Genomic DNA, 57671 nt, shown 5'->3' with positions numbered 1-57671 from the left:
TGCGGCAGCTGGCCGCGGCGTCCGTCGGCAACGCCGTGGAGTGGTACGACTGGTACGCGTACTCCTTCCTGGCCGTCTACATCGCCGACCGGGTCTTCCCCAAGGGCACCGGCAACTCCCTGGTGCCGCTGCTGTCCACCTTCGCGGTGTTCGCGGTGGGCTTCTTCATGCGCCCGATCGGCGGACTGCTGATGGGCGCGGTCGCCGACCGCCGGGGCCGCCGCGCCGCGCTGACCGTGACGATCCTCCTGATGGGCGGCGGCAGCCTGCTCGTCGCCGTCGTCCCCACCTACGCGGCCACCGGCGTGCTGGCGCCGGTCGTGCTCGTCGTCGCCCGGCTCGTCCAGGGGCTCTCGGTCGGCGGCGAGTTCGCCGCCTCCACCACCTTCCTCGTCGAATCGGCGGGCCCGGGGCGGCGCGGGCTGTTCTCCAGCTTCCAGTACGTCTCCACCACCGCCGGCCAGCTGCTGGCGTCCGGCACCGCGGCCCTGCTCGCGGGCGTCCTCACCGAGGACCAGATGGGGCAGTGGGGCTGGCGCCTGGTGTTCCTGATCGGCGCCGTGCTCAGCCTGATCGGCCTGTGGGTACGCAGCGGGGCGCGCGAGACGCGCAGCGCGCAGCAGCGCGCCGCCGCCCGCCCCGGCCTCTTCGAGGCGCTGCGCCGCCACCCCCGGCAGTCCCTGCTGATCTGCGGCATCACCGCGGGCGGCACCCTCGCCTACTACACCTGGACCACCTACCTGCCCACCTACGCGCAGGTCAACGCGGGCTTCGACAAGAGCCAGGCGCTCACCGCCGGCACCCTGTCGCTGCTCTTCTTCACCCTGCTCCAGCCGCTCGGCGGCATGCTCTCGGACCGGATCGGCCGCAAGCCGCTGCTGCTCGGCTTCGCGCTGGGCTTCGCGGTGCTCGCCGTACCGCTGCTGCACCTGGTGACCGACGCGTTCTGGTCGCTGCTGCTGGTGCAGTGCGCGGGCATGGTGCTGCTGACCGGCTACACGGCGGTGGCCGCGGCCGTGAACGCCGAGGTCTTCCCGGCCCGCGTACGGGCCGCGGGCATCGGCTTCCCGTACTCCCTGACCGTGGCCCTCTTCGGCGGCACCGCGCCCTACGTGGGCACCTGGTTCAAGCAGGCCGGGCACCCGGACCTGTTCCCCTGGTACGTGTCCGCGCTCTGCCTGGTCTCCTTCGTCGTCTACCTGACCCTGCCGGAGACCGCCAAGCAGAAGCTGGAAACCTGAGGCACGGGTGCGCGCGGGCCGTCCGCGGTCCGCGCGCACCGGGACGGCCCGCGTCCGGATCACGGTCCGGGCGTCACCTGCGGGCGACGACGGCCGCGTTGGCGCCGGGCGCCTCGAACGGCACCTTGCGCACCTCGGAGAAGCCGGCGTCCCGCAGCCAGGAGGTGTACTCCGCCGCCGTGTAGTTGCGGCCGCCCTCGGTCTCCACCAGCATGTTCAGGCTCATCAGGGCGGCCGGTGCGGGCCCGGTCAGGTCGTCGTCCACCATCAGCTCGCTGATCACCAGGGTGCCGCCGGGCGGCAGCGCCGCGCAGCACTTGTCGAGCAGCATGCGGTTGGTGTCCTCGTCCCAGTCGTGGAGGATCATCGACAGCACGATCACGTCGTGGCCGCCGGGCAGCGCGGGCTCGGCGAGGAAGTCGCCGGGGAGGGTGCCGATCCGGTCCGCGAGCCCGGCCTCGGTGATGTTGCGTTCCGCGACCGGACACACCTTCGGCAAGTCGTAGACGGTCGCCTTCAGACCCGGATGCTGCCGGCACAGCTCGATGGCGTAAGCGCCGGAGCCGCCGCCCACGTCCAGCAGCCGCGTCCCGGCGGTCAGGTCCACCACCTCGCCGAGCCGCTGCGCGGTCCACGACGACACCGCGTGCATCGCCTCCCAGAACACCGACAGCAGCCCCGGGTCCTCGGTGTCGAACAGGTGCAGCTGCTTGTCGGGGTCCCAGGTCGTGGGCCGGTTGGTGCGCACCGCCTCGCCGAGCCGGCCCCAGCCCGGGTACAGCCGCTGGTCCAGCATCCGCAGCCAGCCGCTGAAGTGGTACGGGCGCCCCGGCACCAGATAGGCGTCGGCCAGCGCGGAGTTGACGAAGCGGCCGTCCCCGCGGCGTTCCAGCAGGTCCAGCGCCGCGCAGCCGGTCAGCAGCATCCCCGCCGGCCGGGTGCCGATCTCCAGCTCCTCGGCGCACTCCTCGACCGTGCCGCCGCCCAGCCGGTCGAGCATGCCGAACAGGCCCAGCTCGTCGGCGGTGGCCAGCGTCTTGAACGCCCAGAACCCGGTGGCTAACTGCATCAGCGGAAGCGGGGACGCGGTCGGCGCGACGGGGTGCGGGGATGCCATGGGATGCCTCCAGGGATCGTTGTGGGGGTGCTGCGGGGGACGTGCGGGGGGACCGCACGGGGGTTCACGGACGCGAACATACGTCCGCGTCCGTGATCACTACCACCGCCGGGAGGCTGTCACACACGGAAAACGGGCACCGTGGTGCCCGTTTCCGGCCGTATCGGGGCGATCGCCCACGTCAGGGGGCATGGTCGTGCCGGGAGGAACGGCCATGTCCGCCGCCCGATTCCACGGCGCCGCCCAACTCGGCCCGGAGCGGGGCCAGCGCGCTCCGGGACGGGCCGGTCACCGACCAGCGGGTGCCGACGAGATACGTCCCCCCGTACGCCTGCGCCTCGGTGAGCCAGGCGCGTTTCTTGGCGTCGCTGCTGAAGGTGAGCATGCGGAAGGTGCCGGCGCCGGTGGTGCAGCCGCCCTCGCGCAGTTCCTGGGCGTCAACGATGACTTCGGCGCGGCAGCCGAGGGCGGCGGCGATCCGCGCCAGGGAGGCCGGCGGGCCGGACGCGCCGGGGGAGGGGGCGGCGTGCGCGGGATGCGGGGAGCCCTGGGCGGCGGGTGCAGGACCGCCGTTCGCATAACCGGTCACCACGATCGCGCAGGACAGGACGCCTGCCGCGCCAAGAAGCAGCACCGGGCCGGAGGGAGACCTCATGCCGGAATTCCCCCTCTCACCGGCAGTCGCGGCCGGAATTGATGCAGTCCACGGCCGTACGCATCAGCCGCTGCGGCATCGCGTTGATGAAGTCCCCGTGATCCGTCACCGGGTTGTGCAGCTGGTCGGGGAAACTGTCCACCGCGTACTGCGCGTTCGGCGGAACGGCGTAGGTCAGCCGCTGCACCAGCCGGGGAATGGCCCGGAATCCGTTGCGGCACCGCCCGTTGCCGTCCGGGAACACCACATGCGTCCGGTGATTGGCGCTGTCGATGTTGCGCCCGTCCCAGCAGTTGGGGAACGCCAGCGACCGTACGACGTTGCTGCCGCGAGGACAGATCGGGTACTTGTTCTTCAACTGCCGGTTCTCGAAACCGGTGCAGCTCCACGAGGCGTTCGCGTTGGCCGGGCCGTTCGTCAGGGCTTTCGCGTCACCGGTGAGGTTCCGCAGGAACGGGGGCATGGCCGTGACCTTGTCCGCGCCGTTCCCGTCGAACTTCAGCGACACCGCGGCCGGGCGCAGGATGGTGCCGACATTGCCGTCCTGCCCGCCGCCGGGTGCGTCGGCGTCCCGTTCCCGCCCGTTGTCCCGTAGCCGGAGCACCGGCCAGTAATACGTGGACCGGTCCCCGTTGCCGCAGGTCGTACCGGCTCCGGCCAATTCCCGGTCGGAGGAGAACGCGCTTGTCGCCAGATTGCCGACATAGTCGTGCATATGGTGGGCGCCGTTGCTGACTCCCGGCGCCACGATCAGGTTGTCCGGATTGTTGTGCCGGTTCTCGTTGCGCCCGCATTCCGAGCGGAACGAACCGGAGGCGGTGCCGCGTCCCCCTTGGCCATTGCCGCGCGTATTCGGCCGTACGGTTTTGATGTCGACGAAGTCGTCGCGGAACGGGCCGTTGCCCGCACTGTTCCCGCCCCGGGCGTCCCGGGGCGCGTTCCGCGCGGTGGTCGCATTCCCCGTCGTCGTGCGGCACGCGCTCAGCCGGTCGAGCGCGTCCGGCCGCTCACCGGCCCGGCGCAGCGCGTCCGTGATCCGCCCGATGGTGGCCTTACGGTCCTTCTCCAGGCCGCGCAGCACTTGGTCCTGTGTGCCGGGATCGGCCGACCACCGCCGGAACGCCTGGGCGACCTGAGCGTCCAACTGCCCCAGGTCACGGTTCACTTCGGGCGCGGCGGCAGGTGGAAGGCTGCGCAGCCGCTGCCCCACGTCCGGACAGCTGATCGTCCGGCCGGCCACCGTGCCCGCGCCGCCGCCCGCCGAGGCGTCCGTGCCGCCGGCCCCGGGCCCACCGGGCCCCGCCAGGGCCTGGGCGGCGATGATCGCCGTACCGCCGCAGGCGGCCAGCGCCGTGAGGATCAGCGCGCCGCTCCGCTTGGAAAGGCGCGTCCTCTTGTGCGGACGCGCAGTTATCCGTTTCTGCCGTTTCATGTCATCACTTCGCTTCTGATCGCGGGGTGGTCCTGCGGCCGTGCCTCTTCGCGGCAATGCGGTCTCGCGGTCATACGTACGCCGGGCGCGGTCGTTTCACGGGAACCGGTATGCGAGGACTTCCCGCTGGTCGGCGGCGCCGTGGGCAGGGATATACGCAGAGCTACTTGGGTGGCTGTCCATCGGTGAGCGCTTCGAAGTCGACCAGTCCGGTCTGTTCCAGCGCCGTAATGTGATCGAGCACGACGGAATTGGCGCGAGTGGCCAAATCCCGGATCATGGAATTCCGGGTGCTCGCCCGCACCTGCGCGACAAGGGAGAACACCTTGCCGTGCGCCTGGCGGGCCAGATTCGCGAACAACCGCTCATAGGCATCTCCTTCGGCCGCGTCGAGCTGGGCGAGCCAGCCCTGCTGCTCGGGCGTCGGCTGTCCGGGAAGCGTGATGTTCAGAGCGCGGGCCGTGTCGGCGGCACGCTGATTGAGATCGGTGTGCCCCTCCATCAAATGTCGGCCCGCATGCTTGATGGCCTGCCGTGTACCGCGTTGCAGTGCTTGCCGGCCGGCGGGCAATTCCCACAGCCCGGCCTGCCGTACCTTTCTGACGAATTCCCGGTCGAGCGGTGACAGGGGGCCCGACGGCGTGTTCCACACCCCGAGCCCGTCGTCCTGCGCGGCAGGCGCGGAACTTCCCGCCGCGCTGCCGCTGCTCGCGAACAACTGCACCGGCAGCAGGATGGCCACGGCCGTCAGGGAAAGCCCGGCGACGACCAGACCCGTACCCACCGAAAACCGCGACCGGACATTGCCGATCACCGAACGCCGCCGTCCGACGTTGCGCACAGCGCCCTCCTTCCCCAGGGATGGAAAAAGGACGCTAATGCCGGGCCGGGGCGCCTCCGCGTTGTTGGCACCAAAGCGACAAAGAACTGCCGTGGCCGCGGGCGGTTGCTAGGGTGCGGGGCCGCGGCGAGCGGTGCGGGGGCGCTTCGCGCGCCCCTTACGCTCTCCCGGGGTGTCCACCGAAGCCGACACACCGGGCGGTACCCGGGGGCATCGGGCGAACGGGTGATTAGCGGGCGCGGCCGTCACCACTGGGGCCGGGGCGTCAATACCTGTAGCAAACACAGCAACGCTGCCGGTCTGCCGCGGCCGACCGGCAGCTGTACGCGAAGGAGACCCCTCCATGTCCGCACCGCGCCGCCTGCTGACCACGGCCTGTGTGACCGCGCTCGCCCTCACCGGGCTCCTGGGTGGCGGGTTCGCGCTGGCCGCAGCCCCGGACGGCCCGCGCCCCGTGCCCGCGCCCCAGGAGGAACCGACCCGGCTGGGCAAGGGCACCGGGACTTTCTGCCTGACGCCCGGCGCCACCCGTGCCCTGGCCAAGGCGCACGTACGGCTCAACGCCATCCGTCCGGCCCGGCTGACCGGCACCCATGAGCGGCGGTGCGTCGCCACGCCGATCACCGGCGGCACGTTCAACCGCGCCCTCACCCGGGGCGAGATGCACTTCGACGGCGGCTTCGAATTCACCCGCGGCGGCCGCTACCTGCGGGTCAACCACCTGAAGGCCGACGTCGCCACGGGCCGGGTCTCCGGCGACGTGCGGGGCGCCCGCCCGGCCAGGACGGCGTTCCTGGCGTTCAAGCTGGACCGGAAACAGTTCCGGCTCGCCTCCGGCAAGATCAACTCCGGCCGTATCGTCTTCACCCTGACGGACCAGGGCGCCGCATCCTTCAAGGCCGCCTTCGGCGCCACACCGGTCAAGGCAGGCGACCAGCTCTTCGAGGGCACCGGCTCGGCGGAACTGCGCACGCCGCAGCCGTCGCACACCCAGCGTCCGGCTCAGCAGACGCTCGACGTGTCGCAGTGATCGGGGGCGGTGGCATCGGCGGCGGCTGACCGCCGACCGCCGCTGACCGGTGGGCCCGCCTCCGACCGGCGCGGGCCCACCTCCGTACGCCTGCACTGGGACGCGTCACCGTACGCCTGCGCTGGGGCGCGTCATCGCGAAACGGGCCGGAATGCCTCCGCGGTACTCGCCCCCGAGCCCTCCCTTGCGCCCTCTCCCAACAATCGCCGAATGTCCCGCACGGCCGCACGTCCCGCGCGGTTGGCGCCGATGGTGCTGGCGGAGGGGCCGTAGCCGACGAGATGGACGCGGGGATCCCGTACCGTGCGGGTGCCCTCCATCCGGATGCCGCCGCCGGGCTCGCGCAGCTTGAGCGGGGCCAGGTGATCGACGGCGGCGCGGAAGCCGGTGGCGTACAGGATCGTGTCCGCCTCGACGGTACGGCCGTCGGCCCACACCGCGCCGGTCCCGGTGAGCCGGTCGAACAACGGCAGCCGCTCCAGCACACCGCGTTCGCGCGCCCGCCGCATCGCCTCCGTCATCGGCAGCCCGGTGACCGACACCACGCTCTGCGGCGGCAGTCCCCGCCGTACCCGCTCCTCGACCCGGGCGACGGCCGCGCGCCCCTGCTGCTCGTCGAACGGGCCCTCGCGGAAGACCGGCGGGCGGCGGGTCACCCAGGTCGTCGCGGCGGCGGCCTCCGCGATCTCCAGCAGCTGCTGGACGGCCGATGTGCCACCGCCCACGACGATCACCCGCTGCCCCGCGAAGTCCTGCGGCCTCCGATACTGCGAGCTGTGCAGCTGCCGGCCCCGGAAGCCGCCCTGGCCGGGGAAGCGCGGCCAGAAGGGGCGGTCCCAGGTGCCGGTCGCGTTGATCAGGGCGCGGGTGGCGTACGTACCCTCCGAGGACTCGACCAGCAGGCGCCCGTCCGAGCCGTCGCGCACCGCCCGGACGTCCACCGGGCGGTGCACCCGGAGCCCGAAGGTCCGCTCGTACGTCTCGAAGTACGCGCCGATCACCTCGGCGGACGGACGGTCCGGGTCGGCGCCGGTCAGCTCCATGCCGGGCAGCGCGTGCATGCCGTGGACCTTGCCGTACGTCAGGGTGGGCCAGCGGAACTGCCACGCGCCGCCCGGCCGCGGCGCGTGGTCCAGCACGACGAAGTCCCGGTTCGGCTCGTACCCCACCCGCCGCAGGTGGAAGGCGGCGGCCAGGCCCGCCTGCCCGGCACCGACCACCACGACCTCGGCTTCCCGCACCCCGGTGTAGTTCATGCTTCTACCAACCAGGGGGCGGGCCGGAATCTTCCGGGATTCGGGGCTTCGGGCGGTCGTGCCGTCGGCGTGGGGCGACCGCCTCGGGACGCCCCTCAGCGACCGCCTCCGGCACCCCCCTCAGCGACCGCCCGCCACCAGCAGCGGCGCTCCGCCCGGCGCGGAAGCCGGACGGCCGATGGCGGCCGGGACACCGGACAACGGATCGGGACCGGTACCGGTACCGGTCCCGACCCCGCCTGGCAGCAACCCCCGCGCTGCCAGCTCGGGCCGTACGCCCTCCCCGAACCAGTACGCCTCCTCCAGATGCGGATAGCCCGACAGCACGAAGTGCTCGATGCCGAGCGCGTGGTACTCCTCGATGCGGTCGGCCACCTCCGCATGGCTGCCGACCAGCGCCGTCCCCGCGCCGCCGCGTACGAGACCGACCCCGGCCCAGAGGTTCGGCGCGATCTCCAGCTTGTCGCGTGAGCCGCCGTGCAGCGCGAGCATCCGCTGCTGGCCCACCGACTCGCTCCGGCCCAGCGCCTGCTGCGCGGCGGCCACGGTGTCCGGGTCCAGGTCGTCCAGCAGCCGGTTCGCCGTGGCCCACGCATCCTTCGCCGAGTCGCGCGAGATGGTGTGCAGCCGGATGCCGAAGCGGACCGTACGGCCCTCCCGGGCGGCCAGCCCCGCGATCCAGTCGATCTTCTGCTTCACCTGCTCGGGCGGCTCGCCCCAGGTGAGGTACACGTCCACGTTGCGGGCGGCGACCGGCCCGGCCGCCGCCGAGGAGCCACCGAAGAAGATCTCCGGCAGCGGGTCCGGCGGCAGCGCCGTCAGCCCGCCCTCCACCTGGTAGTGCTCCCCGTGGAAGTCGAACGGCGCGCCACCCCACACACCCCGTACGACCTGCAAGAACTCGTCCGTGCGGGCATAGCGCCGGTCATGGTCCAGCCCGTCGCCGAACCGCCGCTGCTCGGTGGAGTCGCCGCCGGTCACCACGTTCAGCAGCAGCCGGCCGCCGGAGATCCGCTGGTACGTCGCGGCCATCTGCGCGGCCAGCACCGGTGAGATCACCCCCGGCCGGAAGGCGACCAGGAACTTCAGCCGGTCGGTGACCTGGGTCAGCGCCGCCGTCGTCAGCCAGGCGTCCTCGCACCAGGTGCCCGTCGGCGTGAGGACCGCCTCGAAGCCCAGCTGCTCGGCCGCCTTGGCGATCTGCGCCAGATAGTCGATGTCGGGCGCCCGCACCCCGCTGACGGGGGTGATGCGTTCACGCCGTACTCCGCCGTCGGTGTACGCGTGGCGGTCGACGAGCGTACGCCCGTCGCCGCCGGTCGGCAGGAACCAATGAAGATGCACGGTCACGGTGTTCAGCCGGCCTTTCCTGGAGAGCTGTTCGGGTAGGTACGCGGCGCCGTGCTCGAAGGCGGCAGGCCGCCGTTGAACCGGGTGTCGACGAAGGACGAGAAGTCGAAGCGGCCCGGGATCAGCTTCAGCTCGGCGAAGGTGTCGGCGATCCGCTGCTCGGAGGCGACGGCCGCCCGGTCCAGGGCGACCGTCACCGCCGTACCCCGCGTCCGCTTGGCCGCGGCCAGCGCCACGTCCCGCGGCAGCCCGGTCTCCTTGGCCCACACCTTCGCCCAGGCGTCCGGATGCCGGTGCACCCAGTCCTGTGCCCGGCGCAGCCGGTCCACGTAGTCCTTGAGCGCCGCCGACTTCTTCTCGTCGCCCAGCGCGGCGGGCGCGGCGACCTGGAAGCTGAGCCCGTTGACGACGCCCTCCCCGGTGGTCAGCACCCGCGCGTCACTCTGGTCGAGGGCCTGCGAGGTGTACGGGTCCCACACGGCCCAGGCGTCCACCCGGCCGCGGGTGAACGCGGCCAGCGCGTCGGCCGGCTGAAGGTAGTTGAGCTTAACGTCCTTCGGCGACAGCCCGGCCTTCCGCAGCGACGCGACGAGCTGGTAGTGCGCGGAACTGCCCTGCGCCACCGCGATCGACTTGCCCTTCAGCTCCGCGGGCCGCTTGATCGGCGAGTCCTTCTTCACCAGGACCGCTTCCCCCGCGGGCGAGCCGTGCGACGCCGCGACCACCTTGATCTTCGAATTCGCCGCGGCGGCGAAGACCGGCGGCGTGTTGCCGACCCCGCCCACGTCCACCGCCCCGGCGTTGACCGCCTCCAGCAGCGGCGGCCCGGAGGTGAAGGTCGACCACTGGATGCGGTACGGCAGGTCGTCCAGCTCCCCGGCCGCCCGCAGAATCGACTCCGAACCGCCCTTCTGGTCACCGACGTTCAGCGTCACCGAGCCCTTTCCGTCGGTGCCGCCGCGGGTGCCGCCATGCCCCCCGTCGGCCCGGGAGGCTCCGCCGCAGGCAGTGAGCAGGAGGAGGGGGAGGACGAGGAGAGAGAGCAGGGGAGAGGGGCGGGGCGGGGGTGTTGCTTGCATATGGGGTGGTCCGTTTCCTGTGGGTGATGGATACGAGAGCGCAGGTGAGCGGCCGCGAGAGGGGGCCTCACGTACGGCAGCGGCGCTGGCGGTAACGGCAGCGGCAACCGCCGTCAGGCAACAACCACCCCCGCCGCACCCGCTTCCACCTCGTTGTCCTGCTCCTCATCCGCCTCCACCCCCAAGCGGTCCAGCAGTTGCGCGCGCAGCGCGGCGAACAGCGGGTCGCCAACGGTGCGGGGGCGCGGCAGGCGGACCTCCTCCTCGTACGCGATCACGCCGTCCTCCATCACCAGCACCCGATCGGCCAGCAACAGGGCCTCCTCCACGTCATGCGTGACGAGCAGCACCGCGCAGCCGCGCTCCCGCCACAGCTCGGCCACCAGCCGCTGCGCCTTGATGCGCGTCAGCGCATCGAGGGCGCCGAACGGCTCGTCCAGCAACAGCAGGTCGGGTTCGCGTACGAGCGCGCGGGCCAGCGAAGCGCGCTGAGCCTCACCGCCGGACAGCGTCTTGGGCCACGCGTCCGCCCGATGCCCCAGCCCCACCTCGCCCAACGCCGCCTCAGCTACGCCGCGTTCGGGTTTCCCCGGCAGCCCCAGCAGCACATTTCGCCACACCCGTTTCCACGGCATCAGCCGGGGAGCCTGAAAGGCGACGGCCTTCCGGGCCGGTACGAGCACCTGCCCCTCGATCTCCCGGTCCAGCCCGGCGAGCACCCGCAACAGCGTGGACTTGCCGCACCCACTCCGCCCGAGCAGCGCCACGAATTCACCGGGCGCCACATCCAACCGCAGCCCATCGATGACGGCCCGCCCGCCGAAGGCCCGCCGCAGCCCCCGAACCCGTACGGCAGCACCTCCGTCAGCCACCCCGCCCACCCCCAACTGCTTCTCCCCTTCCGGCCCTTCTACTGTCCGGTGAACGTCGGTCGCCATTGCAGCAGCAGCCTTTCCAGAGTGCGGACGATGAAGTCGGCGAGCAGCCCGAGGACCGCGTACACCACGAGGCACACCACGATCACGTCGGTACGGAAGAACTCCCGGGCCTGATTCATCAGGAACCCGAGCCCGTCATCGGCATTCACCTGCTCACCGAAAACGAGCGCCAGCCAGGCGGTGGCGAGCGAATAGCGAAGCCCCGTCATGGCGCCCGGCAGCGCACCGGGGAGTACGACGTGCCGGATCAGCCCCCAGCGCCCGAGACCCAGCGAGGTGCCGGCCTCCACCAATTGCGCATCCACACCGCGAATCCCGGCATACACATTCAAGTACAGGTGAAAGGCGACCCCCAGCGAGATCAACGCGACCTTCGGCGCCTCACCGATCCCCAGCCAAATAATGAACAGCGGAATAACGCCCACCCATGGCACGGACCGCAACATCTGCACCACGGGATCGACAAGATCCTCCCCAAGCCGCGACAGCCCGGACACGAGCGCGAGCGCCACCCCGGCGACCACCCCCGCCACCAGTCCGACGGCGACCCGTTGCAGCGACACGAGCATCGCCGACGGCAACGTGCCGTCGGAGACCAGCGTCCATGCCGTACGGGCGATGGTCCCCGGCGAGGCGAGGATGTCCTCCGGCAGCGCCCCGCTCGCGCTCAGCACCTGCCACAGCACGAGCAACAGGACGGGCACCACGACGCGCCGAAGCCACCGGGGCACGGACCGCCGCCGGACCGACAGGGGGACGACGGGAACGAGGTCGGGCCGCCTCGTATGCGATGGCGGTGCCTCGGGTGGGGCATGCACAGGCACGGCCTGATCAACAGTCACGGAAGCTCCAGATCAGAAGACGCACGCCCCCTTCCGCCGTACGCCTGACCTGGGCAACCCAGCGGGGGGAAAGGGGAACGTGCCGAGAACACGCCGTACATTCGGCGCGCGAGACAGTCAAAAGAAAGGCAACGCAAGAGGCGCGCGGATCACTTCTGAACGCGGCCCAAGGGCGTCAGCGGAGCAAAAGCCCTCAGCCCCGGCAACCGCGCCGACACGCGGCGGACGCCACCCGCAGCAGGTCGATGTGACCGCGCGTGGTGAGCCGGGCTGACGTAGACATGTCGCTGAACGTAGCGGCGCACCCGAAGTCGGGTCAAACATCATCTCACCTGCTGGACCTTTATTGCGGCGACATTGCCCCACCGCTGCCCCGATCCACACCCCACCCGTACGAAAATGGACCCATGAGCAACGCATTCAAGACCCGGACCCTGGACCTCACCACCGGCACCAAGGAAGCGGTCGCCGACATCACCGACGACTGCGCCGCCTTCCTCCGCGACGTCGCGGACGGCGCCGACGGCCTCCTGAACGTCTTCGTCCCGCACGCAACCGCCGGCATCGCCATCATCGAAACCGGCGCCGGCAGCGACGACGACCTCCTCACCGCCCTCGCCGACCTCCTCCCCGCTGACAACCGCTGGCGCCACCAACACGGCTCCCCGGGCCACGGCCGCGACCACGTCCTCCCGGCCTTCGTCCCACCCCATGCGACGCTTCCGGTCGTCGACGGGCGGATGGCGTTGGGGACGTGGCAGTCGGTGTGTGTCGTGGATACGAATCGGGATAATCCGGAGCGGCGGGTGCGGTTGTCGTTTCTCGGGTAGCTCCGAGGCAGTCACAGGCATGACTGAAGGGTTGATGCTCGGCCGTACCAAGCGAGAAGGCCGGCCTGTGCTTGCGACGGCCGCGCGCCGTCCGAATGTTGACAGGTCGAGGCGGAACCGCTCACGGCTGATTCGGATGACACGGCCCTGTACTTCTCGTCGAACCGATGGACCACATCACGGACGGTGTCCTCGTCCGTCCGCACCGACTGAGTGGTCACCAGCATTCAGTTCCTGCCTGACCATCGGCAAGGGCAGCTTCGACACCATCCTGGCCCGCTGCCGCGAATGCGGTGTGCCGCTGGTGGTGTACGCCCCGACCGGCAGCGTCGCGGCTCGCGCCTTCCGAGGCCGGGGCGTGATAGCCCTGGCCTCGGAGCCCTTCCCCTTCTCCCTGTTCAGCGCCGAACCCACCACCATGTACCGCTACCGGATGGCGGCCGGCACGCGACGGCCGTGACCCGCCCGTCCAAGGCCGCCGCCCATGGCACGGAGGGCGCCGGACACGCCGCCTGGCACCACGGCGAGATCGTGCAGGGCGTCTTCCTCGACGAGCGGCGTCGCCCCGTACCCTCGCTGGTCACGCTGTCGGTGCACGGACCGGGCAGCACCGCTCGATTCGCGCACCGGCTCGGCAGTTCGCCGCACGAGGTGGTGGTGGCCCCCACCGACCGGACCAAGGCACGGGCGACGACCATCCTCGCGGTGCGGGAGTGCGCCACACACCCGAATGCGGAGCCCTGTGGCGGGAAGCTGTACCTCACCGGGGCGCTCCCATCGAACTCGGCATGAGCTCTTCCACCAGCGGCGTCATCGCCAGTGTGTAGGCGGTCGCCGATGCTTGGGGCGTGCCGCTGCCGGTTGACGTGGTCGTCCGGATGGCGGTGCGCGACGAAGGCGCCAGAGACTTCCCTGATGCACGGCTCACGCCCCTGCTCCCCGCCCAGCGCGAGGGCCGGGGTGAGCGAGACGACCGTGCGTAGGGGGGTTCGAGCTGAAGGCCGGTGAGTCCCCGTTGGGGCGGGTGCGGCGGCCGGGCAGGGCGCAAACCGGTCGTGGACCTCGCCCCCGGGCTGCGGCCCGCGCTGCTGGCACTGGTCGAGCCGGACGAGCGGGGCGATCCGATGTCACCGCTGTGGTGGACGGTGAAGTCGACCCGCACCCTCGCGCGGAAGCTGACCCGGGCCGGGCACTAGGTCGGCGCTGACACCGTCGCCGACTTGCTGCGCGAAGTCGTCGTACAGGAACACTTGCCGCGTGCCGTCGCGTCAATGGGTGCCGATCTCGTCGACGTCCTGGGAGATCTCGTGGACCTCGTAGTTGTTGCCCATCAGCCAGGTCGCGAGCATCAGCGCCACAGTCGTCTTGTCCACCCCAGGGATGCCAGCGATGACACAGACCTGCTGGGCGTCCAGAAGCTGCTTGGCTCGCTCGAAGCCCTCGTGCGGGACGAAGGTGTCGGCGACGCTCGGTAGCCGCTTCTGAAGCCATGACGAACGCAGGTACCGGTCCTGGTTCAGCACGGCCTGGAGGACGGAGGTGCTGCTCAGCCAGAGCCGGAAGTGCCGCCGGACCAGATCCGGACGGTGCAGCAGTTCGGCGACGATCTCATCCGCGCCGTACAGATCGCCGGTGTCGCGCACGTACGGGGCGAAGGCACGGCAGAGCTTTTCTTTGCCGTCGACGGTCAGACCGACCGTCTTGGCGACGACGTAACGGTCGGCTGCCAGCGCGCGGACCTTGTGCAGTTCATTCTTGATCAGGCGCCTGATCAGCGTCGTCTGGGTGGCGCGCGGCCAGTGCTTGCACTGCACGACGGTCGTCCCGGAGGGACCGGTGTACCGCAGGTCGATGCCACGGTCCCGGCCGCGCGGGAAGATTTCCAGCGGGGTACCGAGGACGTCACTGAACAGATCACGGCAGACCACCTCGAAGTCATGGTCCGTCAACCGCCCCAGGTCGAAGGAGTCCAAGCCGTGTTCACCTCATAAATACCGCCACCGGCCTCCATACCCCCTGTAACCATCCGAGTGCTGGCAGAGGGGGGCAGGTTGCCCTCTAGAGTCTCTCCGGAACCGTGTTGCTCACCCCCCGCTGTTCGCCTGTCTCGTACAGCCTCCAAGCCGGCCATCGAACGGCTTCGACTTCTCTGTCCTCACTGCCCAGCAGGTTCCTGCGGTGCAGCATGAGCCGCAGGTGGCGGGCCGCGTCGGAGCCCTCGTTGATTCCCCTGTCGAGTAGTACAGCCCTAGGCGCGGTAGCGCCGACGCCTCTCACCAGAGCGTCCGCCGAGTGTCCGTGAACGATCTCGCCCAGCGTGACGGTGCCTTCCTCAGTACGCGAGAGGGTCCGGTACAGGCGTTTGAGCAGCACATCCTCCTCTTTGTCACCGGGGGGTACGCCGTCCCGTTCCGCGGCCTCCAGCAGCGCGGCGCCCACACCTCCCCGCTTTCGCCAGAGCTCCTTGTCCCCCACCACGATGAGGTGGCAGCGTGCCCGGGTGATGGCGACGTTCCACAGGTTCAGCTGTCCGCCGACCCACTCGACGGCGCCAGGATGCATGCCTTCTGCGGCGACGAGCGAGAACACCATGACGTCGCGTTCTCCACCTTGGAAGGTGTGCACCGTACCGATGCGCAGGCGCTCCTCGTCGTACGGCCGCAGCCGCTTGCGCAGCGTTTCGGCCTGCGCCGTGAAGGGAGTGACAACGCCGACGGTGGCCTCGGGCGGAAGTTGTTCCAGCAGATAGCGGACGCTGTCGAGCACTTTGCGGATCTCGTCCTCGTTGACCCAGGAGCCGCCGAACGGAGGGCGGGCGGCCCGCCCGGTCACATCCGTCCAGATGACAGCTGGGCGGTGCGCCAGAGCTGGACGGCCGCGGGTGTCAGTCAGCACGGTCAGCCCGCCGTCGTAGAAGAAATCGTTGGAGATCCCGGCGATGTGCGGATGACAGCGGAAGTGCTCATCGAGAAGCAATGTGCCGCCCGCGGACTGCTCGGCCGCGTGGAAGGCGGAGTGGCGCCGGTAGGCGAGATGGTGCTTCTCCAGCCAGTCGGACCGCAGCCCGTTTGCGTGCCGGATGAGAGCCTCGCGGTGCGAGCTGGTCTGCGTGATGTGCGTGAGCTGCATGGGGTCGCCGATGACTAGGGCGCGCCGCGCCCGAAACAGCAGCGGCAAGACGTGCGGGATGGCGCACTGACTGGCCTCGTCGACGACGACGAGATCGAACAGGGCCGGGCCCGGCGGGAACCGCCGGGCGGAAAGGCTGGTGACAGCCCAGCCGGCCACAGCGGGCGCGTCCGTGGAACCGTTCGAGCGACCCAGAACTCTCCGCATCTGCGGCCAGTCGCTGCGTTTGCCGTCCCGAGCCATCAACAGGTCGAGAATGCGGCGGCGTCCGGCCCAGGCAGCGGCTTGGACCGTGGCGGCGAGGAGTGTGCGTGAAGCGTCCTGGACGGTGCTCTCCGCATCGTGGAGGGCACGCGTGAGGGATGTGTCGTCAACAGCCGCCGCGTGCTCGCGCCCGTCACGCCATTCAGCCTCAGCCGCGGCGAAGCCGGCGAGAGCGAGGCATCCCGTGGCGGGATCAGCGGCGTACTCCTTCAGACCGGTCGTGCGCAGGAATCGGGTTCGGCGCCACGATCCGAGGAAGCGCGTGTGGGCGAGGCGGCGTGCCTTGTTCTCCAGCTCCCTCCACCGGGATGTGCCACCAAGCAGGTCCTGGAGTTCGGTGACGGTGGTCCCGAGCTGTTCCGCGTGGTGAGCACGGGCTTCGCCTGCCCGGCGAAGCCGCGCCTCGGTCTCCGCGAGGTGTGCCAGACCTTGCCGCACTTCTGCCAGGCTGTCGGTGGCCAGCGCGGTGGCCATGGATGCCGTGGCCACGGTGGTGGACGGCTCCGGGCCGGTACGCAGCGCGTGCAGCGCGGCGGCCTCGTGCTCCGCGTTGCTCTTGCCGTTCTTCCGCGCCGAGCCGGTGCGCACGACGCTGCCGGGCACCAGCTTGTCGCAGCGGCGCCAGACCTCGTCCACGGCGTCGTTGTTGGTGGACGCGACGAGTACGGTCTGACCTGCCGCGATCGCCGTGGCCACGAGGTTGGCGACCAGCTGGCTCTTACCGGTGCCGGGCGGCCCCGTGGCCACTGTGAGGCGGCGGGTCATGGCCGACCGGAGAACCGCCGTCTGGGCTTCGTTGCAGGGCAGCGGTGTCACAAGGCGCGCTGGTTCGGGGTCCGTGTGGGCGTGTGACCGAGCCCGCTGCGAGGCCTCGGGCGCCAGTGCACCGAGGGCGGTCTTCCCGATCTGGTTCGCCTGTTCGGCGATGTCGGCGAAGTCGTTGAGAAGCCCCTTCGTGAAGCCTGTCTGAGGGCGTGCCGCAAACAGGACCGCGGTGTTGCGGGCCCCGTGGCCGGGCGTGCGGACGTCGATGCGGTCGGCGAGCTGGTCGGGACGGAGCTCCTGCACACACGGCAGTTCGAACTCCTGCGTGAGGAGATTGCGCACCTCCACCGCCATACGGTCGTGCTGCCCTCGATGCCAGGACGGCTGAAACGTGTCGATGAGCTGGTTGGCTTCCTCCTCGCCCAGCCAGTCGTGCGCCAGCTGAGGATGCGGCTGGACCGGGCCGTACGGCTTGAGCCGCACTTCGCCTTCGTCCTGAACGATCTCGACGCGGCGTACCAGCAGCGGCGCGAACTTCGGCTGCCGCCAGGGGCGCCCGGCGCGAGGCCCGGTGAGGACCACGGCCGGGTAGCCCGCCCAGAGCTCAGCGTCATCCTCGGCTGCTGAGTTCACCAGTGGGGCCGCCTCCTCGGGAAGCGCGACGCAGCCGTCATCGTCGACGTCGCCGGAGATGAATCTCTCCGCGCCATCCAGGCACACGTACGACGTGTCCTGATGGCTCACGTCCATCAGAGGTGTCTCGGCGCTCTCGGCCAGGACGCATTCACGGTAGTAGTCCAGCAGGTTGCCCCAGGTGGGTTGCTCGTTGGCGGATTTCGCGGCACGCGGTTGTGGCGCTTCTCCGGCGGCGGTTCGGGGCCGGGAGCGCAGAGGATCGAGGATGGGGGCCCGGCCGAAGGGGCTGTCCGCGATGACGATGCGGTCGTCGACGCCGTGTGTGGACTGCACCGGCACCTGGCGCCCGCCGTCCACGGCACGCATGCGCCGGTTGACGTAGTGGAACAGGTCGCTGACCGTTACCGCGCTGCCGCTGTCCTTGCTGACTTTTCCCGTGCGCAGCGCCTCGATGACCTCGCCGGTGAACGCCGATGGCTTCACCTCCTCACCGTCGCCCGCGTCCGCATTCGAGTCCTCCCCGGCCCGCGAGGACGACAGGACGTACACGCCCCTGCTGGTCAGTGGGGGCTGCTCGCCGGACTTCGACACGGAGTTCTCGGGCCGTCGATCCGATGTGCGCAGGCCCACGGCGAACCCTCCGCTGCGGCAGCAGTCGATCATCACGATCTTCTGCGGGGCGACGCACTCTTCCAGAGTGTCGTTGAGGAACCCGGCGCTGACAGCGGTCGAGGCCACCCGGTCGTAGTCGGTGTCCTTGGCGACGAAGTGGAACTCGCCACCGTCACGTACGGTGCGCACACCGTGCCCGGAGACGTATACGAGCGCGAGTTCGTCCTCGTCGCGCTCCTGAAGGAACTCGCCGATGACCACCCGCATGTCGTCGGCGGTGAGATCGGATTCGGTCTGGACGGAGACGAAGTTGCCGATGTTGCGGTGCTTCAGTACCTGGGCGAGTCCCCATACATCCGCCCGTACGGAGGCCAGCGGAGAGAAACGGCCGTCGTCGTAGTGCTCATTGCCGATCAGGAGAGCCCGGCGCTTGTGGAGGCGCGTCATACTGCGCTGTCATCCGGTTCGGGACCGTCGTCGTTGGCGACCCGGTCCTGGAACTCGCGGACCATGCGCTCCTGTGCGACATCCGGACGTCCAGTGATCTCTATGGAGTCGTCCCCGACGGTGACCACGACCTTGCGGTGTCGCTCCTTGGCACACCACTCCTTGATCAGAGTGATCAGGACCTGAGACGCCGGGCGGGCGACAGCGGCGGTGCTGGCGGCCCAGAGAGCCACCTCACCTACACCGGCACCCTTATGGCCCGGTTGCGTGGGTTCGTCCGCTTCATGAAAGCCGACGACGAGACCGTCCGTCGCGTGCAGGGTGGCGTGCAAATCCCGGGTGAGACGCTCCTGCCGAAGTGTGTCGCCGCTTGTGGGCACGGTCAGTGTCCACGGCGTTCCCCCGTTGCGCATGTGTTGCTCCTTGCGTTCGCGTATGTGCTTGCACGGTCCGTCCGGCGACTCTGGCATGCGGGCCGCTGTAAGAGACAGTCGAGGCTGAACGGGAGGGACGGCATCCGGCCACGTCTGAGCGTCGGAGGAGAGGTGTCCGACCTGATACCCGGCTCGTTCCCGGTCTCCCTCGAGCCAGCTCAAACTGGTCCAGGATGTCGCCCCCACGGCTGTGCCGGCTGCTTCTCGGTCCAGGAGTACGTCCGCTGGTATAGCGGGATCTGGGACTGCTGGGCTCGTCCCCCGCGCCAAGTTGGAAGCGTGTTTCCTCACCCGCAGGTTGGTGCCCGCCCCTTCATCGTTAGTGACGTGGGTCACTGCAGGGACCGGTCATCGGCCAATGCCCTCGTCGGCACCACCCGTATCGCGAGCGCAGTGCCGTCCGGGCGAAAGGAACTCGCACCCCAGTCGTCGATATCTTCTGGCTCGGGCCAGTCGTTCCGCCGTTCGTACGCCCGTCGGCGGTACTCCTCCACCTTGCCATCCGCGAGCAGATCATAGAGATCTGTGGCCATGCCAGAGAACGCTTCAACGCGCGTGCCGTTGATACGGAAGACCTGGTCCGTACCGACGTATCGCTCCTCCGCGAAACGGACTTCCGCGTCGTGGACACTGGCAGTCCCGGCGAAGGTCATTTCGCTGAAGTGCTTGCGGCCCTGCTCATCGATCAGATACTGGCCGACCGTGCCTCCGCCACCGGCCAGTGAGAGCTGCCCGGCGGCGTGGGCCCGGGCAATCACTTGGCCGAACCAGGAGAGCTGCTGTTCAGGGATCATAAAGGCGTTGTGCCGTTCCGCCCCGCGTGCCGTCGGGATGGCCACGGAGTCCACGTACGGTAGGGCGCGGCGCTCGATAGCCACATCGGCTGAACCCGCACCTGATCCCGGGCGTACCGGGAGCTCGACGTCCCCATCTGTGTGCAGGACGTGTACGGTCACACCGGCAGTCGCCAGGAACTCGGTCGAAGTCATGAGTGTGGGAGTTTCGTTCCACTGCCGCATATGTAGCCGCTCCACGCGCTCACTGCCACGAGCCAGTTGTCTGTATGTCGTGCGAGAGCTCGCGGAGGTCTTCGGCTTCACAGTTTGATGGTTGCCGTTCACGGTCACCACGAAGATCCGGGAAGCCTCCCCAGGACGCCATACCTCCAGCAGGAAGTCCGGCCGCGGTCTCGCACCGAGAGTCCCAGCCGGCTTGGTCCGCGCGAAGCCGGGAAGTAAAACGATTTCCGCGTCGACGATGCTGATCAGGCGGTCCGGATACCGTTCGCGAAGCGCCCGCTCTGCGACAGCGAGTCCAAACGCCCGGCCCAGCTCCCTTGCCTGCATAGCCCGATAGGACAGCTCGGGAGCCTTCCCTTCATCGGTGAGGTGCAGGCTTCCGTGCCGGTCGGCGGCAAAGGCCCGGCAGTATTTCAGGCCCTGCCAGTGCTCAGCCAGCCCCCTGCCTCGTCCTTGCCGGGCAAGGGTCGTAGCGCGCGCGAACGTCGCGAGCAGGTCCCACGGAGTCGTCCGTAGAGGGGCGCGCTCGGCGAGGGGGAGTTGACGCAAGTCCGGCTTGCGGGGGCCGTGACCTTCGTTCCTGGTCTTCTTCTTCGCTCGCTCACGGTCGACGGCAACTGCTGCTTTTCCCACTCCGGCGAAGAGCTCGGGTGATGAGTTCACCTGCACGGTCAGGAGGTCACCGAGTCGCCTGATCACGTCGAAGGCTGTGGAGTCCATGCATTGGCACAGTAAGAATTGCAGATATCGATGACAAGGGTGTAATTCAGGCCATGACAGTGCAGCTGTCCGTCTCCATTAAGAGCTGGACGGTGTACGTCGGGTCGTTGTCCTAAAACGTGTTGCACAAGGCCGTGTTCGGGCAGGTCAGGGTGTGTGATCGCGGCTCTCTGGTCATGATGCGAGGGCGAGGTTGTGCATGTAGGCGATGGCCTGGACCGCGTGGTGGAGACCGTCGCCGCGCTGTCGGCAGCCGCGGAGGATCTTGTAGTTCTTCATCCGGCCGATCACATGCTCCACCCGGGCACGCACCTTGCGGTGGGCGGCGTTATCGTCCTCCTCGTCCTTGAGCAGGGCCCGTCCGGGGCGTTTGCGGTGGGGCACCGACATCCCGCAGTGGAGATAGGCGCCGTCGCCGAGCAGAGTAACGCCCTCGCATCGCCTGGCCAGCCCGGAGACCCGCCAGGCATGCGCATCCGCAGTGGTGCCCGGGACCGGCCGGGAGGCGGCGATCACGAGGCGAGTGTCGGCGCCCACGATGACCTGTACGTTCGCCGAGAACCGGTAGTTGCGCGAGGACGAGCCGACGTGCCGGTCACGGACCGGGAGCAGGGTGCCGTCCACGATCCACAGCCGTTCCGCCGCCTCGGAGGGCCGGGAGACCGGCTCGAGGGAGAGCAGCGGACCGAGGCGTTGGATCACCCGGCACACCGTCGAGGAGGAGACGCCGAACAGCGGCGCCAGCTGCCGCATGGCCTGATTCGTGCGGTAGTACACCGCCACCACCAGCACCGGCTCGGCCAGCGGAAGATTTTACGGCCGACCCTGCAGCATACCGTTCCCGCCGCGGTCGCGGACCACTTTGAGTAACCGGCCGAACTGCTCCACCCGAAGCCCGGTGAACGTCTTCACCCACACTCGCTCGACCATCAACACTCCACCCATACACCGGAGATGCCCAGTTCACGGCCTTATGCAACACGCTTTAGCCGAACGCGCCGTTACGCTGGTGAGTGTCGGCCGAAGGTGCCATGAAAATGAAGGCCCGCCGCCGCGTGAAGCAATGACGGGCCTCGATCCCCCTGTGAGCCTGCGACCTATGCCCGGCCGGAGCGACTGAACCTCGGGTCCCGCTCGATCTCCTCCTCGTTCGGCCCCCACTCAGGACGGAAGTCGGGGTGTGTGGCGTATGCCGCAACAAGGTGACGGAGCGGGAACGTAGTCGCAGAGAGCGCAAACCTGGCGGGACCGTGAACCATGAAGTCGTCGTGCCCTGCGTGCTGCTGCATCCGCTCCAGGAATCGCAGCACACCTCGTTTGGCGGCGACGTCTGCGAGGACCCGGGCCTTCAACCCTGCGGTGTCCTCGACCGTGCCGGGCTTCACGGCCTGTGCCGCAGCTTCGTCCTCTTCAATGCGAGCTCGGAGGAAGTTCGTCAGGTCCGCGACTTCATCACTTTTCATTAGGTGGTTCCCCCTCGGTGTATAGCAGCTGAAGGAAGCATCATGCCGGACAGGGCTGCTTCTGCAACGTCATCCTGAGGGGAGACCGGTCACCGCGGCGGCACGGACCGCTCGAGACAAGACCTTGCCGACTCGAGGCGATCGGCTAGGAGCCTGTGGCTCCTGCTCCATTAGCGCGAAGGGCCCGCCATCGCGTGAAGACTCCCGTCCAAGCGTCTGTTGACCCCGAACCTATGCGGGTGCGCTGAGGTTGCCTTAACGGAGGTTGATGGATACGAACCGGGACAATCCGGAGCGACGGGTGCGGTTGAGTTTTCTGGGGTGAACGGGGGCAGGCGTACTTCCCGGCACATGAGACAGCGCCGAATTGTCGACAACAAGCTGGACGGGCACGTCGTCGAGGGCGGCCCGCTGCCAACAGTGCCCTTTTTCGTGGTGCTGGTGCAGTGCGGCCAGGTGAGGCACGTGCTGATCCTGGTGAGGGCCCTGGCGGCAGGCGGGTACCGCTCTACGTGTTCGTCTGGTTGTTCAGCAAGGACAACGATTGACGACTTCTGCGCCTGCCCTGGGATTCGGCTTGGGGGCTGCCCTTACTTCCTCCCAGCCCGCTCCTTCTTGGCATCGGTTCGCCCCTCCACCGCCACCCCCAACGGCCGGGCCAACCCCGAGACCCCCTCGTCCAAGCGCTGGAGATGCCGCAGCACCCGGTAGGTCACCGTGCCGGGGTTCGGGGCGCCTGAACCGTCTGACTCCAGGAGGGAGATGATGGTGGCGCCCGAGGACACCTTCGCGTCTGTCTTCTCGCCCCGTACATGTGCCGTGATGGTTTCGATGTTGTGGGCTATGCGGTGGCCCACGCGTTCCAGGCGGGGGTCGGCGGCGATGGTTTTGCTGTAGGGGAGGAGTTCGGCGGTGGCTGCCAGGGAGCGGGCGTGGTAGGCGCTGGTCTCCAGGAGGGCGACCACGTAGCGGACGGTTTGGCGGCGGACGCGCAGGGGGGTGATGGGGTGGGTCAGGGGGCGGGTGGAGGCGCGTAGGTCGTCGAGGGCGGTGTCGAGGTCGCGGGAGAGGCCGAGGAGGTCGGTGGCGGGGCCGCCGCTGAGCTGGTCGACGGAGGCGGCGACGACCTCGTCGAGTTTGGTCAGGACCGTGCCGAGGAGGTCGTCGGTGCGGCGGTCGGTGTGGACCGGCAGGACGAGGGCGGCGGCGATGATGCCGCAGGCGGCGCCGAGGGCGGTTTCCTCGATGCGCAGGATGAGGACGTCGAGGCTGTAGGTGTTCAGGAGGGTGTAGAGCAGGCCGAGCATCGCCGTGACGAAGAAGGACATCAGGGCGTAGGAGAGCGGCGCCGTGAAGAACATCGCGAAGACGAAGAGCAGGATCAGCGCGAACGCCGTCCAGGTGTGGTTGCCGACCAGGCCCGCGAGCGCGACACCGGCGATGACGCCGAGGACCGTACCGACCAGGCGGCGGTAGCCCTTGATGATGATCTCGCCGGTGGAGGCGGTGTTGAGGAAGACGACCCAGCAGGTCAGCACGGCCCAGTACCAGCGCTGGGCGGAGAGGAACTCGCCGCCGATGATGGCGAGCGTGGAGCCGACCGCGATCTGGAAGGCGGCCCGGGTGGTGGGCCGCCGCAGGCCGGTGCGGTCGTCCTCCTCGGGCTCCTCGACGCCGGCCAGCGCGACGTCCTCGGCGTCGAACTCCTCGCGGGAGCGGGTCGTGGCGGGGGTGTCGTCGGATTCGTCCTGGGGGCCGTCCAGCGCGAGCCGCAGGCCCAGGACGGAGCGGGCGGCCTCGCCGATGCCGCGGAACACGTCCTGGACGGCGATCGAGGCGCGCGGCAGGTTGTCCTCGTCGCGGTAGCCGAGCAGGCGGTTGCGTACGTGGGCGACGGCCGTGCCGGAGTGGTCGGAGGCGCCACGGGAGACCAGCATGTGCAGGGCGTTGAGGTCGCGGCGCAGGGTGACGGTCGCGGGGTCCTCGGCCGGCATCTCGTTCTTCGCCGCGGTGGGCAGCGGCGCCTGGGGCAGGTGCAGGGTCAGGGTGTCGGCGCGCTCGGCGGTGCGCGCGTTGAGCAGCAGGACGCCCAGCCGCTCGGTGGCGATCTCGGCGTCGGCGATGCGGCGCTGGAGCAGTGAGGCGGTGGCCTGGTCGCGGGTGCCGTCCTCCAGGCGGCCCTGGATCATCAGGGCCGACTCGTGCAGCCGGGCGGTGTGCCGCCGCAGGTCGTCGAGGACCTTGTCCAGCTGGTCGGGGCGGGCGTCGAGCAGTTCGATGTGGGTGGCCACCAGCTGGGCGACCCGGGCCCGGAAGGCGCCGCGCAGCCACCGCAGGATGCGCTGCGGCGTCTCGGGTACGACGGTGAAGCGGACGACGGCGCTGCACGCGAAGGCGATGACCAGGGTCAGGGCCAGGTGGGGCAGGGCGGACGCGGTGACGCCGACGAACAGGGAGACGAAGTAGGTCTGGAAGCCGATCAGGCCCAGGGCGGTGCCGCGGTCGCCGAAGCGGCGGCAGTAGACGGCGCCGAAGATGAGGGCGACGAAGAAGGCGTCGCCCGCGATGACCTGGCTGTGCAGCAGCGCGCCGAGGGAGACCGCGGCGAGCGCCACGGGCAGGCCGAGCGCCAGGGTGACCGCCTGGCCGCGTACCTGCTTCTCCTTGATCGCGAAGGTGGCGACCATCGCCGTCATGGCGCCCGCGACCAGGTGGGTGACATCGGTGCCGAGGACGGCGAGGACGACCAGGGTGAGCGCGATGGCCGCCACCGTCCGCAGTCCCGCCATCAGCCGCAGCAGTCCCGGGTCGGACGCCGCGAAGCGGTCCCACACACCGGTCAGGCCCCGTCGTATCACTGCCCCCACGCTTCCGTACTCTCCTGTCCGTGCCGTGAACTGCCAACGTCTCAGCATTGCATGGCCGGGAATTGCGCCGGCCGTGTCGGTCGGTGGCCGCCGGTGTTTGTAGCTGGGTTGTGACGGTCGTCGGAAATGGGTGCCGACCGTACGCCGGGATACGGTAAAGGCCCCCGCGAACGTAAGAGGAGAGGCTGATGAGCTCGTCCCCGGTCGCCGCCGAGGCGTTTTCGTGTTTTCTCGCGCAGTTGGAAGCCGACGGGCCCGGTACGGGCGGAGGCGGAGCGCGGAGCGCGCAGGGGGTGACCGCGCCGGAGTGGTTCGTGCCGGTGGCCGCCGCGCTGTTCGACGGGCAGCCCGTCGAGGCCGCGACGGACTGGGCGCGCCGGGTGTACGGGGAGGTCGAGCGCTTGGAGGGGCGGATTCCGTTCGGCGTGGTGCACGACTGGCACCTGCGGACGGCGCTGCCGATGCTGGTGGCGGCGAGCGCCCGGCGGGGCGGTACGGGCGCGGAGCTGGAAACCGTACGCGCCTTGCACGAGCGGGCCGCGGCGGGGGACCCGGGTACGGAAAGCGAGTGGGCCGCGGCGCTGGAACCGGCGCTGCGAGAGGTTTACCGGCTCGCTTATGCCTATGCCGACGCCTTCGCCACGGCGACGGCCAATGCCCGTGCTTATGCGGCGGCCAATGATTACGGCGAGGAGAAGACCGAGGAGTTCGCCGCGTATTACGCGAAGCTCAACACCGGTGCCAATGCGCGGTCGTTCGCCGACGCCCACGCCCTGGCGAATTCCCGGGCGGTGGCGGCGGCGTACGCGAACGGGGACGCGCGGGCCTATGCCGAGGCGTACCCGGGCGCGTACGTCCATGCCTACGCGCTGGCCGAGGCCAACCGGGAGGTGGCAGACGGCCAGGAGGACGAGCGGTGCCGTGCGGCGTACGGGCGGCTCGCCGAGGGGCTGGCGGAGAGCCTGGAGAGGGCGGCGGCCGCCGCCTGAGCCGTAACGGTTCTCCCCACCGGCCGCCGCCCCGGACACCCACGACCCGGAGCGGCAGCCGATCGCGTCACGCCTGAGGCCGCTGCCCCTTGATCGCGACGCGGCGGCCGTACCGTGTCTGCGGGTAGTAGTCCCACGTCGCGTGGTGCTGGAGGCAGCGGTTGTCCCAGAAAACGAGCGTGTTGGGGGCCCAGCGCACCCGGCAGTTCAGCAGCGGCGTGCGGGCGATGTGGTCGAAGAGCATGTCGAGCACGGCCCTGCTCTCGCCGCGGGTGAGCTGCGGGATGTGCGAGGTGTAGGCGCCGTTGACGAACAGCAGCTTGCGGCCGGTCTCGGGGTGGCGGGCCACGACGGGGTGCTCGTTGACGGGGACGACGTAGTCGGCCGGCGGGGTCTGGCCCTGCCAGGGGAGGATGCCGTCGTGGACGGCGGTGAGGCCGTCCAGGAACGTCCGCATGGCCGGGGACAGCAGCTCGTACGCCAGGTGCATGTTGGCGAAGAGGGTGTCGCCGCCGCTGCCGCCCTCCGGCGGGCGGATGATGTGCAGCATCGAGCCGAGCGAGGGCTCGGCGTCGGCGGTGCCGTCGGCGTGCCAGCCGTTGCCCGCCACGGCGCGCGACTCCTTGGTGGTGCTCAGTTCCAGTACGTACGGGTCGGAGCCCTCGGCCGGGGCCGCCACCGGGTGCAGCTCGCCGAAGTGGCCCGCCAGCCGCTTGTGGTCCTCGGGCGTCAGCTCCTGGTCGCGGAAGACCAGGACGTGGTGGGCGAGGAAGGCGCGCCGCAGCTCGTCCACCTGGCCGGGGGTCAGCTCCTTCGACAGGTCGAGGCCGGTGATCTCGGCGCCGGTCAGCGGGGTGATGGGGTCGACCGCGATGGTGTCGTAGACCTCGGGCTCGCGGGTCGTGACGCGCTCGATGGCGTCCAGTGCGTACTGCTCCATTGCGCCCCTCCTGGGGTGGTACGGGGTAGACGGGGTGGGTCGGGGGAACGGGCGGTCACAGGCCCCGGGCCAGCAGGTCGGCCAGGATGAGCCGGCCGAAGGCCAGGTTGCCGTGGATCACGTCGTTGGGTTCGCAGAGTTCGGGCCGCTGGAGGCCGGTCCCGTCGGTGACGCGCTCGCGCAGGTCCACGACCTCGACGCCGAGCGCGGTGACCGCACGGCGTACGACGTCCTGCGCCGCCATGAATACGTCCGGGGATGACAGGCCCGGTACGCGCTGCGGCGGCATCGCCGCCAGCACGCGCAGGCCCAGTTCGCGCGCGTGGGCGTAGAAGGCGAGCGCGTCGCGGACCGTGGCGCGTACCAGATCCTCGAACAGGGGGCTCTCCAGGAAGCCCGGGGCGAAGCCGCCGCCGCGCACCCGGTAGATGCGCCAGTTCTCGGTCGTGGCGATGAAGTGGGCGCTGAAGCCGAAGGTGCACACCAACGGGACGGTCAGCTCCCCGAGCCCGGCGATGCCCAGCTCGTCCAGGAACCGGCGGTAGTGCGCGTCCGCCTCGGCCTTGCGGAAGACCACGTCGGTGCCGCGCGTGTCGAAGAACTCCGCGTTGAAGTCGCGTCCGGCGCCGATCGGGCCACCGCTGAACGGGATGCCGGCCGCCTTCGCCGCCCGCCCCACGGGCCCGGCATGCGAGTCGCCGAGCAGCAGGAACCGGGCGGCGGAGGCGGGCGCCGACGCGTCCGCGTCCGTCTCAGCCCTGGTTGTAGTAGTCGAGTACGGCGTCGTCACACCAGAAGTCCTCTCCGGTCGGTGCGGGCTGGGCGGGGGCGGCGGGCCGCGGCGCGGCCGGTGCCTGGGCGAGCGCGTCGAAGAACTGGCGCATGACGAAGGCGACGCCCTCCGGCGTGACGGTGCGCAGGTTCGGCTCGAAGAAGCCGGCCTTGAACGGGAAGCCGGTGACGATCTCGTACGCGGGGAAGTAGTCGACGTCCTCGTGTTCCTGGGCCAGCTGCCCGGCCACGGCGCGCAGCACGGACTTCGAATACGTGGTTGCGGTCAGGGCGTGGCTGCCGGTGGCAGTCGCGGTCAGCGGTACCGGGGAGACGGTGAGCAGTACACGCAGCCCCGGGTTGACGGTGCGGGCCAGCGCGATGGCGTGCGTCAGGTCGCGGCGGACCTCGTCGAAGGTGAAGTTGTGGAACGCGTACCGTCCGTCGTCGAAGGTGCCGCGCACCGTGCCGGGGCAGACCGGCTGCACGGTGCCGTCGCGGCGGTCCACCCACGCCTCGGTCAGGCCCAGCGTGAACACGAAGCAGTCCGCCTCGGCGACGGCGCCGCGCACCGCCGCCAGGGTGGCTTCGCGGGCGGCCCGTACCGCGTCCGCCGAAGGGTGCCCTTCGGGGTCGACGGCTGGGCGGAACGGGTCGTACCAGCGGCCGTCCTCGGTCCACACCTCGTCGGGCGGTGTGGTCTCGCCGTGGGCCCAGGAGAGCCACTGCCGCAGCATCGCGGCGGTGTAGATGTTGCCGGTACGGAACGAGAACACGCCGTAGTGGCGGGCCCGGCGCGCCTCCTCGGTCAGTCCCGGCGGGGCCGGTTCGGCGTCCCGCCAGTTCATGCTGCGTTCGAGCAGGGCGCGGCCGATGTGGCGGGCGAAGCAGGAGCCCGCGGTCAGGACCACGTCGTCCTGGCCGATGGCGAACTTCGGGGTCCACAGCCCGCCGATGTCCGCCGGGTCCGGCTCGGCCACGGCGGTGCGCCAGAAGGAGCGCGGCGGGAGGGACTGGTACGGGTTCTCGGTCGGCATGGTGGTGGCCTCGGCTCGGGGGACGGGTGGTCGGTGGGCGGGCGGGTACGGGGCGTTCCCCTCGGTCAGATACGGCATCAGCGGCGCTCCGGATCGGTCGGTACGGCGGCGTCCACCGCGTCCGCGTCCGATGCGCCTGTATCCACCGCGTCCGCCACGGCCTGCACATACGGAGGCCGGACGATGCCGTAGTGCGTGGTGTCCACGCTCTGCCAGCCGCGCAGGCCCGGCAGCCGGTCCCGCCACTTGCGCTGCTGCGCCTCCGGCGTGCCCAGGTCCGGCAGCCCCTCCACCGGCCGGTTCGCCAGCCACAGGTGGGTGGGCGTGCCGGTCAGCCGGGGTACGTCGTGCCGGGCCATGCCGGCGATGTTGGCCCGGCAGCAGCGCGCCAGCCGCTCGGCGTACGCCTGCGCCTCCCGGCTCGCCGGCGCGCCCGTGCCGCCCTGCCCCAGCTCGTGCGCGAAGACCGCTTCGAGCTGGGTCTCGTCGTACGCCTTGAAGTGCGGCGCGGCGTCCGGCGGCGGCGGGTCGAGCAGGTGGAGCGCGGCGGCGGGACGGCCTGCCGCCTCCGCTTCGGCCGCCATCGCCTGCGCCACCCACGCGCCGAAGGACCAGCCGGCCAGTTGCCGGTGCCATCCGGTGTGCGGGAAACGCGCTTCGAGGGCGGCGTGGTAGCGCCGGGCCCGCTCGGTCAGGGACCAGGCCGGCAGGTCGGGGAAGCGCAGCGCGGGGTCGGCGATCAGGCAGACGGTGAAGCGCGGGTCGAGGGCCGACACCAGCGCGCGGTACGCCTGGATGTCGCCGCCGACCGGGTGGACCAGGCACAGCAGGTCGTGCCCGGTGCCCTGCTGCCAGACCTCCAGCGTCACCGGATCGTCGGCGGCACTGGTGGCGGCCCGGGCCGCGCCGGACGGTTCCGCCCCCGCCTTGACCAGGACCTCGTTCAGGCTGACCTGATGGCTGAGCTGGGACAGCTCCAGGTCGACGCCGAAGTGCTCCGCCACCTTGCCGATCAGATCGAGCATGGTCAGCGAGTCGGCGCCCTGGTCGTAGAGCGAGGCGTCCGGGTCCAGCTCGTCCAGGCCCAGCCAGCGGCCGAGCCAGTCGGTGAGTTCGGCGGACGCGGAGGCTGTGGCCGAGGCGGTTGCGGTGCCGGGGGTGACGGGCGACACGGAGGCGTCGGCCGGAGCCGCATAGAACGCGCGGGCCTCCTCGATGGGCGTCGTGGAGACCAGCAGCTGCGGGAGTTGCAGCTCCAGTGCCCGCGCGAAGAGCTGCCGGCCCTCCTTCACCGCCAGGCCGACCGCGAGGTGGGCCTGATGGCGGGCGTCCGTCCGCAGGGCGTCGCGCGCCATGCCGACCTCGCTCCAGATGTCCCAGTCGATGCCGATCCGCAGGGTCGCTTCGGCCTCGCCGGCCCGGTGCCGGGCGAAGCCGTCCAGCAGGCCGTTGGCGGCGGCGTAGTCGAACTGGCCGATGCCGCCGAACTGCGCCGCCATCGAGGAGCAGTACGCGGCGAAGGCCGGCCGGTGCCGCTCGATCAGCCGCTCGGCCAGGAGGGCGCCGTGCAGCTTGGCGGCCGTGGCCTGGCGCATCGCCGGGGCGTCCCGCCGCGTGACGAGGCCGCCGGCCGCCGTGCCCGCCGCGTGCACGACACCGTCGATCCGGTGGGCCACGGCCTCGATGCGCGTGAGGACGGTCTCGGTCGGCGTCTCGGCGAGGTCCGCCTCGACCAGCTCGACGCGGTCGGCCCACGCCGTCAGCTCGGCGGGCACGCGTGGCTGCCGGGACAGCAGGATCACCCGGCAGTCGGACCGCTCCAGCAGCCAGGCCGCGATGCTGCTGCCGATGCCGCCGGTACCGCCGAGGATCAGGTACGTACCCGCCTCGTCCGGCAGCACGGAAGGCAGCGCGGAAGACGGCGCCGTCGCGGGGGTGGGCACCGGCAGCAGCGCCTGCTGCCACCAGTACCCCTGCCGCAGCGCCAGCCGCCGAGGCAGCGTGCCGGAGTTGTCGACGTGGCCCGGCAGTGCCGCCAACTGATGTGCACAGTCGGCGAGTTCACGGCTCGGCAGGTCCAGCCAGCGGCCGTCGACGGCGCACTCCTGCGGAGCCACCTCGCAGACCCCCGCCAGCAGGCCCAGCTCCGGCCGCAGTACGGGCCCTTCGACCGGCTGCGCACCGTACGACAGCCACCACGGCCGCACCTTCTCCGCGAGCGGCGTTCCGGCAACGGCTTGCAGCAGGGCAGCGGGCGTGTCGAGACAGGCCCAGCGGGCGCGCGTCAGCGCGTCCTCGTCCACCGGGCCATCGACCGCCAGCGGCAGAGCGTGCAGCCAGTCGATGACGGTCTCACCCGGGTCGCCCAGCGCGTCGAGCAACTGCCGCAGCGAGGCCGGGTCGGCCGGGTCCACCTCGTACACGTCGTCCGCCGGCCGGGCGTACGCGTCGGCCGCACCGACCCGCACCACCCGGGACCAGCCCGCCTCGAAGAGACGCAGCGACTCGGGAGGCAGCGGTTCGGCCGTCATGACGACCAGCAGGCCGCCGGGCGTCCGCGACGCGGGGGCCGGGACGGCACGGCTCAGCCGGACCCAGTGCGGCTGATGCAGCCAGTCGGTCTCCGGCAGCCGCTGGGGAAGCGCCTCTGTGGCGGCCTGGTTTGCGGGGCCGTCCGTCTCCGGCGTGGCGCGCTGGAAGTCGTACGTGGACAGCTCGAACGCCGGGGGCGGGAAGTCCCACGGGGCCTGCGCCGGACCGGCGGGCCAGCGGACCGTCCGTCCGGTCAGCCAGGCGTCGGCCAGTTCCTCGGGGGAGTGGCCGTCGGACGACAGCGGTTCCTCGGTGCCGTCCGCGTCGGCCGGTGCCGGGGCGGCGTCCGGTATCCGCTCGGCCTCCGCGACCGTACGCAGCCACGTCACCGCGCTCGCCGCGTCGGCGCAGACCGCCGCGGCCCGCCGTCGGTGGGCCGGGCGGCCCGCCTGGAGGTGGCGCAGCACCTGCCCGTACGCCTCGGGCCGGGCCTGGAGGTAGTCGGCGATGCGCGCGGCGTCGGCGCGCAGCCCGGCCGCACTGCTGCTGGACAGCGGCAGGCAGGGCACCTCGGACACGGACTCCTCCGCCCGCTCGCCCGCCTCCAGGACGAGGTGGGCGTTGGTGCCGCCGATGCCGAAGCTGCTCACCGCCGCCACCCGGGGCCGCCCGGCGGGCCACGGGCGCGCCTCGGTCGGAATGGTGAACGGCGCCGCGTCGGTGCCGATCTGCGGGTTCAGGCGGTGGAAGCCGACATTGGGCGGGATGACGCCGTGGTGGACCGCGAGGGCGGCCCGTACCAGGCCGACCACGCCAGCGGCGGCGCCCAGGTGCCCGATTTGGCTCTTCACCGAGGCCAGCGCGCAGTGGCCGTCCCCGTCCGGCCCGTCCAGGCCGAACGCCTGGCGCAGCGCGCCGACCTCGACCGGGTCGCCGAGCGCGGTGCCGGTGCCGTGGGCCTCGACGTAGCCGAGGTCGGCGCCGGTACGGCCGCTGCGGCGCAGCGCGGTGCGGATCACCTCGCGCTGCCCGGCCAGTGAGGGCGCGCTGTAACTGAGCTTGGCGGAGCCGTCGTTGTTCAGCGCCGAGCCGGTGATCACCGCGTACACGGTGTCGCCGTCCCGCCGCGCCAGCCGCAGCGGCTTGAGCACGACCACACCGACGCCGCTGGCGCCGATGGTGCCGTCGGCGTCGTCGCTGAACGGCCGGCAGTGGCCGTCCTTGGAGAAGATGTGCTGCGGCCGGTAGCGGTAGCCGTCGGTGAGCAGGGTGTCGACCAGTACGCCGCCGGCGAGCATCACCTCGGCGTCGCCCTGGCGCAGCAGACCGGCCGCGACATGCACCGCCACCAGCGAACTGGCGCAGGCCGCCTGCACGGTGAAGGCCGGGCCCGACAGATCGAGGTGGTAGGCGACCTTGGTGGCGAGGAAGTCCTTGTCGTGGTGGAGCGCCATCTGGAAGCCGTCCGGCAGATACGCCGGGTCGGCCTCGCGCAGTACGGACTGGTAGTACGTGTTCTCGCCGCAGCCCGCGACCAGCCCGACGCGCTGCCCGGCCGGATCGGTGACACCGGCGTGGGCCAGCGCCTGTACCGCGCTCATCAGCAGGTGGCGCTGTTGTGGGTCCATCAGCCGGGCCTCCTGGCGGCTGATGCCGAAGTGGTCCGGGTCGAAGTCCAGCAGGCCGGACATCTGGCTGCGGGCGCCCACCAGGCCGTCGGGGGCGTCGAAGTGCTCGATGCCGCGCCCGCCGGTCCGCACCAGGTCCCAGAAAGCGCCGAGGTCGTCCGCGCCGGGCAGCCGCACGGCCATGCCGACGACGGCGACCGGCTCGTCGGCCGGGCGGGACGCCGGTGCGTCCTGGTGTGCCGCCGCCTCCGGCGCCGGTGAGCCGGTCAGGAACCGTGCCAGCCGCCGGACGGTGACGTGCTCGAACAGGTCGGGAATGCCGAACGACAGGTCCGGCTCGGCGGTGCAGCGCAAGTGGAAGCGCATCAGGTCGAGGCTGGTGGCGCCCGCGTCGAAGAACCGCTCGTCGGGGCCGACGGGCCTGCCGACCACCGCCTCGAACAGCTCCGTGAGCCGGGCCTCGACCGGCGACAGGGCCGCTGCCGTGGTGGCGGTACGCGGACGCAGCTCCTCGCCCGGCGCGGTCAGCGCCCGGCGCCGGTCCAGCTTGCCGCTCGGGGTGAGCGGGAGGGAAGCGAGCCGCCGGAAGCGGTCGATCCGTACGTACGGAGGCAGCAGCGGCGCCAGGTGCGCGGCCAGGTCCTCCGGTGCCGGGGACTCGCCGCGGCACTCCAGACAGGCCGTCAGCCGGCCGCCGTCGCGCACCACGACCGCGTTGACCACGCCCGGATGCTGGAGCAGCGCCGCCTCGACCTGTCCCAGCTCCAGCCGGTGGCCGCTCAGCTTCACCTGCTGGTCGTCGCGGCCGAGGTAGTGCAGCAGGCCGTCCCGGTCGAAGCGGGCCAGGTCGCCGCTGCGGTAGAAGGTGCCCAGGCCGGGCAGCTCCACGAAGCGGGACGCGTTGAGCGCCGGGTCGCCGAGGTAGCAGGGCGCGGCCATCGGGCCGCCGATCAGCAGCCGTCCGGGGCAGCCGGGCGGTACGGGCGCGTCGGCCTCGTCCACGACGTGCAGCCACGCGTTGGCGACGGGCCTGCCGATGGCCGGGCGCTCCGGCCAGTGCGCCGGGTCGCCCTCCAGGCAGAGGCTGCTGACGACATGCGTCTCGGTCGGCCCGTAGTGGTTGAACAGGCGCGCGCCGGGCAGCCCGGCGAACCAGCGGCGTATCGCGTCCGTACACAGCAACTGCTCGCCAGCGGTGACCACTTCGCGCAGCCGGGACGGGAAGCGGCCCAGCCGGACGCCGTGCTCGGCCAGCAGGTGCAGGGCCACGTACGGCATGAAGATCCGCTCGACGCCGGCCGTTTCCAGCTGCTCCAGCAGGGCCGGTGCGTCCTGCCGCCAGCCGGGCCGTACGAGGTGCAGACGGCCGCCGCCGCACAGCGTGCCGAAGATCTCCTGGAAGGAGACGTCGAAGGACAGCATGGAGAACTGCTGTGTGACGGCGCCGCCCGCCAGGCCACCGGCGTCGGCCTGCCAGTGCAGCAGGTTGCACAGCGTACGGTCGGGCACCTGCACGCCCTTGGGCGTACCGGTGGAGCCGGAGGTGAACAGCGTGTAGAGCGGACGTCGTCCGTCGTGGGCGGGCTCGTCGTACGCGGGCACGTCCGGGGCGGTGTCCGGCAGGGTGACCGGGTGGCGCGGCAGGTCCGCCGGGGCGATCGCGTCGATCGCCGCCGTGCCGTCCGGAGGCACCAGGACGCACAGCGGGCGCACCTGGTCGAGGATCTGCCGCAGCAGCTTCGGCGGGTACGACGGGTCGAGCGGCACGATGGTGAGGTTGAGCCGGGCCAGCGCCAGCAGCGCCACCACGTGCTCGGCGGAGGGCTCGAAGTGCAGCGCGACACAGCGCGGACGGTCTTCGTCCTCCGGCGGGGCGGGGTACGCCGCCCGTAGCTCGTCGGCCAACGCGGCGGCGTGCGCGCCGAGTTCGGCGTAGGTCAGGGTGCGGCCGTCGGCGACCAGCGCGGGAGCGTCGGGCGTCCGCTGCGCCTGGCGGGCGAAGCCCTCGGCCACCGTGGTGAACGCCGGGGGAGTCGTGGCGCCCCGGCCGGGCTCGGGCAGGCCGTCGCGGTACGGGCCCACCAGCTCGGCCAGCGTGGCCGTACCGCCGTCGGCCAGCTCGTCCAGCCCCTGCCGGAACAGGGCGGCCATAGCCTCCGCCTCGGCGTCGTCGAAGTGCTCGGCGGCGTACTCCCACAGGCAGTCGAAACCCGCGTCGTGCTCGACCACGGACAGCGTCAGCGGGCACTTGGCCTCGGCCGGCACCGGCCACTCGGGGCGGGAGGCGCAGCCGGGCAGTGCCAGCGTGCCGAAATCGGTGTTCTCCAGGACGAAGAGAAAGTCGAACGGCGAGCCGTCCGTACGGTGCTCCTGGTCGGCCAGGGCATCGGCCAGCGCCACGTCCTGCCGGTCCAGCACCTCCTGTACGGCGGCGCCTTGCCGTAGCAGCTGCGCGCGCAACTGCTCGCGCGGCGCCAGGTCCAGCGGCAGCAGCACGGTGTTGGCGAACATGCCGACACTGTTCTCGAAGGGCTGCACCGGCCGGTTGGCCACCGGCCCGGCGATACGCGGCCGCGAGCGCCCGGTCACGCCGTACAGGCTCCAGGCGAACACGCCCAGCAGCAGTTGGAAGCGGGTGAGGCCCAGGTCGGCGCAGAGCCGGTCGAGCGCGGCGCGGCGGCCCGGGCCGAGCGGGGCACGCAGCAGCCGGCCGTTGGTACGGGGCCGGGGGCGGACGGGCTCCAATGGGGCCGGCGCCTCTTCCGAGGTGCCCAAGTAGCCGCGCAGCTCGGCGCGTTGAGCCTGGTAGGCGTCGGTCGCGAACCACTCGGTCTGCCAGCCCGCGTAGTCCAGCGGCGTCGGTGCCACCGCGGGCTCCGCCGCCTCCGTGCCGCTCAGCGCGGCCGCGTAATCGGCCGAGAGCTCGCGGAAGAGGACGTTGAGCGACCACCCGTCGACCGCGATGTGGTGCAGGTGCAGCAGCAGAACGCCGCCGCCCGGCCGCGGGAGGAGCGTCGCTTGCAGCAGACGCGGGCGGGCGAGGTCGAAGGGGGCGGCGAAGAGGCGGTGGGCGGCGGGGCACCAGTCGGGCTCGTCGGCCGTCGGGGCATCCGGTCCGGTCGGCGCAGCGGCCTCGGTCTCCGTCAGCGACTCCGGTGCGACCCACGGGTCGTACGCCTCGCCGACCACCTGCCGCAGCCCCTCCGGCGTGGCCTCGAAGGCCGTACGCAGCGCGGGATGGCGCGCCACCAGTCGGCGCAGCGCCTCCCGCAGCGCGGCGGTGTCCACCGCGCCGTCCAGCCGGAACGCCATCGGGACGTTGTACGCGCAGGACCGCGGGTCGCGCTGTTGCAGGAGCCAGAGCCGCTGCTGCTCCGAGGTGGCGGGGGCGGAGCGGGCGCCCGAGGGGGCGGAGGGCTCCGGGTACGGCGAGGCGGCCCCGTCGCGAGCCTCCGCGACCGCGGCGGCGAGCTGCGCGAAATCGCCCTGGAGCACCGCTGCCTGGGGCAGTTCGCAGCTCCAGCGCCGCCGGACCTCGAAGCGCAGTCGCAGTGCCTTGAGCGAGTCGCCGCCGTTGGCGATCCAGCGGTCGCCCAGCCGCAGGCCCGGTACGCCCAGCACCTCGCCCGCCAGCTCCAGCACCGTGCGCTGCCAGGGCGTGGCCGCCGCGTCCTCCACCGTCTCCGGGCGCTGCCAGGGGCGGTCGTCGCGACCCAGCAGTGCCGTCGCGTCGACCTTGCCGTTGGCGTTGAGCGGCAGTTCGTCCACCAGGTACACGTGGTGCGGGCGCATGTACGCCGGGAGGCCGTCCGCCAGGTGCCGGTCGAAGGCGTCGAACGACAGCTCGTCGCCGAGCACCAGATAGGCCAGCAGTTCATTGACGCCGTGCGCGTCACGGCGGGTGCACACATACGCCTGGCGCACCGCCGGGTGGGCCTCGATCTGCCGCTCCAGCTCGCCCGGCTCGATGCGGAAGCCCCGCACCTTGACCTGCCGGTCGGCGCGCCCGACGTAGCTGATCAGGCCGTCGGCGCCGCGGCGCACCAGATCGCCGGTGCGGTAGAAGCGGCGCTCGCCGCCGTCGTGCCAGGGGAGCCGTACGAAGCGGTGCGCGGTCTCGTCGGGCAGGTTGCGGTAGCCCGCCGCCAGCGCCTCGCCCGCCAGGTACAGCTCGGCGGTCTCGCCGGGCTCGGCGGGTCCGGCGCCGTCGTCGGCCACCACCAGGGCTTCGGTGCCCGGCAGCGTCCGCCCGATGGGCACCACGTCACCGTCGAAGTCGCGGGGCACGGGGTGGCAGAGGGCGAAGGTGGTGGCCTCGGTGGGGCCGTAGATGTTGTGCAGCCGCGCCGGGCTCGTGGGATTGTCGCGGTACCAGCGGCGCAGCAGCGGCGCGTTCAGCTGCTCGCCGCCGATCAGCACCTGGCCGACACCGGAGAAGCAGCCGGGCACCTTGTCGGCGACCGCGTTGAACAGTGCCGTGGTGATGAACAGCGTATCGATGTGCTCGCGCCGCAGCGCCTCGGTGAGCAGGTGCGGCGTCTGCACCTCCTCGTCGCCGAAGATCACGCAGCAGCCGCCGGTGAGCAGCGGCACCCACACCTCGAAGCTCAGCGCGTCGAAGGCGGGGTTGGACAGGCAGGCGTAGCGCGCGCCCGCGTCGAGGCTGATCCACCCCGGGCGCGCGAGCCGCAGGATTCCGGCGTCCCGCACCTCGACGCCCTTGGGGCGGCCGGTGGTGCCCGACGTGTAGAAGATGAAGGAGGCGGGCGGGGTGGCGGGCAGCGGCAGCGGGGTACCGCTGCCGTCGGCGAGCAGTTCGGCCACCGGCAGGGCCCGTACGCCGTCCGGCAGCCCGTCGGGCGCCGTACCGCCGTGGAGCACCGTGCCGCTCGCGGAGTCGGTCAGGATGTGGCGCCGCCGCTCGGGCGGGCTCAGCCGGTCGAGCGGGACCACCACGGCGCCCAGCCGCAGGATGCCGAGCATCGCGCAGACCAGCTGCCACGAGCGCGGCAGGCAGACCGCCACCGCCTGGCCGGGCCGTACGCCGTGCCGGTGCAGGGACCGTGCGACGGCGGCGCTGGCGGTGTCGAGTTCCGCGTAGTCCAGCCGCCGGTCGCCGTCCACGACCGCGAGGGCGCCGGGGGTGCGGCGGGCCTGGGCGAGGACGCTTTCGGCCAGGCAGGGGGAGGCGGGGAAGGTCGGTTCGGGTTCCATCATCACTCCTGCGCCTGTGCTGACTCGGCTTCCGGCCCGGTGGGCAGCGACGGGCTGCCGGGCGGCGGGGGAGCGGCTCCCAAGCGGGCCAGCTCTGCTTCGATCAGTGCGGCCACCCGCAGCACTTCGGCGCTCTCCAGCATTTCCCAGTGGTCGCAGTACGCCGGTTCCACCACGAAGTCGCCCTTCGCGCGCCGCTGCCAGAAGTCCCGCACGTCCTGCCGGAACGGGGTGTCGGCGCCGTCCTCGACGGCCTGGACGAGGACCGTGCGGGCCGCCGAGGGCGGTGCCGGGTAGGCGCCCGCGGTCCGCCGGTTGTGGTTGTAGATGTGGAAGTACTGGTCGATCTGCTCGTCGTCGATGCCCGGGTACATGCCGTTGAACTTGACGAGCTTGTCGCGGAATTCGGCCATGTCCACCGGCGCCGTCGCGGCCGGGTCCACGGGCCCGTCCGAGCCCTGGGTGTCGAGCAGCACCACGCTGACGTCCGTACGGCCGGACTCCGCCAGGCGGCGCCCCATCTCGTGGGCGACCAGCCCGCCGTACGACAGGCCGGTGAGCACCACGGGCCCGTCGAGCAGCGGTGCCACCAGCGCCAGATACGCCTCGGCCATGGCCTCGACCGTCGGCAGGAACGTTTCGCCGGGGTTCACGCCGGGCGACTGGATGCCGTGGACGCCGAAGGACTCGGGCAGCGCCTTGGCCAGCGACAGGTAGCAGAAGGCGGTGCCGCCCGCCGGGTGGACGCAGATCACCCGCCGCCGGCCGTCGCCCGCGCGGAACTCGATCAGATTGCTGTCCGGCCGGTCCGGCGCGCCCCGGCGCAGCCGCCCGCCCAGCGCCTCGATCGTCGGGTGCAGCATGATCTCGCGCACCGGCAGCGTCTCGCCGAACTCCTCGCGGACCGCGTGCGCCAGCTTGATGGCGGAGATCGAGGTGCCGCCGATGTCGAAGAAGTTGTCGCTGATGCCGATCTCGGACCGGACCAGCACCCGCTGCCATATCCGGTACAGCGCCAGCTCGACGTGGTCGCGCGGGCTGGCCTGGTTGACCTGGACGGGGGCGTCGGCCCGCGCCCGTTCCAGCAGCGCGGCGCGGTCCGGCTTGCCGTTGGGGGTGCGCGGCAGCCGCGGCAGCTCCACGAACAGCGCCGGGATCATGTAGCCGGGCAGCCTGCGCGCCAGCATGGTGCGCCATGCGTCGGGCTGCCGCGCCTCGGCGTCGCCCCGGCCCAGGAAGGCCACCAAGCGCGCTTCCCCCGCCGCGTCCCGGTCGGCCAGTACGACCGCCTCGCGCACGGCGGGCCCCTCCAGCAGCGCCGCCTCGATCTCGCCCAGTTCGATACGGAAGCCGCGCAGCTTGACCTGGTGGTCGCGGCGGCCGACGTACTCGGCGTCGCCGCCGGGCAGCCGACGGGCCAGGTCGCCGGTGCGGTACATCCGCTCGCCGGGTGCGAACGGGTCCGGTACGAAGCGCTCGGCCGTCAGGCCGGGGCGGCCGACGTAGCCACGGGCCAGGCCCGCGCCGCCGATGTAGATCTCGCCGGTCACACCGGGCGGCACCGGACGCAGGCGCTCGTCCAGCAGCCGGACCCGGGTGCCGTCCAGGGGGCGGCCGACCGGGCACTGCCGGGACAGCGGGCGGGGTTCGGTGTAGCCGGTGCTGAAGACCGTGGTTTCGGAGGGACCGTAACCGTTGAGCAGGCGCAGCTCGGGCAGGAACTCCCGCATACGGTGCAGGGCCTGCTCCGGTACGGGTTCCACACCCGTCAGCAGGCGGCGCAGCGCGAGACCGGCCAGCCGCTCGGCGGGCGCCTCATCGATCCACTTGATGAAGGCGGGCGGCAGGAACGCCTGCGCGATGCGGTGGGTGCGCATCCAGTCCAGCAACGCGTCCGGGTCGGCGCGCAGTTCCCCGGGGACCGGGTGCAGCGCGCCGCCCGTGGTGAGCGGCAGCAGGATCTCGAACGCCGAGCAGTCGAAGCCGATGCCCGACCACCACGACGCGGCCTCGCCCGCTCCGTCGTCGAAGCGCGCCAGCCAGTGGTCGAAGAGGCCGGCAACGTTGCCATGGGTGACGCCGACGCCCTTGGGGCGGCCGGTGGAACCCGAGGTGAAGACCACGTACGCCAGGCGGTCGGGATGCGCGGCGATGCCGGGCGCGTCGTCCCGCTGCCCTTCCGCCTCGACGGCGGCCAGCGACTGCCGGCCGCCGGACGGTACGGGCGCGTCGCTCAGCACCAGCGCGGGCGCGGCGTCCTCCACCATGGCGGCCAGCCGTTCTGCGGGCAGTTCGGGGTCGAGCGGCAGATAGGCCGCCCCGGCCTTCAGGATGCCGAGGGCGCCCACGACCAGCGCCGTCGAGCGTCCGGAGTGCAGGCCGACCACCTCGTCCGGGCGCACTCCACGGGCCAGCAGGGCGTGGGCGAGCCGGTTGGCGCGCCGGTCCAGCGTCGCGTAGTCCAGCCGCTCGCCGTCGCACACCAGCGCTGTCCGGCCGGGCTGTTCGCGCACCCGGCTCTCGAAGCGGTCGATCACGCCCGACCACGCCGCCCGGCGCACCGTCCCGTCCCACTCCGTGACGAGCCGGTCCCGCTCCTCCTCGTCCAGCAGTGCGAGGGCGTCGGCGGCGGTGCCGGGGTCAGCGGCCATCTGCGTCAGGACGCGCCGGAGATAACGGCCGTACCGTTCCACGGTTTCCGCGTCGAACAAGGCCCGCGCGTAATCCAGGCTGCCGACAATACGGCCGTCCTCTTCCGCCAGCGACAAGGTCAGATCGAACTTCGCGACGTCGTACGGCGAATCCAGCGGCGTCACCTCGATATCCGGCAGCGACAGCTCGCCCTCCTCGCTGTTCTGCCAGGCGAACATGGTCTGGAACAGCGGGGTGTGCGCCGGACTGCGCGACGGATTGACGAGTTCCACCACCTGCTCCCACGGCAGGTCCTGGTTTTCCAGCGCGGCCAGGGCGACGCCGCGTACCCGCTTGAGGAGTTCGGCCACCGTCGGCCCGCCGGAAAGATCGATACGCAGTGCGAGCGTATTGACGAAGAAGCCGATCAAACCTTCCAGTTCGGAGCGCCGGCGATTGGCCACCGGCGTGCCGATCACCACATCGGCCTGGCCGGACAGCCGGGAGAGGACCAGTGCCCAGCCCGCCAGCAAGGTCATGAACAACGTACTGCCGTTGCGGCGGCTCGCGTTCTTCAGCGCCGCGGTCAATTCCGCGTCGAATTCCAGCGGAAGCTTTCCGCCGCGGTAGTCCTGCTCGGCCGGTCGCGGCCGGTCGGTGGGCAGTTCCAGCAGCTCCGGGGCGTCGGCCAGTACCTTCTTCCAGTGGTCGGCCTGCTTCGCCGGTACGCCGTCGGAAAGCCACTTCCGCTGCCAGGCCGCGTAATCGGCGTACTGCACCGGCAACGGAGGCAGCGGATTCGCCTCACCGGCGCGGAAAGCGGTGTAAAGGGCGGTGATCTCCCGCGTCAGCACGGTCATCGACCACCCGTCGGACGCGATGTGATGGGCGGTCAGCAGCAGTACGTGGTGGTCGGCCGCCAGCACCACCAGACGCCCGCGGACCAGCGGGCCCTCGGCCAGATCGAAGGGTGCGACCGCCTCCTCCCGCAGGAGTTCGGCGAGCCGCGCTTCGGCCGCGGACGCGTCACCGGCACCGCTCAGCTCGTGGACCTGCAAGGAAAATCCCACGTCAGCCGGGTCGATCTGCTGGTACGGGGTGCCCGCCACCGTGACCAGGCGGGTGCGCAGCACCTCGTGGCGGGCGACCAGGGCGTCCAGGGCACGGGTCAGCGCGTCCCGGTCCAGCGGTCCGCGCAGCCGGAACGCCTGCGGCATGTGGTACGCCTCGCCGGCGCCCCGCAGCTGCGCCAGGAACCACAGCCGCTGCTGCGCGTAGGACAGCTCCAGCGGCCCGGTGCGGCTCGGCAGCGGCTCGACAGCGGTCTGCTTCCGCGTCGTCCGGGGGTTATCGGAAGTCGAGGCGCGGAACGTTTGATTCGCCGGCAAAACTAGCTCTTCTTCTGTGCGAGGAGGTTTGTTCGTGCGGACAGCTGAACAGCTGCCGCCGCGGCCCGGCCCGAATACGGTGCGGTAAGGGGCCGTAATGAGGGTGGCGGGCGGACGCGTATTCGGACGCCGCGCAGGCCGCTGCGGGAAGTCGCGGGCTGAACTCATGGCGGTCGCATCCGCGGTGCGGAGAGGGCCGGGGAGTTCGCGCATGCGCGCCGGAACGGCTCGACGAGGGGCGGGAATGCGGGGTGGGGTGGTGTTTCGGCGCGGCGGTGAAGTACGGGCGGGGCCGTGGGACTTCCGCGGGGAAGTGCGGTCGGCCACCCCGGCAGGCCGGTTCCGGTCTGCCCGCCGCCTCAAGTGGCCATGATGCGCACTCGCTTTCCGGGCCACCGGTCGGGCGGCCCCGTGCACACGGACCCCGATTCGGGTGCCGTGCTGGACGCTTTGTGACCCCGAGATGATCGAACAGCGTTGCGGAGTGTGTCAATGGTCGTAAGTTCCGTGTTTGACCGGTCCGCCGGGGCGTTCCGCGGTGCCCTCGAAGCACGAACGGCCATGCCGGACGGGCCGTGTGGCGGTTCGGACGGCCGTGTCCGGGCGCCCGGCGAACTCGCCGGAAATCTTTCGGGAAGCGATGAAGTTCGCGCAGAAAGTTGCATATCCCAGCCAGGGTGAGGCAGATTGAGAGCGCTCCCATCGGCGGGGACCACCCTCGGCCGCAGCGCTGAAGAAAGCTGTTCGATGTCCGACGCTCCAGCAAGCCCGCGCTCCCCGATCCAGGCCCGTCCCGCCTCGGCCGCCCAGAGCGGGATCTGGTTCAACGAGCAGCTCGACGACTGCGGGACCGTGCACCACGTGCCCTTCACCCTGCACTTCGACGGCCCGCTCGACACCGCCGCGCTGCGCCGCGCGTGCGATGCCCTGCTGCGCAGGCACCTGGACCTCACGAGCGCCGTCGAGAGCCGGGACGGCGTCCCCCACCTCGTTCCGGCTCCCGTACGGCCCGAGTTGGTGACCGAACGGGCCGGCCCCGAGGCCACCCGGCAGCACATCACGGCGCCCTTCGACCTCGCCGAGGGGCCGCTGTGCCGCCTGGTCCTCCAGGTCATCGGCCCCCGCGAGCACCGGCTGCTGGTCGTCGCCCACCACCTCGTCTTCGACGGGCAGTCGATGGAACTGTTCGCGGCCGACCTCGCGGCGCTCTACGGGGCGGAGGCCGGCCACGGCACCCCCGTACCGCCGGAGCCCGCGCCCGCCGAACCGGCCGGCGCGGAAGACGCCCGGCTCGCCGCCAAGCTGCCCGCCGCACGGGACTACTGGGCGCGGCACCCGCTCGGCGACGACGACGTGGTGCTCCCCGGCCTGGAGCGCCCGGCCCACGGAGCGGCGCCCGGCGCATCGGTCGAATTCGCCCTCCCCGAAGACCTGCGGTCCCGGCTCGCCCCGCTCGCGGAACGCCTGGGCGTCACCCGCTTCGAGCTGATCGTCGCCTCCCTGCACGCCCTCCTGTACCGCTACGGCAACGCCGCGCCGGTCACCGCCCTCGACCTCGGCACCCGTACGCCGGAGCAGCGGGGCCACATCGGTGTCCACGTCAACGAGCTGCCCTTCACCACCGCGCCGGAGCCCGGCCTGACGTTCGCGGAGTTCGCCCGCGCGACCCGGGCCGGACTCCGCGAGCTGTACCGGGTGCGGGACGTACCACTCGGCCGCGCCGGCACGGGCGTGAAGCCGGCGGTCGCCCTCGCGCCGGTCTCGCTCACCTACCGGCGTCCGGGGCCCGTCCCGCAGTTCCCCGGGCTCACCGTGTCGGCGGACTGGACGCCCTCCAACCACTCCGCCCGCAACGCCCTGCGCGTCGAACTGGTCGACGGGCCGGACGCGTTCCACGTAATGCTCCAGTACCCGCCGCGGTCCCTCGCCCGCGAACACGCCGAGAGCCTGGCGCGGCACTGGCTGACCCTCCTCGGCCACGCGGCCGGCGACCCGGGCACGCCGCTGGCCGGACTGCCCCTCCTCGACGGCGACGCGTGCGAGCGGCTGCTGACCGGCGTCAACGACACGGCCGTCGCGTACCCGGCACGGACCGTCCCCGAGCTGATCGCCGAACAGGCGGCCCGGCAGCCCGACGCCGTCGCCGTCGTGTACGCCGACCGCAGCCTGACGTACGCGGAACTGGACGCCGGAGCGGAACGCCTCGCCGCGCGTCTGCGGGACAAGGGCATCGGCGCGGGGGCGCTCGTCGCCGTACGGGCGAGCCGCTCCGAACGCCTGCTGATCGGCCTGCTCGGCGTCCTCAAGGCCGGTGCGGCCTACATCCCCCTCGACGCGGCATACCCGCGGGAGCGCATCGAGTTCGTCCTCGCGGACGCCGGCGCGGCGCACGAACTGGGCGACACCGACCTGTCGCCCGAGGCCCTCGCGGCCGACGGCGAGCCGCTGACCCCGGACGCGCCGCTCCCGTCACCCGTCCCCGCCGACCTCGCCTACGTCATCTACACCTCCGGCTCGACCGGCCGCCCCAAGGGCGTACAGATCGAGCACCGGTCCCTGACGAACCTCCTGCTGTCCCTGCGCGACCTGCTCGGCTCCGGACCCGGCCACCGCTGGCTGGCGCTGACCTCCGTCTCGTTCGACATCTCCGGCCTGGAACTGTTCCTGCCGCTGGTCACCGGAGGCACGGTGATCGTGGCGGGCGCGGGCGAGACCCGCGACGGCGCCGCGCTGACGGACCTGGTCGCCCGCCACGGCATCACCCACGTGCAGGCCACACCGACCGGCTGGGCCATGCTCCTGGACAACGGCTTCGACGCGCCCGCCGTGACCGCGCTGGCCGGTGGCGAGGCCCTGCCCCCGACGCTCGCGCAGCGGCTCCGCCCGCGAGTCGGACGACTTCTGAACGTTTACGGCCCCACCGAGACCACCATCTGGTCGACCTACGACGAGATCGACACCGAACCGGACGAGGTGACGATCGGCCGCCCCCTGGCCAACACCCGCGTCTACGTGCTCGACGAGCACCTGGCACCGGTCCCGGCCGGTCTGCCCGGTGACCTCTACATCGCCGGGGCGGGCCTCGCCCGCGGCTACGTCGGCCGCCCGGAACTGGACAGCGAACGCTTCCTGCCGGACCCGTTCGGGCCGCCCGGCAGCCGGATGTACCGGACCGGCGACCGGGCACGCCACCGCGGCGACGGCCGCCTGGACTTCCTCGGCCGCACCGACGACCAGATCAAGCTCCGGGGCCACCGGATCGAACCGGGCGAGATCGAGTCCCGGCTGCTGGCGCTGGAGGGCGTGGACCGGGCGGCCGCCGCCGTCCGGGACGGCCGCCTGACCGGCTACTACGTCGGTACCGCGGACGCGGGACCCCTGCGGCGCGCGCTGGCGGCGGCCCTGCCCGCGTACATGGTTCCGGAGGTCTTCGTGGTCCTCGAAGCCCTGCCCACCACCCCGAACGGCAAGCTGGACCGCGCCGCGCTGCCCGCGCCGCCCGAGGAGACCACCACGCAGCCGTCGGCGGCCGACAGCCCCCTGGAAACCGTCCGGGACATCTGGCGCGAGGTCTTCGGCCTCCCCGAACTCGCCGACACGGACGACCTCTTCGACCTCGGCGGCCACTCGATCACCATGACCCAGATATCGACCCGGATATTCGACCGGCTCGGTGTGGAGGTCCCGCTGTCGGCGTACTTCGACGCGCCGACGGTGGAGGGGATCGCCGGGGTGGTCGCCGCAGTGCGGGAAGAGCTTCCGTAGCACGGCGGCGGGCCGCGGTCAGGCCCCCAGCACCTCGGCCAGGTCGTACCGCACCGGCTCCTCCAGCTGCGCGTACGTGCACTCCTCGGGTTCGCGGTCGGGGCGCCAGCGGCGGAACTGGGCGGTGTGGCGGAAGCGGTCGCCCTGCATATGGTCGTAGGCGACCTCCAGTACGCGTTCCGGGCGCAGCGGAATCCAGGAGAGGTCCTTCTTCCCGGTCCACCTGCTGGGTCCGCCGGGCAGCCGGCCCGCCGCCTGCGCCTCCTCGCTGGTCCACTCCTCCCACGGGTGGCCCGCTACGGACTCCATCCGCAGCGGCGCCAGCTCCTCCATCAGCTCCTCGCGCCGGCGCATGGGGAAGGACGAGCAGACGCCGACGTGCTGGAGGCGGCCGCTCGCGTCGTACAGGCCCAGCAGCAGGGACCCGACGACCGGGCCGCTCTTGTGCGGGCGCAGGCCCGCCACCACGCAGTCGGCGGTCCGCTCGTGCTTCGTCTTGACCATGACCCGCCGCCCTGGCCGGTACGGCATGCCGGGCGGCTTCGCCACGATGCCGTCCAGCCCGGCGCCCTCGAACTGCTCGAACCACTCGCGCGCCACGTCCAGGTCCTCGGTCACCGGCGCGGTGAAGACCGGATCGGCGGCATCGCGCAGCGCCGTCGTCAGGGCCTCGCGGCGGTCCCGCTGCACTGTGGACATCAGCGACTCGTCGCCCAGGGCCAGCAGGTCGAACGCCACGAACGAGGCCGGGGTCACCTCCGCCAGGTGGCGCACCCGGGATTCGGCCGGGTGGATGCGCTCCAGCAGGGCGTCGAAGTCCAGGCGCCCGTCCCGGGCGATGACGATCTCCCCGTCCAGTACGCAGCGCGCGGGGATCTCCGCGCGCAGGGCCTCGACCAGCTCGGGGAAGTACCGGGTGAGCGGCTTGCCCGACCGGCTGCCCAGCTCGACCTCGTCCCCGTCGCGGAAGACGATGGCCCGGAAGCCGTCCCACTTGGCCTCGTACTGTATGCCGGGCGGAATGTCCGGGGCGGCCTTCGCGAGCATCGGCTCCACCGGGGGCATCACGGGAAGATCCATGAGGGCGATTGTGCGGCGGGGCGCGCGGACGGTCTGCGGTACGCGCCCGCCGAGGGGCGGGGGGTGCCCGTACGGCCTAGACCCGGTCACGAAGTCTCCGTCGTTCGGCCGGAGGGCGGGTCGTGTGGTGCCCGGTGCACTCCGTCCCGGCTCTTCGATCCGTCCTCCGGAAGCCGCGCCGCCCGTAACGTGGAGGTCCGGGTGTACCTCCCAGGGGTAGCTGGGGTAGGGGCACCTCCCAGCGGTAGCTGGGGGAGCCGCACGGCAGGCGGAAACTTGATGACCGGGCCTAGCGTGGGTGCATGGCAGAGTCGCTGGAGCTGAGTGCGGGCGGGCGGACTGTCCGGGTGTCGCATCCGGACAAGGTCTATTTCCCGCGGCGCGGCTTCACCAAAGCCGATGTCGTCCGGTACTACCTGAGCGTCGGCGACGGCATCCTGCGCGCCCTGAAGGACCGTCCCACCACGTTGGAGCGTTACCCCGACGGAGTGGAAGGTGAATCGTTTTTTCAGAAGCGGGCGCCGAAGAACCTCCCCGACTGGATCCCCACCGGCCGGATCGCCTTCCCCAGCGGCCGGTACGCCGACGAGATCTGCCCCACCGAGCCCGCCGCCGTCCTGTGGGCGGCCAACCTCGGCTGTCTGACCTTCCACCCCTGGCCGGTCCGCCGGGACGACACCGAGCACCCGGACGAGCTGCGCATCGACCTCGACCCGCAGCCGGGCACCGGCTACGCGGACGCGGTACGGGCCGCCCTCGCCCTGCGGGACGTCCTCGACGGCCTCGGCCTCGCCGGGTGGCCCAAGACCTCCGGCGGCCGCGGCCTGCACGTCTTCGTGCCCATCGCGCCCGAGTGGACCTTCACCCAGGTCCGCCGCTCGGCCATCGCGGTGGCCCGGGAGCTGGAGCGGCGCGACCCCGGGCGGATCACCACCTCCTGGTGGAAGGAGGAGCGCGGCGCCCGGATCTTCGTGGACTACAACCAGACGGCCCGCGACCGCACGATCGCCAGCGCTTATTCCGTACGGCCCTTTCCGCACGCGCCGGTGTCCGCGCCGCTGCGCTGGGAGGAACTGCCGGACGCCGTGCCGGAGGACTTCGACCTCGCGACCATGCCGGCCCGCTTCGCCGAGCTGGGCGACCTGCACGCCGACATGGACGCCCACCCGTGCCGCCTGGAGGCCGCGCTCGAACTCGCCGACCGCGACGAGCGCGAGCACGGGCTGAAGGACCTCCCGTACCCGCCGGAGCACCCGAAGATGAAGGGCGAACCGAAGCGGGTGCAGCCGAGCCGCGCGAAGAAGTGACGCGGGGCCCGGCGCTCGCACGGTGCTCCGTCAGAAGGCCCCCCGTACGCGCCAAGGGCCGCCCGGCCCCTCCGCCGTCGCCGTGTACACGTCGTCCTTGGCGTCGCGCCCGCCCTCCGCGTGGTTGTACTGGCCCGCGAAGACATGCCGCCCGGCGGGCACCGTCCGCCCCGCCTTCAGGGTCCACCGGTAGACGAGCGCGCCGTCGCGCTCGCCCACGGACACCGTGAAGTCGGCGGCGGGCAGCGTGCTCCAGTGCCCCGTGTCGTTCACACCGCCGGTCCGGGCGATCCGCAGCTCCACGGTGAACGCGGTCAGCGGGCGCTTCGTCTGGACCGTGACGTTGCTCTGCGCCCAGTAGGCGTTGCTGTGCGGATCCACGGAGCCGTCCGACCAGAGAGGCCCGTCCTCGGTACGCGGCATGCCGCCGCCGGGCGGTGCGGGGGGCGAGGCCGGAAGCCGTTCTCCCGGTCCGGCCGGGGGCAGCGGGCGGGTGGTCACCTTCCCCGGCGGCTCCGGGGGCCGTACGGCCGCCGTCACCGCGTAACCACCGGCCACGAGCGCCCCCGTCGTCGCGGCGGCCGCGAGGGCGATCCGCGGCCACGAGCGGGCCCGCGGCGGGCGGCGCCGCTCCGTACCGGCGTCGGCGGAGTCCGTCATGCCGCGCTCCACCCGCGCCAGCATCCGGGCGCGGTCCGGTTCGTGCGTCCACGCCGCCTCGCGCAGCCGCTCGCGCAGGTTCTCGTCCGCCATCACTTCCCCCTCCCGGAGAGGTCGTCCGCGGCGCCCGTACCCAGGTGCCGCTGCAGCTCCGCCATGCCCCGGGAGGTCTGGCTCTTCACCGTACCGACGGAGATGCCCAGGGCCAGGGCGGTGTCCCGCTCCGACAGGTCGAACGCGTGCCGCAGCACGACGCACGCGCGCTTGCGGAACGGCAGCCGTTCCAGCGCCTGGCGGACGTCGACGACCGCGGCCACGTCGGGGCCGTCCGTGCGCTCGGAGCGCTGGGACCAGAACAGGGCGATCCGGCGCCGCTCGCGCACGGTGCTGCGGATCCGGCCGCGGGCCATGTTGGCGACCACGCCCCGGGCGTACGCCACCGGGTGTTCCGCGCCGCGCACCCGGTCCCACCGGTGCCACAGGGCGAGCAGCGCGTCCGCCGCGAGGTCGTCGGCGGCGTCCGCCTCGCCGGTGAGCAGATGGGCCAGGCGGGCCAGTTCGGCGTGGTGGCGTTCGAAGAAGGCGTGGAACTCGGCCGACGCGTCACCGGTGGCGGGGGCCGGGCCGGCGGGGGCGGCACTGCGCGGAGTGTTCATGCTCATCGGGAGAGTGGGCGGGGTCATGCCCACCCTTCCGTGTGCGGCGGCGGTGGCCGGTGACCGGGGCGGGGGAGAAGGGTGGGCACGGGCGGGCTTCCTTGATCGGGAACACTCTGTCAGCCCCTCAGTTGCCGCCGGTCGGGGGAAGGTTGCCGGGGGAGCGGAACTTCGCGGAGGGCCGGGTGCGGACGCTCGTCGGTGGCTGGTGGCTGGTGGCTGGTGGCTGGTGGCGCATGGCTCGCGGCACGGCCGTACGGGCAACCCTTTCCGCAGCGGCGGCAACAAGGAAGCACCGACCCGGACCGAAAGGCAGGCCGTCCCATGGCAGCACCTGGCCGTCACCGCTCGTCCCGCAAGCGCTTCCTCGTCGCGCTGCTCGCCGCCGCCACGCTCGGCGGCGGAACCCTCATCGCGCTCGACACCGCCGCCCACCCCGCACGGGCGGCGGACGGCTGCGCGCCGAACGAGGCCACTCCGATGGGCAAGTACTGGCTCAACAACAACACCTGGGGATCGGGCAGCGGCTCCGGCTGGACCTGCACCTGGGCCACGTACCAGTCCGGGAACACCATTGGCTGGGGAACCCACCACGACTGGACCGGCGCGCCGGAGTCCGTGAAGTCGTACGCGAGCAGCGTGCTGGGCTGGCACTGGGGCTGGAAGTCCAACGCCACCGGGCTGCCCGTGCGGGTGTCGGCGAAGACCCCGGTCCGCGCGAAGTGGTCGTACAAGGTGAAGGAGTCCAGGCCGGGCGCGTACAACGTCGCGTACGACCTGTGGCTGCACGACCGGCCGGACACGGACTGGCAGAGCCGCCCCAAGCACGAGGTCATGGTGTGGCTCGCGAAGGGCGGCGGCGCCGTGCCCCTGGGCACCCGGCAGCAGCGGGTGAGGATCGCCGGTGCTTCCTGGGACCTGTACGCCGGCCGGACCGACTGGAACGTGTACTCCTTCGTCCGCGTCGGCGACACCACGGCCTCCGACCTGGACCTGAACGACTTCCTCCAGGCACTCGTGCGGCGGGGCCTGGTGGCGCCGGCCGACTACCTCAGCGGGGTGGAGGCCGGTACGGAAGCCTTCACGGGCAAGGCGCAGCTGGATACGTCCGCGTATGAGGTGAACGTCGGCTGAGACGGGAGCAGGTGACGGGGCGTCGGTCGCGTGGCTCCGCCGGAGGTGCGGCGGAGCGTCGCCCGCGGAGCCTGGGTACCGTACGGGGACCGTCCGGCCTTGCCGTACCGAACCGTACCGACCGTGCCGAAAGGATGCAGCACATGCCGTCCCGCCCAGAGGTGACCTTGCAGGAGTACGTCGTGGCCGGCCCGGAAGCGGGCCCGTACGCGCTGACCGCCGGGCCGGACGGCGCCCTGTGGTGCACGCTCGTGCACCAGGGGCGGGTCGCGCGGGTGACCACGGCGGGGGACGTGACCACCTACCCCCTGCGCACCGCCACCGGCGGGCCCACGATGATCGCCACGGGGACGGACGGCGCGCTGTGGTGCACCGAGTTCAAGGAGCACCGCGTCACCCGCCTTGTGCCCGGCCGCGCCGCCGACGGCGGCGCGCAGGTGGAGTCCTTCACCCTGCCGACCGCGGACGCCGCGCCCCTGGGCATCGCCGCGGGCCCGGACGGTGCCGTCTGGTTCACCGAATCCGCCGCCGACCGCATCGGCCGCATCACCCCGGACGGCACCGTCACCGAGTATCCGCTGCCGGTACGCGGCGCCTTCGCCTCGGTGATCGCGACGGGCCCGGACGGCGCCCTGTGGTTCACCGCCAACCAGGCCAACGCGATCGGCCGCATCACCCCGGACGGCGACACCGTCCTCCACGACCTGCCGACGCCGGGCGCGGGCCCGGTGGGGCTCACGGCCGGGCCCGACGGCGCCCTGTGGTTCGTGGAGATCGCGGCGGGGCAGATCGGCCGCATCACCACGGACGGTACGGTCGAGGAGTTCCCGCTCCCGGACCCGGCGTGCCGCCCGCACGCGATCGCCGCGGGCCCGGACGGCGCCCTGTGGTTCACCGAATGGGGCGCGGGCCGCATCGGCCGCATCACCACCAGCGGACGCGTCGACGGCTACGACCTCCCCGACCCCGCGTCCGAGCCGCACGGTATCGCGCTCGGCCCCGACGGCGCCCTGTGGGCGGCGCTGGAGACCGGGTCGGTGGTGCGGATCGCGGTGACCGCGGAGGGCGCGCAGCCGGGCCGGTGACTCCCGTGCGTCAGCCTCCGGCCGTCAGCTCTCGGCCGCCGTGAGCCAGCGGTACGCGGCCTCCGCCGTGAACTCCCGCTGCCCGCCGGGGAAGAACAGCCCGGCGCTGCCGAAGGCCGGGTCCGTCGCCGTTTCCGGTACGTACGGGATCGCGACGCACCGCATGCCCGCCCGGTGCGCGGCCTCGGCGCCGGGCGGCGCGTCCTCCAGCACCACACACTCCTGAGGCGGCGCGTCCAGCCGGCGCGCCGCCTCCAGGAAGATGTCCGGCGCCGGCTTGCCCTGCCCGACCTCCTCGGCCGAGACGAGCACGGTCAGCTGGGCGTCCAGGCCGGTGCCGCCGAGCACCGCCTCGATGGCGTGGCGGGAGGAACCGGAGGCCACCGCCAGCGGATGCCCGGCGGCGTGCAGCAGCTCCACGAACTTCCGCATCTCCGGGAAGACCTCGGTGTGCGCCCGCGCCCGTTCCAGATAGGCGCGGTTCTTGTCGGCCAGCAGGTCGTCGAGGGGCGCGTCGATGGCGTGCTCCCGCCGGAGCGTCGCCAGCGTCTCGCGGGAGCCGATGCCGATGAAGCGGGTGTGGTCCTCCCAGGTGAAGCCGGTGACGCCGTGCCGGGCGAGCACGCTGCGCGTCGCCTCGAAGTAGTTCGGCTCGCTGTCCACGAGCGTGCCGTCCAGGTCGAAGATCACGGGGGCGGGGGAGGCGCCGGCGGAAATGCTCATGGCCCCAGCATGCCAAGGCGCCCCTCAGCGCGGTCCGGCGGCCTGGCCCACGGCTTCGACCAGCGGCAGCATCCGGTGCGGCACCCGCTCGCGCAGGGCCACCTCGGTCCGGGTGCGCACCACGCCCGGCAAGCTGATCAACCGCTGGATCACGTCCTCCAGGTGCGCCGCGTCGCGCGCGACCACCCGGGTCAGCAGGTCACCGCCGCCGGTCGTGGAGAACGCCTCGATGATCTCGGGCACCTCGGCCAGCGCGTCGGCGACGTCCTCCAGGTGCCCCTGGGTGACCTCGATGTGGACGAAGGCGAGTACGGGGTGGCCGAGCGCGGCGGGCGACAGGCGCGGCCCGTACGCGGTGATCACCCCGTCCCGCTCCAGCCGGTCCAGCCGCGCCTGCACGGTGCCCCGGGCGATGCCGAGGATGCGCGCGTACTCCCGCACGCTGGTACGCGGCTGCTCCAGCAGCAGCCGGAGGATCTTCGCGTCGAGCGTGTCCACGGCCATGGACCAACGGCCTCCTCGGGGGCGGGGCGGGGTCCGGCGACTGTACCAATGGCCTGGTGGTGGGGGTGCGGGGGTGGGCCGTTGGTTCGGAGACCGGGCCGGGGGCCGCGCGCCAGTCCGAAGCCCTACGCCGGGCCGAGGACTGTGCGCAGGGCCGAAGCCGTACGCCGGGCCGGGGACCGCGCGCCAGTCCGGTGCCCCACGCCGAGCCGATGGCCGTACGCCGGAACCGCGCGTCGGCGTACGGCCCTCACCTCATTCCTCAGCAGACACCGTCCCCCGGCTTCGGGTTGGCCAGCCGGAAGACGGGCCGCAGTTTCAGGCCCGCCCAGGTGCCGAGCAGGGCCGTCGCGCCCCAGATCCAGCCGTGCAGGCTGCCCGAGGCGATACCGGCGAGGTAGGCGCCGATGTTGCAGCCGCCGGCCAGCCGGGCGCCGATGCCCATCAGCACACCGCCCACGACGGCCGCGACCGCGGTGCGCCACGGGGTGCCCCGGTGCAGCGCCCAGGTGCCGCCGAGTGCGGCAGCCACCGCCGCGCCGATCATGATGCCGATGTCGGTGAGACTCGTCTTGTCGGTCAGCACCGGCCCGGACAGGGCGTGCGCGTTCGTCGGCTTCTGCCAGTACGTCCAGGTCTCCGGATGCCCGCCGAGCGCGCTCACCAGCTTCGCGCCCCACAGGCTGAACGCGCTGGTCACACCCCACGCGCCGCCGGAAACGAGGAGCACGCCGCCGCCCAGCACCGCCAGCACCACGGCACCGGCCGCCAGCGGCCAGGAACCGCGCAGCACCCGGGCCGCCGTGGTCCTCGCCGACGGCACCGGGCCGGTCGGCGGCGGGTTGCGGCGCGCCTGGACCGCCCGGCTGACGACCACGATCACGGCCAGCGCCAGGAGGGTGACGGCCCACGACCCGAACCAGCCGATGTGGTCGGCGAACACCACGGGCTCGTACGCCGGCAGGTCCTTCCACAGGTCGAACTGCCAGGCGGCCAGCGTCGAACCGGCGATGAACCCGCCCAGGGTCAGCACGATCGAGGTCTGCCCCGACCCCACCGCGAACAGCGTGCCCGAGGCGCAGGCGCCGCCCAGCTGCATCCCCACGGCGAACACGAACGAGCCGAGGAGCAGCCCTACGCCCAGCGGCCCGCCGGACGGCTCGGGCGCCGAGCCGAACAGCCCGGTGCTCGTCCCGATGACCAGGGCGAACAGCGTCGCCGTCGTACCGAGCAGCAGCGCGTGGGCCCGCAGCCCGGAGCCGTTGCCCACGGCGACGAACTGCCGCCACGCCGAGGTGAACCCGAACCGCGAGTGGAACAGGGCCACCCCCAGACCGAGCCCGAGCAGCAGCAGGACGCCCGGCTTCGCGCCGTACGAGGCGAAGACGTGGCCCGCGAGCGCCACGGCGATCAGCAGACCGACGACGAGCGGCACCCGGCGGACCGGCGGCGCCTCGGGGGCCGCCGGGCGGGGCACGGAGGTGGGGGAGGGGGCGAGCAGGGCCGGGGCCGGGCGGGGGACCTCGGTGATCGAATCAGGGGGTGCTGTGGTCACAGCGGGCTCCGTGAAGGTGAGCGGGGGAGGGAAGGCAGCCGGGGTTTCCGGGGCAGGCAGGGCTTTCCGGGGGTGCCTTGATTGCACGTCTCCCCGGGAAGGTCCGGGGGGACGGAAGGGGGATTCACATGCTCCGGCGCCGTGCTGTGCGGGCGCGCGGGCGGACAGGCGTCAGCGGCGACAGAGCCCGTCGTCGACGCACCAGGCCGAGTTCGCGAAGAGCGCGAGACAGAGAAGGCGTGCGGGTGCGGACATGACGACGAGGGTAATGCGTGGCGGATGCACGCGGTCGGGGTGTTCCGCGATGTGGACGGCGGGATGAGACGCGGGGGAGACGGTGGATGAGGTGCGGGTGCGGTACGGCGGGGCGCGCGAGACGGGGCGGCTGACGCGGGGCAACCCGTACGCCGGGCAGTGAGCCGCGCCATTGGCCACCTTCTGGCCCGTGCTCACTCGTTCCCGCTGGGCCAATGGCTCAGTGCTCGGGGAGTCTGTTGAGCCAACGGTAGTGTTGATGTTGTCATAGGCCAGTCAACGGCGCTGCGGAATCCCGCGGCGCCTTTTTAGTGCGGAATCAGTGCGGATTCAGCGCGGAGAAGCGGCGCTGCGCGGCAGGGCCGGTCCGCGGCCGAGGTACCGAGCCGACCAGCAGAGGGGTGGGAAACCGTGGTGAAGAAGGTGTTCGTGGCGCCGGACCCGGGGCGGCTGCGGCTGCGCAGCGCCGCCCGGGCCGTCCTGGGCGTCGCCGCGGGCGTGGCCGTGTGCGGCCTCGTCGGGCACTCGCTGGTCGGTGCAGTGGTGGGCGGGCTCGCCGCGCTGCTCGCCCTGTTCACCGTGGCGGACACGACGGTCCGCGGCCAGATGGTCACCACGGCCCTGCTGCCCCTGGCCGGCTTCCCGGTCCTCGCGGCGGCGGCGCTGCTGCACGATCAGCCGGTCGTACGGGACGTGGTCTTCCTCGCCATGGTCGGTGCCGGGGTCTACGCCCGCCGGTGGGGGCCGCGCGGCAACGCCCTCGGCATCTTCGCGTTCATGTCGTTCTTCGAGGCGCAGTTCCTGCGCACGGTCCCGGAACAGCTGCCCGAGCTGTACGCGGCCACCGCGCTCGCCCTCCTGGCCTGCTCGGTCGTCCGCTTCGGACTGTGGTGCTACGAGCGCCGTACGCCTCCGCCCGCCGTACCGGCCCTCCCCGGCGGCAGGGGGCTCGCCCGTGCGACGACCCGCCAGGCGGTCCAGGCGACCGCCGCCGGAGCGTTCGCCCTGCTGGCGGGCCAGCTGCTCTCCCACGAACGCTGGTACTGGGCCGTCGGCGCCACCTGGTGGATCTTCGTCAACACCGCCTCGCGCGGCGAGACCGTGGTCCGCGGCTTCCGCCGGATGCTCGGCACGCTCCTCGGCATCCCCGCCGGGCTGCTGATCGCCGTACCGCTGCACGGCGCCGTGGCCCCCACCGCCGCCCTGATCGCCGTCTGCGTCTTCTCGATCTTCTACGCGTCGCCGGTCTCGTACACCTGGAACATGCTCGCGGTCACCCTGCTGGTCGGCCTGCTGTACGGGCTGCTCGGCGTGCTGGACCCCGGCCTGCTCGCGCTGCGCCTCGCGGAGACCGCCGTCGGCTCGCTGAGCGTGATCCTGGCCGTCCTGGTGGTGCTGCCGGTCACCACGCACTCCACGACGGACGCCTGGATCCAGCGGGCCCTGCGCTGTGTGCACCGCTGCACCGCCGAGGCCGCAGCCCGCATCGCCGGCGACGCCAAGGCCGACCCGGCCCCGCTCGTCGCCGAGCTGGAGCTGCTGCTGCGCCGCGTACGGCTCTCCCTCTCGCCGCTGGTGCACCCGCTGGCCCCGATGCGTGCGCGCAAGGAGCGCGCGCGGCAGGTGCTGGCGCTGCTGGACGACTGCGCCCGCGAGGTACGCGGCCTGACGTCCATCGCCGCCGACCCCGAGGCTTCGCACGACGCCCGCCTCACCGCCGCCTGCCAGCGCGTGGAAGCCGCCGTCGAAGCGCTCACCACGCCTCAGCAGGCCCGCGAAGCGGCCGTCGCACACCCGGCCGCCGCCCCACACCCGTCCGCCCTGGAGCCGGCCCTCGCCCACCTCCACAGCCTGGAACGGGCCCTGGCCGATCTCGCCGCGCCCCTGCGCAGCCACCCGCGCGCACCACTGGCCGACGCCTGAGACCGGACGAGCCCTCCTGGCACCCCCGGCGGGCTGTTAGCGTCGGCCCGTACGCGTAGGACGACTCCGTACGACGCGCGGGGCGGACGAAGGGCAGGCGGGGAGCCGATGGGCACGACAGGCGGCGGACGGCGGGCGTACATCGGGTCGTTCACGGCGGCGGGCGGACGCGGAATCGTCACGGCGGCGGTCGACCCGGAGTCGGGCGCCCTGACCCCGCTGCACGCCACGGACGAGGTCGCCAACCCGAGCTACCTCACGCCCGCGCCCGACGGACGCCACCTGTACGCGGTGAGCGAGACGTCCGACGGCGCGGCCGCCGCCTTCTCCCTCACGGAGCACGGTCCGCGGCCGCTGGGCGCGCCCGTGCCGGTGCGGGGCGCCGACCCCACGCACCTCGCCCTCTGGGCCGGGCACCTGCTGACGGCCAACTACAGCTCCGGCAGCGTCAGCGCGCTGCCCGTACGGGCCGACGGCGGCCTCGCCGAACCGGCCGCCGTGGTCCGGCACGAAGGCGGCGGCCCGCACCCCGACCGCCAGGAGGGCCCGCACGCCCACGCCGTGGTCCCCGACCCCACCGGCCGCTGGCTGCTCAGCGTCGACCTGGGCACCGATTCCGTACGCATCTGCGAACTCCCGACGGCCGACGGGGAACTCGTCGTACGCCACGAGGTGCCGATGCGGCCGGGCAGCGGGCCCCGGCACCTCGCCTTCCACCCGCGCGGCGGCCACGCGTACGTCATCAACGAACTGGCCTCCACGGTCACCCCCTGCCGCTGGGACGCCGGCACCGGCACCCTCACCCCGCTGACCGAGACGGCGGTCCTGCCGCCGGACGCGAGCGCGGGCGAGGACGGGAAGGCGGCGGACAACTACCCCTCCGAGGTGGTCGTCTCGCAGGACGGCCGCTTCGCCTGGGCGGCGAAC

General features: G+C 72.0%; 39 protein-coding genes and 2 pseudogenes (2 of these 41 only partly in view). 13 read left to right on the top strand and 28 right to left on the bottom strand.

The window, feature by feature from the left end; all coding sequences use genetic code 11:
- Positions 1-1241 carry the 3' portion of an MFS transporter gene (locus tag CP984_RS04370; RefSeq protein WP_030179592.1) on the top strand. It extends 76 nt beyond the left edge of the window, so 1241 of the gene's 1317 nt are visible here — the last part of the coding sequence; the start codon falls outside the window, past its left edge; it ends in the stop codon at positions 1239-1241.
- A 73-nt stretch (positions 1242-1314) separates the two neighbouring features.
- Here the strand turns inward: CP984_RS04370 and CP984_RS04365 are convergent, their stop codons facing one another.
- The 4 genes from CP984_RS04365 to CP984_RS04350 form a co-directional block, all read right to left on the bottom strand.
- Positions 1315-2358 (bottom strand): methyltransferase, encoded by a 1044-nt coding sequence (locus CP984_RS04365; RefSeq protein WP_003981121.1) that lies wholly within the window; start codon positions 2356-2358, stop codon positions 1315-1317.
- A gap of 181 nt (positions 2359-2539) precedes the next feature.
- A complete protein-coding gene (locus tag CP984_RS04360; RefSeq protein ID WP_043976723.1) occupies positions 2540-3013 on the bottom strand; it encodes a hypothetical protein in 474 nt (157 codons plus the stop codon).
- 16 nt (positions 3014-3029) lie between these two features.
- Positions 3030-4445, bottom strand: coding sequence for a DUF1996 domain-containing protein (locus CP984_RS04355; RefSeq protein WP_003981123.1), 1416 nt, complete (start codon positions 4443-4445; stop codon positions 3030-3032).
- A 163-nt stretch (positions 4446-4608) separates the two neighbouring features.
- The gene (locus CP984_RS04350; protein WP_003981124.1) at positions 4609-5286 is read right to left on the bottom strand and encodes a DUF4142 domain-containing protein; all 678 of its coding nucleotides are present in this window, start codon (positions 5284-5286) and stop codon (positions 4609-4611) included.
- Positions 5287-5629: 343 nt separating this feature from the next.
- Between CP984_RS04350 and CP984_RS04345 the strand changes: the two genes are divergently transcribed.
- A complete protein-coding gene (locus CP984_RS04345) occupies positions 5630-6316 on the top strand; it encodes a hypothetical protein (protein WP_003981127.1) in 687 nt (228 codons plus the stop codon).
- A gap of 131 nt (positions 6317-6447) precedes the next feature.
- On the opposite strand, the gene CP984_RS04340 is transcribed toward CP984_RS04345, so the two are convergent.
- The 6 genes from CP984_RS04340 to CP984_RS42970 all read right to left on the bottom strand — a co-directional run bounded on the left by CP984_RS04340 (position 6448) and on the right by CP984_RS42970 (position 12064).
- Positions 6448-7572, bottom strand: a complete 1125-nt coding sequence (locus CP984_RS04340) for an NAD(P)-binding domain-containing protein (protein WP_004571757.1) — start codon at positions 7570-7572, stop codon at positions 6448-6450.
- A gap of 120 nt (positions 7573-7692) precedes the next feature.
- Positions 7693-8922 (bottom strand): LLM class flavin-dependent oxidoreductase, encoded by a 1230-nt coding sequence (locus CP984_RS04335; protein ID WP_004571758.1) that lies wholly within the window; start codon positions 8920-8922, stop codon positions 7693-7695.
- A 5-nt stretch (positions 8923-8927) separates the two neighbouring features.
- Entirely contained in the window at positions 8928-10001 is a 1074-nt protein-coding gene (locus CP984_RS04330) for an ABC transporter substrate-binding protein (RefSeq protein ID WP_043976719.1), read from the bottom strand.
- A gap of 113 nt (positions 10002-10114) precedes the next feature.
- Positions 10115-10939, bottom strand: coding sequence for an ABC transporter ATP-binding protein (locus CP984_RS04325; protein WP_030312164.1), 825 nt, complete (start codon positions 10937-10939; stop codon positions 10115-10117).
- Complete coding sequence (locus CP984_RS04320) at positions 10912-11763, bottom strand: ABC transporter permease (RefSeq protein ID WP_371281894.1); 852 nt, start codon at positions 11761-11763, stop codon at positions 10912-10914. The genes CP984_RS04325 and CP984_RS04320 overlap by 28 nt, the downstream gene beginning before the upstream one ends.
- Positions 11764-11974: 211 nt before the next feature.
- On the bottom strand, positions 11975-12064 hold the full coding sequence (locus tag CP984_RS42970) for a putative leader peptide (protein WP_351859681.1): 90 nt from the start codon (positions 12062-12064) through the stop codon (positions 11975-11977).
- 124 nt (positions 12065-12188) lie between these two features.
- Between CP984_RS42970 and CP984_RS04315 the strand changes: the two genes are divergently transcribed.
- The 4 genes and pseudogenes from CP984_RS04315 to CP984_RS04300 form a co-directional block, all read left to right on the top strand.
- Positions 12189-12611: a secondary thiamine-phosphate synthase enzyme YjbQ gene (locus tag CP984_RS04315; protein WP_004571762.1), complete on the top strand. Its 423-nt coding sequence runs from the start codon at positions 12189-12191 to the stop codon at positions 12609-12611.
- 304 nt (positions 12612-12915) lie between these two features.
- Positions 12916-13071, top strand: coding sequence for a hypothetical protein (locus CP984_RS04310; protein ID WP_176564532.1), 156 nt, complete (start codon positions 12916-12918; stop codon positions 13069-13071).
- Positions 13068-13403, top strand: a complete 336-nt coding sequence (locus CP984_RS04305) for a hypothetical protein (RefSeq protein ID WP_004571764.1) — start codon at positions 13068-13070, stop codon at positions 13401-13403. The genes CP984_RS04310 and CP984_RS04305 overlap by 4 nt, the downstream gene beginning before the upstream one ends.
- A gap of 45 nt (positions 13404-13448) precedes the next feature.
- A pseudogene (locus CP984_RS04300) lies at positions 13449-13804 on the top strand (ISAzo13-like element transposase-related protein); the annotation flags it as partial.
- Positions 13805-13879: 75 nt separating this feature from the next.
- Here CP984_RS04300 and CP984_RS04295 read toward each other — a convergent pair.
- The 7 genes and pseudogenes from CP984_RS04295 to CP984_RS04265 form a co-directional block, all read right to left on the bottom strand.
- Positions 13880-14584, bottom strand: a complete 705-nt coding sequence (locus tag CP984_RS04295; RefSeq protein ID WP_004571766.1) for an nSTAND3 domain-containing NTPase — start codon at positions 14582-14584, stop codon at positions 13880-13882.
- Between the two features lie 85 nt (positions 14585-14669).
- Complete coding sequence (locus CP984_RS04290; protein ID WP_004571767.1) at positions 14670-18464, bottom strand: caspase, EACC1-associated type; 3795 nt, start codon at positions 18462-18464, stop codon at positions 14670-14672.
- The gene (locus CP984_RS04285; protein WP_030312162.1) at positions 18461-18877 is read right to left on the bottom strand and encodes a hypothetical protein; all 417 of its coding nucleotides are present in this window, start codon (positions 18875-18877) and stop codon (positions 18461-18463) included. The genes CP984_RS04290 and CP984_RS04285 overlap by 4 nt, the downstream gene beginning before the upstream one ends.
- A gap of 353 nt (positions 18878-19230) precedes the next feature.
- Positions 19231-20637: a hypothetical protein gene (locus tag CP984_RS04280; RefSeq protein WP_030179603.1), complete on the bottom strand. Its 1407-nt coding sequence runs from the start codon at positions 20635-20637 to the stop codon at positions 19231-19233.
- A 174-nt stretch (positions 20638-20811) separates the two neighbouring features.
- Positions 20812-21582, bottom strand: a pseudogene (locus CP984_RS04275) (transposase family protein).
- Between the two features lie 152 nt (positions 21583-21734).
- Positions 21735-22100, bottom strand: coding sequence for a DUF6221 family protein (locus CP984_RS42965; protein WP_004571771.1), 366 nt, complete (start codon positions 22098-22100; stop codon positions 21735-21737).
- A gap of 590 nt (positions 22101-22690) precedes the next feature.
- Positions 22691-24889, bottom strand: a complete 2199-nt coding sequence (locus tag CP984_RS04265; RefSeq protein WP_050498799.1) for an FUSC family protein — start codon at positions 24887-24889, stop codon at positions 22691-22693.
- Between the two features lie 266 nt (positions 24890-25155).
- Here CP984_RS04265 and CP984_RS04260 point away from each other — a divergent pair, with 266 nt between their 5' ends.
- Positions 25156-25956 (top strand): hypothetical protein, encoded by an 801-nt coding sequence (locus tag CP984_RS04260; protein WP_004571773.1) that lies wholly within the window; start codon positions 25156-25158, stop codon positions 25954-25956.
- A 67-nt stretch (positions 25957-26023) separates the two neighbouring features.
- Here the strand turns inward: CP984_RS04260 and CP984_RS04255 are convergent, their stop codons facing one another.
- The 5 genes from CP984_RS04255 to CP984_RS04235 all read right to left on the bottom strand — a co-directional run bounded on the left by CP984_RS04255 (position 26024) and on the right by CP984_RS04235 (position 42097).
- Positions 26024-26896 carry a TauD/TfdA dioxygenase family protein gene (locus CP984_RS04255; protein WP_004571774.1) on the bottom strand — a complete coding sequence of 291 codons (873 nt, stop codon included), beginning with the start codon at positions 26894-26896 and terminating at the stop codon, positions 26024-26026.
- A 55-nt stretch (positions 26897-26951) separates the two neighbouring features.
- A complete protein-coding gene (locus tag CP984_RS04250; RefSeq protein ID WP_030179605.1) occupies positions 26952-27686 on the bottom strand; it encodes a hypothetical protein in 735 nt (244 codons plus the stop codon).
- Positions 27649-28704, bottom strand: a complete 1056-nt coding sequence (locus CP984_RS04245) for a GSCFA domain-containing protein (protein WP_030179607.1) — start codon at positions 28702-28704, stop codon at positions 27649-27651. Before CP984_RS04245 ends, CP984_RS04250 begins: the two co-directional genes overlap by 38 nt.
- 77 nt (positions 28705-28781) lie before the next feature.
- Entirely contained in the window at positions 28782-38081 is a 9300-nt protein-coding gene (locus CP984_RS04240; RefSeq protein WP_004571777.1) for a non-ribosomal peptide synthetase, read from the bottom strand.
- Positions 38081-42097, bottom strand: a complete 4017-nt coding sequence (locus CP984_RS04235) for a non-ribosomal peptide synthetase (protein WP_004571778.1) — start codon at positions 42095-42097, stop codon at positions 38081-38083. The genes CP984_RS04240 and CP984_RS04235 overlap by 1 nt, the downstream gene beginning before the upstream one ends.
- Positions 42098-42844: 747 nt before the next feature.
- On the opposite strand from CP984_RS04235, the gene CP984_RS04230 reads away from it, so the two are divergent.
- Positions 42845-45862, top strand: coding sequence for a non-ribosomal peptide synthetase (locus CP984_RS04230; protein WP_004571779.1), 3018 nt, complete (start codon positions 42845-42847; stop codon positions 45860-45862).
- A gap of 18 nt (positions 45863-45880) precedes the next feature.
- Here the strand turns inward: CP984_RS04230 and CP984_RS04225 are convergent, their stop codons facing one another.
- A complete protein-coding gene (locus tag CP984_RS04225) occupies positions 45881-46942 on the bottom strand; it encodes an ATP-dependent DNA ligase (protein ID WP_004571780.1) in 1062 nt (353 codons plus the stop codon).
- Positions 46943-47244: 302 nt separating this feature from the next.
- Here CP984_RS04225 and ligD point away from each other — a divergent pair, with 302 nt between their 5' ends.
- Positions 47245-48249, top strand: coding sequence for a non-homologous end-joining DNA ligase (gene ligD, locus CP984_RS04220; protein ID WP_004571781.1), 1005 nt, complete (start codon positions 47245-47247; stop codon positions 48247-48249).
- 30 nt (positions 48250-48279) lie between these two features.
- Here ligD and CP984_RS04215 read toward each other — a convergent pair whose 3' ends face one another.
- Both CP984_RS04215 and CP984_RS04210 read right to left on the bottom strand, forming a co-directional pair.
- The gene (locus CP984_RS04215; RefSeq protein ID WP_004571782.1) at positions 48280-49002 is read right to left on the bottom strand and encodes a hypothetical protein; all 723 of its coding nucleotides are present in this window, start codon (positions 49000-49002) and stop codon (positions 48280-48282) included.
- The gene (locus tag CP984_RS04210; RefSeq protein WP_050498798.1) at positions 49002-49565 is read right to left on the bottom strand and encodes a SigE family RNA polymerase sigma factor; all 564 of its coding nucleotides are present in this window, start codon (positions 49563-49565) and stop codon (positions 49002-49004) included. Before CP984_RS04210 ends, CP984_RS04215 begins: the two co-directional genes overlap by 1 nt.
- Positions 49566-49889: 324 nt before the next feature.
- Between CP984_RS04210 and CP984_RS04205 the strand changes: the two genes are divergently transcribed.
- Together CP984_RS04205 and CP984_RS04200 are read left to right on the top strand one after the other, a co-directional pair.
- The gene (locus tag CP984_RS04205; RefSeq protein ID WP_004571784.1) at positions 49890-50699 is read left to right on the top strand and encodes a GH12 family glycosyl hydrolase domain-containing protein; all 810 of its coding nucleotides are present in this window, start codon (positions 49890-49892) and stop codon (positions 50697-50699) included.
- Between the two features lie 143 nt (positions 50700-50842).
- Complete coding sequence (locus CP984_RS04200; RefSeq protein ID WP_004571785.1) at positions 50843-51784, top strand: Vgb family protein; 942 nt, start codon at positions 50843-50845, stop codon at positions 51782-51784.
- Positions 51785-51808: 24 nt separating this feature from the next.
- Here CP984_RS04200 and CP984_RS04195 read toward each other — a convergent pair whose 3' ends face one another.
- The 3 genes from CP984_RS04195 to CP984_RS04185 all read right to left on the bottom strand — a co-directional run bounded on the left by CP984_RS04195 (position 51809) and on the right by CP984_RS04185 (position 54566).
- A complete protein-coding gene (locus CP984_RS04195; RefSeq protein ID WP_030179613.1) occupies positions 51809-52507 on the bottom strand; it encodes an HAD family hydrolase in 699 nt (232 codons plus the stop codon).
- 24 nt (positions 52508-52531) lie between these two features.
- Positions 52532-53011: an Lrp/AsnC family transcriptional regulator gene (locus CP984_RS04190; protein ID WP_004571787.1), complete on the bottom strand. Its 480-nt coding sequence runs from the start codon at positions 53009-53011 to the stop codon at positions 52532-52534.
- Positions 53012-53273: 262 nt separating this feature from the next.
- Positions 53274-54566 carry a YeeE/YedE family protein gene (locus tag CP984_RS04185; protein ID WP_004571788.1) on the bottom strand — a complete coding sequence of 431 codons (1293 nt, stop codon included), beginning with the start codon at positions 54564-54566 and terminating at the stop codon, positions 53274-53276.
- 666 nt (positions 54567-55232) lie between these two features.
- Between CP984_RS04185 and CP984_RS04175 the strand changes: the two genes are divergently transcribed.
- Together CP984_RS04175 and CP984_RS04170 are read left to right on the top strand one after the other, a co-directional pair.
- On the top strand, positions 55233-56744 hold the full coding sequence (locus tag CP984_RS04175; protein WP_030179614.1) for an FUSC family protein: 1512 nt from the start codon (positions 55233-55235) through the stop codon (positions 56742-56744).
- A gap of 108 nt (positions 56745-56852) precedes the next feature.
- A protein-coding gene (locus CP984_RS04170; protein ID WP_004571790.1) for a lactonase family protein crosses the window boundary here: on the top strand, positions 56853-57671 show its 5' portion. 249 nt of this gene lie beyond the right edge of the window; the window shows 819 of its 1068 coding nt (coding positions 1-819); it begins with the start codon at positions 56853-56855; the stop codon falls past the right edge of the window.

This window comes from Streptomyces rimosus, from assembly GCF_008704655.1.
Lineage (GTDB): Bacteria > Actinomycetota > Actinomycetes > Streptomycetales > Streptomycetaceae > Streptomyces > Streptomyces rimosus.
This window is presented reverse-complemented; position numbering and strand designations above follow the sequence as displayed.

Excerpts from the sequence above, each read along its gene's own strand:
- CP984_RS04330 (WP_043976719.1), bottom strand. The coding sequence starts at position 10,001 with ATGCAAGCAACACCCCCGCCCCGCCCCTCTCCCCTGCTCTCTCTCCTC.
- CP984_RS42965 (WP_004571771.1), bottom strand. The coding sequence starts at position 22,100 with ATGAAAAGTGATGAAGTCGCGGACCTGACGAACTTCCTCCGAGCTCGC.
- CP984_RS04245 (WP_030179607.1), bottom strand. The coding sequence starts at position 28,704 with ATGCCGACCGAGAACCCGTACCAGTCCCTCCCGCCGCGCTCCTTCTGG.
- CP984_RS04215 (WP_004571782.1), bottom strand. The coding sequence starts at position 49,002 with ATGGCGGACGAGAACCTGCGCGAGCGGCTGCGCGAGGCGGCGTGGACG.
- CP984_RS04360 (WP_043976723.1), bottom strand. The coding sequence starts at position 3,013 with ATGAGGTCTCCCTCCGGCCCGGTGCTGCTTCTTGGCGCGGCAGGCGTC.
- CP984_RS04315 (WP_004571762.1), top strand. The coding sequence starts at position 12,189 with ATGAGCAACGCATTCAAGACCCGGACCCTGGACCTCACCACCGGCACC.
- CP984_RS04225 (WP_004571780.1), bottom strand. The coding sequence starts at position 46,942 with ATGGATCTTCCCGTGATGCCCCCGGTGGAGCCGATGCTCGCGAAGGCC.
- CP984_RS04280 (WP_030179603.1), bottom strand. The coding sequence starts at position 20,637 with ATGGACTCCACAGCCTTCGACGTGATCAGGCGACTCGGTGACCTCCTG.
- CP984_RS04195 (WP_030179613.1), bottom strand. The coding sequence starts at position 52,507 with ATGAGCATTTCCGCCGGCGCCTCCCCCGCCCCCGTGATCTTCGACCTG.
- CP984_RS04325 (WP_030312164.1), bottom strand. The coding sequence starts at position 10,939 with ATGGCGACCGACGTTCACCGGACAGTAGAAGGGCCGGAAGGGGAGAAG.
- CP984_RS04240 (WP_004571777.1), bottom strand. The coding sequence starts at position 38,081 with ATGATGGAACCCGAACCGACCTTCCCCGCCTCCCCCTGCCTGGCCGAA.
- CP984_RS04355 (WP_003981123.1), bottom strand. The coding sequence starts at position 4,445 with ATGAAACGGCAGAAACGGATAACTGCGCGTCCGCACAAGAGGACGCGC.
- CP984_RS04190 (WP_004571787.1), bottom strand. The coding sequence starts at position 53,011 with ATGGCCGTGGACACGCTCGACGCGAAGATCCTCCGGCTGCTGCTGGAG.
- CP984_RS04265 (WP_050498799.1), bottom strand. The coding sequence starts at position 24,889 with ATGGCGGGACTGCGGACGGTGGCGGCCATCGCGCTCACCCTGGTCGTC.
- ligD (WP_004571781.1), top strand. The coding sequence starts at position 47,245 with ATGGCAGAGTCGCTGGAGCTGAGTGCGGGCGGGCGGACTGTCCGGGTG.
- CP984_RS04345 (WP_003981127.1), top strand. The coding sequence starts at position 5,630 with ATGTCCGCACCGCGCCGCCTGCTGACCACGGCCTGTGTGACCGCGCTC.
- CP984_RS04290 (WP_004571767.1), bottom strand. The coding sequence starts at position 18,464 with ATGACGCGCCTCCACAAGCGCCGGGCTCTCCTGATCGGCAATGAGCAC.
- CP984_RS04285 (WP_030312162.1), bottom strand. The coding sequence starts at position 18,877 with ATGCGCAACGGGGGAACGCCGTGGACACTGACCGTGCCCACAAGCGGC.
- CP984_RS04200 (WP_004571785.1), top strand. The coding sequence starts at position 50,843 with ATGCCGTCCCGCCCAGAGGTGACCTTGCAGGAGTACGTCGTGGCCGGC.
- CP984_RS04205 (WP_004571784.1), top strand. The coding sequence starts at position 49,890 with ATGGCAGCACCTGGCCGTCACCGCTCGTCCCGCAAGCGCTTCCTCGTC.
- CP984_RS04210 (WP_050498798.1), bottom strand. The coding sequence starts at position 49,565 with ATGAACACTCCGCGCAGTGCCGCCCCCGCCGGCCCGGCCCCCGCCACC.
- CP984_RS04340 (WP_004571757.1), bottom strand. The coding sequence starts at position 7,572 with ATGAACTACACCGGGGTGCGGGAAGCCGAGGTCGTGGTGGTCGGTGCC.
- CP984_RS42970 (WP_351859681.1), bottom strand. The coding sequence starts at position 12,064 with ATGTCTACGTCAGCCCGGCTCACCACGCGCGGTCACATCGACCTGCTG.
- CP984_RS04365 (WP_003981121.1), bottom strand. The coding sequence starts at position 2,358 with ATGGCATCCCCGCACCCCGTCGCGCCGACCGCGTCCCCGCTTCCGCTG.
- CP984_RS04230 (WP_004571779.1), top strand. The coding sequence starts at position 42,845 with ATGTCCGACGCTCCAGCAAGCCCGCGCTCCCCGATCCAGGCCCGTCCC.
- CP984_RS04255 (WP_004571774.1), bottom strand. The coding sequence starts at position 26,896 with ATGGAGCAGTACGCACTGGACGCCATCGAGCGCGTCACGACCCGCGAG.
- CP984_RS04260 (WP_004571773.1), top strand. The coding sequence starts at position 25,156 with ATGAGCTCGTCCCCGGTCGCCGCCGAGGCGTTTTCGTGTTTTCTCGCG.